Source organism: Streptomyces sp. NPDC030222 (assembly GCF_055573115.1).
Genome location: NZ_JBVICA010000015.1, coordinates 1 through 57671, shown reverse-complemented (window position 1 = coordinate 57671; position 57671 = coordinate 1). Strand labels below are relative to the sequence as shown.

The window sequence follows — 57671 nt, the reverse complement described above, 5'->3', positions numbered from 1 at the left end:
GCCGCTCGTGCCCGCACCGACCTGCGCGGACCGGCACTGGCCTTCGCCGGCCCCCGCGCCGCCTGGCTGGCCCGGCTGAACCCTGAATGGAAGTTCACGCTGCGCGGCGGCTCGGGCGGCGGGGCCCTCCCGGACTCCCGGGACACGGACGCGGTGAACCGGCTGTGGGAGGAGGGGCTGTTCGCCGAGCGGGTCGCCCTGCTCGCCTCGGTCCGGGCCGCCGATCCGGACGCCGCCCGCAGCCTGCTCGCCGGCACCTGGCCCACCGAACGGGCCGAGGACCGGCTGATGTTCCTCGATTCGCTGCGCACCGGGCTGTCGGGGGCGGACGAGCCGTTCCTCGAGCAGGCGCTGGCCGACCGGAGCCGCAACGTACGGGCCGTCGCCGCCGAACTCCTCTCGTGCCTGCCGGAGTCCGCACTCGCCGCCAGGATGGCGCGGCGGGCGGCGACATGCGTCGCCCTGGACCGCACCGGGGGTTCCGCGCTGATCGCCGTCGAGGCACCGCACGAGTGCGACGCGGAGATGCAGCGTGACGGAGTGGTCGCGAAGGCCCCGGCCGGACGGGGTGAACGGTCTTGGTGGCTGGGGCAGTTGGTCGAATCCGCCCCGCTGGACCACTGGTCCGCCGCACTGGGCGGTCACACCCCGGAGGAGATCATCACGATGCCGGTCGCCGACGGCTGGGACGACGAGCTGCATGCCGCCTGGTGCCGGGCCGCCGTGCGCCAGCGTGACGCGGCATGGTCGCGGGCTCTGCTCGGCCCGCCCACGACCCCGCCGGACCACGGGCCCGGCACGATCTCACTGGCCGAGCGTGCGGAGCTGCTCGCCACCCTCCCGGTGGACGAGCGGTCGCTGTGGGTGGCGCGGTTCATCGCCGCGCACGGGCTGTCCGAAGCGTTCCAGCTGCTCGGTGTGTGTCCGGTGCCCTGGGCGGAACCGCTCGGCCGTGCCGTGGTGGACGCCCTGGAGATCGCACGGGACGGCGGCAGCTACCCGTGGAGTTTCAGCGGGGTCATGGGACTGGCGGAGCGCTGCCTGGACCCCGCGGAGGCCGGACGTCTGGAGGTCCTGACCGCTGTCCCGGACGAGCCCGAGGGCGCCTCCCCCGGTTCCGGCGGGTACTGGTCCGAGGCTTTCCAGCGGCTGGTCGGCACGCTCCGCCTGCGGGCCGCCATGCTCGCCGAGCTCACGCCCGGGGATGCCGGCCCCTCCGGAACCGCATAGCCGTCCGGGCCGACGGATCAGGCGTCGGCCGACTGGCGGACGTTCGCGTTGACCCACTCCACGATTGACGTCGTCGTGGCACCTGGGGTGAAGATCTCCGCGACGCCCTTCGCCTTGAGCGGCGGGATGTCCTCGTCGGGAATGATGCCGCCGCCGAAGACCTTGATGTCCTCGGCGTCGCGTTCCTTCAGCAGCTCCAGCACCTTCGCGAAGAGGGTGTTGTGCGCACCGGAGAGGATGGACAGGCCGATCGCGTCGGCGTCCTCCTGGATGGCGGTGTCCACGATCTGCTCGGGCGTCTGGTGGAGCCCGGTGTAGATGACCTCCATACCGGCGTCCCGCAGCGCCCGCGCGATGACCTTGGCCCCGCGATCGTGCCCGTCGAGACCCGGCTTCGCGACGACCACGCGGATCGGACCGGTCACACCCATCACTGCCTCCACATGCATCCCCCGAGCCCGGCCGGCCGGGGAGTGAACGAACGTTACCCACAGCATCCCGCAACCCGCAGTTTCGCGGTGGACCGGGAGGGGGAAATCACACGTGGGACATCGTTCGTTTTCCTTCGTACCCCGCACCCGGCGGCTCATCCGCCCCGTCCGGGACACGATCGCAAGGGGAGCCGCTACGAGGTGGCCGCACCACCGCGCCGTCAGCCGCGCGGCACGGCGGTGCGGCCCGTCGGTGTACACAGGCCAGGGCTTCACGGGCGTCGGCACACCCATGTGCCACACACGCCTTCACAGGCACCATCCGTCACACGCCTCCCTGCCCGCGTCGACCGACCCTCCGCCCCGGCCCCCACGGGGGCACACGGGGCAGGGCCGGCCTCCGCGTGCGGTTCGGGAGGTCGGCCATGAAGGTTCTTCCCATCCCTCCGGTGGTGCACCTCGTCCGGACATCGGTCGTGCTGCTGAGGGTGACGGCGCTCGATCTCGCCATCCTCATCGCGCACCTGCTGCTCTACCCCTCGGGGATCGCGCCCGAGCGGCGCAGCCCCGTCCCGGGACCCGACACAGCACAGCTGCCGGCCGCGGGCCGCGGCGAACCGCCGGTGATCCTGCTGCACGGCTTCATCGACAACCGCTCGGTGTTCGTCGTACTCCGGCGCTCCCTCGCCCGGCACGGCCGACGCCGTCTGGAGTCCCTCAACTACTCACCGCTGACGTGCGACATCCGTGCCGCGGCCGATCTCCTCGGTCGGCATGTCGACGAGATCTGCGCCCGCACGGGCCACCACGAAGTGGACATAGTCGGGCACAGTCTCGGCGGGCTGATCGCGCGCTACTACGTACAGCGCCTCGGCGGTGACCACCGGGTGCGGACCCTGGTGACGCTCGGGTCCCCGCACGGGGGCACGTTGGCGGCGCACGCCATGAGCGCCCACCCCATCGTGCGCCAAATGCGCCCCGGCTCGGACATCATCGAGGAACTGCGCCGGCCCGCACCGGGCTGCCGCACCCGCTTCATCTGCTTCTGGTCCGATTTCGACCACGTGATGATCCCCGCCGAAACAGCACGGATCGACCATCCCGATCTGAGCGCGGAGAACATCCTCGTCTCCGGAATCGGCCATCTGGCCATGCCCGTTCACCCGTCCGTCGCGGCCGGGGTGCGCCGGGCGCTCGACGAAGCGGAACCGACGACCGGAACCGACGACGAGGCGTCGGTTGCCTGATCCCGAGGACCGGCGCCGGACGCCCGGCACCGGTATCCGGAGGCAACCATCAGTCGAACAGATGTCGAACGTAAGGCCAAGCTCAGCCCCGCAGTTCGGCAAAAGGCGTTCGAATGCCCGTTTCCTGAATCTCCGAAACCCTCCGAAGATTGTCGCCGTCGCGTACCGCCGGGTACAGTCGCGCCACTGCGTTTCCTCCGGGACCCCCGACGGTCCGTGTCGGCCCTCCCGGAAACTGGTCCTGCTGCCGAGGCGAGAGAGAAGTTGGTGAACGACCAGCACGCCCACGCCGGGTACGTCGGATACGACGGTCACCTCTCAGGCGGCTTCGACACCGACCCGCTCTTCGGCGCCATGCCCGGCGGCTACGAAACGGGCCACAGTGGCCAGTACGACACCACCGCCTGGAACGACACCTCCCAGCAGTACGCGGGCTACGGCACCGCCTACGACACCACGCAGTACGGCACGCAGTACGACACGACCGGGACCTGGACCGACCCCGGCCAGAACCCCGGCGTCACCATCCCCGGCCAGGCCACCGGCGAGTCCTACGACACCACCGGGCAGTGGGATGCCAACGCCTGGAACCAGTCGGGGCAGTTCGACACCTCGGCCTACGGCTACGACACCGGCGCCCAGTGGACCGTCCCGGCATACGGAACGGCCGAAACCGGCACCTATGACGCCACCGCCTGGAACTCCGCCGAGGCCACGGACGCGGCCGCCGACTACACCGCGGTCTACGCGCCTGTCGACGAGGACGACCACACCGCCTCCCACGACGGCACACACGACGCGAACGGCGCGTACGGCCCAGATGGCGCGTACCAGGACACCGACGCCGACGGATACGACGGCGAGGCCTACGCGGACGCCGATGCCTACGAGGGCGACGAGTACGAGGGCGACGAGTACGAGAGCGACGAGTACGACGCGGCCAGCTACGACGAAGACGAGCAGGACGACGGCTTCGAGCAGGGGGCCGAGGACTGCCACGACGCGGCCGACGAACCGGACTTCACGCCCGTCCCCCAGGCCCGTCAGGCCGCTTCCCGCGGCGCCCGCAGGCCCGCCGGCCGCGGCAGGCGCCGCACTCCCGCGAAGCGTTCGGCGCTGCTCACCGTGGCCGTCCCGTCCGCCTGCGTGATGGGCGTCGCCGGTATCGCGGCCGCCTCCGTCGGAGGCCTCGCCGGCGAGGACAAGGACGCCGGCACCACGACCCTGGCGGCCCCGGACACGGCCGTCAAACCCATGGCAGCCAACAGCCAGCTCGACACCCAGCTCGCCAACCTCAGCGCCGAGGCACGGGACTTCGGCGACCGCGCCGGCCGCACCCAGGAGCGCATCGACCTCAAGGAGCGCCAGGAGGCCGAGAAGAAGCGCAAGATCGAGGAGGCCAAGCGCAAGGAAGCGCTGCGCCCCAAGTTCGCGCTCCCGGTCAGCCAGCACGGCCTGAGCGCCTACTACGGCCAGGCCGGCGTCAACTGGATGTCGATGCACACGGGCATCGACTTCCCCGTCGCCTACGGAACGCCGGTGATGGCGGCGACGGACGGCACCGTCCGTACGCAGTGGAACAGCGCCTACGGCAACATGGCCATCGTGACGTCCCCGGACGGCACCGAGACCTGGTACTGCCACCTCAGCACCACCAAGCTGCGGACCGGCAAGGTCAAGGCGGGCGATGTCATCGCCTTTTCGGGCAACTCCGGCAACTCCACCGGCCCGCACCTGCACTTCGAGGTCCGGCCCGCAGGCGGTGCCTCCGTCAACCCGCTGAACTGGCTGCGCAGCCACGGCCTCGACCCGACGTAGCGCAGAGGGCCGAGCCCCTCGGCCCTGATCTCCGTCCTGGTCCTCGACCAGCCGCCCGGCCTCGGAAAACGGGGACCTTCCCGCCTGTCCTCGGCCCGCCCGTCCTCGACCGTCCGTCCTCCGCCTGTGCGCCCGATGCGCCCCGGGCGGGGTGACCCCGCCCGGTGGTTTCCTGCCTCCTACCCGGTGCTTCCTACAGCTTCTCGACCGGCGCGTAGCGCAGCAGCAGCACCTTCGGCCGGTCGTCTCCGAAGTCGACCGTGGCCTTCGTCTTGTCCCCGGCGCCCTCCATCGCGATGACGGTGCCGAGCCCGAACTGGTCGTGCGACACGCGGTCCCCCACCGACAGGGCGACCACCGGCTTGTCCCCCACCCCGCGCCCGGTCGCGAACCCCGAGGGCCCTGACCGGGCCCTCGACGCCGACAGCGACGACACCAGGGAGGACGCGGCGCCCGATGCGGATCCCGCCGCACCGGCACGGCCCATGGGGACGGCCGCAGGCTGGCCGCCCTTGCGCTTCCAGGTCACATGGCGCTCCGGGATCTCCTCCAGGAACCGCGACGGCGGGTTGTAGGCGGGCTGGCCCCAGGCGCTGCGCAGCGACGACCGGGTCAGATAGAGCCGCTCGCGGGCGCGGGTGATACCCACGTACGCCAGGCGCCGCTCCTCCTCCAGCTCCTTGACCTGTCCGAGGGCACGCATGTGCGGGAACACGCCGTCCTCCATGCCGGTCAGGAACACCACGGGGAACTCGAGCCCCTTGGCGGTATGCAGCGTCATAAGGGTGATGACACCGGAGCCGTCCTCGTCCTCGTCGGGGATCTGGTCGGAGTCCGCGACAAGTGCGACCTGCTCCAGGAACTCGGCCAGGCCGCCTGGTCCCGTCTGCTCACCGCGCTCCTGCTCGAACTCCAGGGCGACGGCGGCGAGTTCCTGGAGGTTCTCGATCCGGGTCTCGTCCTGGGGGTCGGTGGACGCCTGGAGCTCCGCGAGGTAGCCGGTCCTTTCGAGGACGGCCTCGAGGACGGTGGCCGGCCCGGCACCCGACTCGACGACCGTGCGCAGCTCCTCCATCAGCACGTTGAAGCGCTTGACGGCGTTGGTGGAGCGTGCAGCCATGCCGTACGCCTCGTCGACCCGGCGCAGCGCCTGCGGGAAGGTGATCCGCTCCCGGGAGGCCAGGGCGTCGATCATGGCTTCGGCTCGCTCGCCGATGCCGCGCTTGGGCACGTTCAGGATGCGGCGCAGCGGGACGTTGTCCTCGGGGTTGGCGAGGACGCGCAGGTAGGCGAGGACGTCCCGGACCTCCTTGCGCTCGTAGAAGCGCACTCCGCCGACGACCTTGTAGGGCAGGCCGACCCGGATGAAGATCTCCTCGAACACCCGGGACTGGGCGTTGGTGCGGTAGAACACGGCGACGTCACCCGCCTTGGCGTCGCCCGCGTCGGTGAGGCGGTCGATCTCGTCGGCGACGAACTGCGCCTCGTCGTGCTCGGTGTCCGCGACGTATCCGGTGATCCGGGCGCCCTCGCCGGCATCGGTCCACAGGTTCTTGGGACGGCGGTTCTCGTTGCGCTCGATCACCGCGTTGGCCGCGGAAAGGATCGTCTGCGTGGAGCGGTAGTTCTGCTCCAGCAGGATCGTCGTCGCGTCCGGGTAGTCCTCCTCGAACTGGAGGATGTTGCGGATGGTGGCGCCGCGGAAGGCGTAGATCGACTGGTCGGCGTCACCGACCACGCACAGCTCGGCCGGGTGCAGGTCCTCGCCCGAGGGACCGACGAGCTCCCGGACCAGGGTGTACTGGGCGTGGTTGGTGTCCTGGTACTCGTCGACGAGGACGTGCCGGAACCGCCGCCGGTAGTGCTCGGCGACGTCGGGGAACGCCTGGAGCAGGTGGACGGTCGTCATGATGATGTCGTCGAAGTCGAGCGCGTTGGCCTCACGCAGCCTCGACTGGTACATCCGGTAGGCCTCGGCGAGCGTCTTCTCGAAACCGTCGGCGGCCTGGTCGGCGAAGGCCTCCTCGTCGATCAGCTCGTTCTTCAGGTTCGAGATCTTCGCGCTGAACGACTTCGGCGGATAGCGCTTGGGGTCGAGGTCCAGGTCGCGGCAGACCAGCGACATCAGCCGCTTGGAGTCGGCCGCGTCGTAGATCGAGAACGACGACGTGAAGCCCAGCTTCTTGGACTCGCGGCGCAGGATGCGGACGCAGGCGCTGTGGAAGGTGGACACCCACATGGCGTTGGCGCGCGGGCCGACGAGCTGCTCGACGCGCTCCTTCATCTCGCCCGCGGCCTTGTTGGTGAAGGTGATCGCGAGGATCTGGCCGGGGTGGACACCGCGGGTGGCGAGCAGATGGGCGATCCGGTGGGTGAGTACCCGGGTCTTGCCGGAGCCGGCGCCGGCCACGATGAGCAGCGGGGAACCGGAATGCGCGACCGCGGCACGCTGCTGTTCGTTCAGCCCCTCGAGCAGCGCCGCCGGGTCGACGACCGGGCGGGGGGCACCGTCGCGGTAGTAGGCGTCCCGGGCCGGAGGCACGTCGAACGCACCCTCGAACAGGTCGTGCGGCACCTCTTCGGAGGGCGCGCCGTCCTCGGGCGGCGGCGGGTGCTCCTCCTCGTGGGGCTGGAGGTCCGCCAGGAAGCTGTCGTCAAAGAGGCTGCTCATCGCGATACGAGTCTAGGCCGCCGCACTGACAGGCCGGGCCGCATCGGGGAACCCCGGGGCCCGGCGGACTGTGATCTCCCGCAAGCGGCTCGCTCGTGCCGGGCCGCTCAGGTCCAGAGGACGGCGATGAAGATGTTGGCGACGGTCAGTCCGCCGACGGCGCCGAACAGGGCCTTGTCGACGGTCTCCTCGTCCCGCTTGACGTACACCAGCCCGAGGATGACCACTAGGAGGGCGAGCTTGATGCCGACCTTGAGGTTGTTCACCGGCTGGCCGTCGGCTTCGTTGAGCCCCACCAGGGCCACGCCGGTGATCAGCATGGTCAGGGCGCCGTGGAGCATCGCGGGCGTGAAACGCGCGGTGCCCGCACCCATCGCCTTCATCTGGGTCAGGAACCCACCGAGAAGAGCGGCGATGCCGATGATGTGGAGACCGACGAAGACATTGATGAGTACGTCCATGGGGCGGAGCCTAATCGGGGCCATAGCAGCCCCCGTCGGTGAGGTGACCCTCATCCGCGGCATCGGTCACACATCCATCACCGATGCGGCCCGACCGTCGGCCGCACGGTCACAACCGGTCGTCGACTCGCCGGAAACAGCCACTATGCGTCAGTACGTCACCGTCCTGTGACCTCCGGTCTAGCGTCCTCCTCCAGGCGACCGACGCTCCCCACCGCCGACCCGCAACCGGGCGGCAGTCGGCGCCCCCGCCGAGACCCGGCGGCAGGCCGTTTCCCCTGTGCGGTCGGCCGCCGGGTTCGGCAGGAGACGGACGGATCCGCACACGGGCGGCTCCCGCACCGGCCTGCCACACCAGGAAGGACGTGGACGCCCCCGTGGCCGCGCACCGCAAGCCCAGGCAGCACCCGCTCTGCGGCTCCGCCGCTCGCACCGCCTTCACCCTCGCCCTCGCCGGGGCCGCGACCGCCACCGCCTTCGACGGCCCGGCACACGCGGAGCCCCGCCTGAGCCCCGCCCAGGTCAAGGCGAAGATCGACAGGCTGTACCACGAGGCGGAGATCGCCACGGAGCAGTACAACGGCGTGAAGGAGCAAGCGGACGCCACGTCGGACTCCCTGGAGGCCCTACGCGACGAGGCCGCCCGCCGGACGGAACGGCTCAACACCGCACGCAACTCCCTCGGATCGTTCGCCGCCGCCCAATACCGCACCGGCGCAGTCGATCCCACCCTGCAGCTCGCCCTGTCCTCGGACCCGGACCGGTTCCTGCAGCGGGCCGCGATCGCCGACCACGCCGGCGAACGACAGGCCACCGCCGTCGCCGGCTTACGGAAGGAACTCGCCGGGGTCCGGCAGCTGCGGGCCACCGCGGACCGGCGCATGGCCACGCTGAAGGAACAGCAGGCGAAACTGCGGAAGCAGAAGGCCCTCGTGCAGAGCAAGCTCAGGGCGGCGGAGCGCCTGCTCGTCACGCTCAGCGCCCCCGACCGGGCCGCCTACGCACGGACGGAGAACCACGGCGACGTCACCGCGCGGACCGCCACGGAGGCGGCAGCGGCACGCGCCGGCCGCGGTGCACCGCGCGTCTCCGTCCCTGCCCCCAGCCCGCGCGCCGCGCAGGCCGTCTCGTACGCCTACGGGGCACTCGGCAAGCCCTACGTGTGGGGTGCCAGCGGTCCCGCCGCGTTCGACTGCTCGGGGCTGACCCAGGCCGCCTGGCGCTCCGCCGGGGTGTCGCTGCCCCGCACCACCTACACCCAGATCAACGCGGGCAGCCGTATCGCCCGGGACCGGCTCGCCCCCGGTGACCTGGTGTTCTTCTATTCGGGCATCACCCATGTGGGGCTCTACATCGGCGACGGCAAGATGATCCACGCACCGCGTCCGGGGGCCCCGGTGCGGATCGCCCCGATCGATCAGATGCCGTTCGCCGGCGCGACCCGGCCCGTGTAGGGCTCTGCGCCCCGGCCCTGTGGGCCGATCTGTTCGGTCAGCCAGCGGAAGACGCCCGGCAGGGCCCTGCGCCACACGCCGGTGCTGTGGCCGCCGTGGGTCTGCAGCACGTCCACGGTGGTGGGGGACTTCGCCGCCTGCTTCAGCGCCTGTCCGTCGTCGAGACCGTCCCCGGGTTCACCCGTGATCAGCAGTGCGGTCCGCGGAGGAGCGGCCGCGTGCCGGAGGATCCACAGGGGATTGTTCTCACGGCGCAGCTTCGGGTCCTTGGCGGTGATCGACGTGTGTTCCCCGGCCGGGTCGTTGTAGCCGGACAGGCCGACGCCCGCGCGGTAGCGGTCGGGGTGGGCGAGGGCCAGTTTGGCGGCGCAGTGGGCGCCCGCGGAGAAACCGGCCACGGCCCAGCCGTCGGCGTCGGGCGCCGCCCGGAAGTTGTCGATCACCATCTTGCGTACGTCGACGCTGATCCAGCTGTCCGCGTTGACCTTGCCCGGCACGTTGGCGCAGCCGGTGTCCGCGTCGGCGAGCAGGGTGGTGCGGGGCGAGACGATGATGAACGGCTCGACCTCGCCGCTCTCCATGAGCGGCGTCAGCCGCTGGGTCGCCTTGAGCGTGCCGAACCACGTCTTGGCGGAGCCGGGGTAGCCAGGCAGCACCTCCACGACGGGGAACTTCCGGCCCTTGTACGCCGGGTCGTCGTACTGCGGTGGCAGCCAGACGTAGACCTCGCCCTCGACCCCGGAGATCCTCCCGGTGAGCTTGGTGCGGCGCAGGCCCTCGCCGAGACTCTCGTCCTGGACCTGCTCGAACTTCTGCAGCACCTTCGGCTCGGTGTGGATGTTGCGGCGCCCTGTCCCGTCGTGCCCGAGGTCCGGCGCCGCGACCACATGGCCGCCGGTGCCGAGGAGGTCGTCCCAGTCGTCGTAGAGGTTGTTGCTGTTGTTGACCGCGACAAAGACCACGACGATGGCGGTCACCTGCGCGAACAGCACCATGAGCAGCCGCGCCGCGCCCCGTACGAGCAGAGGGCCGCGGACACGGCTCCACGCAGCGAACGGCAGCAGCACGGCGGCCACGGTCAGACAGACCGCGGTCACGAAGAAGGGGGTCCCCGTCAGGCTCATCACTCTGGATCAGAGTCCGGCCGGGGCGCCGGGGTTGCCCTCCTTCCGCACGGTTTACGTCACATCAGGCGCGGACAGCCGCCCGTCAACCGGTCTCATACGAGGCGGCGCGCCGTGGCCCAGCGGGTCAGCTCGTGCCGGTTCGACAGCTGCAGCTTCCTGAGCACCGCGGAGACATGGGACTCGACCGTCTTCACGGAGATGAACAGCTGCTTGGCGATCTCCTTGTAGGCGTATCCACGGGCGATGAGGCGAAGTACCTCCCGCTCGCGCTGGGTGAGCCGGTCCAGGTCCTCGTCGACGGGGGCCGCATCGGTCGAGGCGAACGCGTCCAGGACGAACCCGGCCAGCCGGGGGGAGAACACCGCATCGCCGTCCGCGACCCGGAAGATCGCGGACACCAGATCGGTGCCAGTGATCGTCTTGGTGACATAGCCCCGGGCACCACCCCGGATGACCCCGATGACGTCCTCGGCCGCGTCCGACACGGACAGCGCGAGGAACCGCACGGGGCTCTCGGCGTCCGTCATCAGCGGCTGGCAGCGGCGCAGCACCTCGACGCCGCCGCCACCGGGGAGGTGCACGTCCAGCAGGACAACCTTCGGCCGCGTGGCGGTGATGACGGTGACGGCCTGGTCGACGTCCGCTGCCTCGCCGACCACCTCCACCCCTGTCCGCTCGGTCTGCCCGATCTCCGCCTGCACGCCCGTGCGGAACATCCGGTGGTCGTCGACGAGCACGACCCGTACCCGGCGTCCGGTCTCCGCGCTCTGTCCCTCGTTGCCTGCCGGCCCGGCGTGCTCGCTCATTCGTCCTGCCTCTCCATCTCCAGCTCGACCTCCGTGCCCCCGTCGGGCACCGAACGCAGCTTCGCGGTCCCCCCGTTGCGCTGCATCCGGCCGATGATCGACTCTCGTACGCCCATCCGGTCGTCCGGCACCGCGTCCGGGTCGAAACCGGGCCCACGGTCCCGCACCGAGACGAATACCTTCCGGCCCTCCACCTCGGCATAGACCTGGACGGGTCCCCCCTCGCCACCGTACTTGGCGGCATTGACCATTGCCTCGCGTGCGGCCTGCATCTGCGCCACCAGCTTCTCGTCAAGGGGACAGTCGCCGACGACCACCACTTCTATCGGCACCCCGTGTTTGTCCTCGACCTCGGCCGCGTGGCGCCTCACAGCGTCGGCCAGGGTGCCCGGCCCGTCCTCGTCGTCGTCACCGCCCGTGCCTTCCGGCCGGTACAGCCAGGCGCGCAGCTCCCGCTCCTGGGCCCGGGCGAGCCGTCTGACCTGGCTCGCATCGTCGGCGTTCCGTTGTATCAGCGTCAGGGTGTGCAGCACCGAGTCGTGGACGTGGGCGGCCACCTCGGCCCTTTCCTGGGCACGGATGCGCATCAGACGCTCCTGGGACAGGTCCTGCGTCATCCGCACGAGATATGGACCGGCGAGCAGCGCTATCCCGGCGACCACGGTGAGGGCGGCGGTCAGCACATTGCCCAGCTGGGCGGCGGAACCGCGCACCACCATGAACGCCGTCAGACCGACGCCGACCAGGGCAACGCCCGCGAGACCGCGGGCCAGCGGCAGCAGCCTGCTCCTCCGGCCGGCCGCCGTCCACCGGGCCCGGCGGGCGTTGTCCGCCTGCCGCCAGACCAGCACGACCCCCGCGCCGGTCATCAGCAGCGGCCAGACATAAGGACTGGCGGCGCCGCCCAGGTCGACATTGCTCACGAAGACGAGCGCGCCGATGATCAAGGCGATCAGGGCGACGACCTGGCCCTTGTCGGGCCTGCGAAGTCTGCGTCGGCCGTCGGCCGCCGTCTCGAACGCCGAGCGCGGGCCGGCCGTGCCTCCCACACCAAGCGGCACGACAAACCAGAACACGGCATACAGCAGTGCCCCCAGGCCCTCGACGAGCAGCAGGGCGAGGAACACCAGCCGCACCCATGACACGGGCACTCCGAGATGCCCTGCGAGACCGCGCGCCACACCGCCGACCATCCGCCCCTCGGCGCTCCGGTAGAGCTTGCGGAGGGGTGCGTCGTCGGTCTCGGGCAGGCGTGCGGCAACGGGCATGTCACCGATGGTCACACGCCACTGCGGATGAGGACATCAGGGTCCGCCCCCTAGGCATCCCTGATCCCTCCCGACGTGCACGACGATTCTCCCCACGCATACGGCGAACTCCGGCCGACGCATGCGGCGGCCCCCTCCCGGCTCGTGCGGCCGCGGCGGCGGACGGTCCACCCTGCTCGCGGCGGTCCGGGCGCCGCGGTCCGGAACCCGGCCCCCCGGACCGACTCCTCCGACTCCCACCAACCCGTCGCCCCGACTGCCCCCACCGCCCTCACCGACCTCACTGACCTCACCGACCTCACCGACCTCACCGACTCGACCGACCCCGAGGGGGCGATATCAGGGTCCGGCCAGGGTCACCGGCGCTCCCCTCGCGCCCTGCGGCCCGTCACCATGGACGTATGACAGCACCGCACGTCGCTCCCCCGGCGCCCGACGCCGTTCATCCGCCACCGCAGCTGCGCCGCAGCCGACGGCACCGGGTGATCGGCGGCGTGTGCGGCGGCCTCGGCAGGTACTGCGACATCGACCCCGTGATCTTCCGCGTGTGCGTGGGTGCCCTGACGGTCACCGCCGGCATAGGCCTGATCTTCTACGGCTTCGCGTGGCTGCTCGTCCCGTCCGAGGACGAGGAGGAGAACGAGGCACGCAAGCTGCTGACGGGTCGGGTGGAAGGACCGACGCTGATAGCGGTCCTCATGGCCCTGGCAGGGTGCGGGCTGTTCCTGTCGATGATCGGCAACGGTCCCGTGCTGGTCTTCGCCGTCCTGCTGTCGCTCGCGCTCACCGGCGCGGCGGTCTGGTCGCAGCGCCGCAGTCTGGCCGTGCCGGAGAGCCTCTCGGAGAGCGGGGCGACGCATACGGCGGCGGCCGGCGCGGTGCCTCCGGCATCGGGGCACGAGGCCGCACCGCCCGAGACGACAGCGCCACCCGCCCCGGACACGCCGTCGTGGTGGCGGTATCCGATCATCAAGGACGGTACGACGGGGCCGGTGGCATCCGGATACATGTGGGGGCCCGCCGACGGGGCCGTCGTGGAAGCGGTGTCCGCCCCGATGAGGCTGTCCGTGGATTACGTCCCCGACCGGCCCCACGGCGTCCCGGAACCACGGGCTCACCGCTCGATCGGCGGTGTGGTCTTCCTGCTGGCGCTGCTGGCGGGCGGCCTGGGCACCGGCCTGAGCCGGTCCGGCCAGCCGATCGGTACGAGTCTGCAGATCGGCCTGGTGTGCGCGCTCGGCGTGCTCGGACTGGGTCTGCTGATCAGCTCGCTGCTCGGGCGCACCGGGTTCGGGACCGTCCTGATGGCGTTCGTCACGGCGATGCTGCTGGCGGGTGCGACCGCGCTGCCGAAGAACATCTCCTCGGAATGGATACGGACGCAGTGGCGGCCCGAGTCGGTGGCGGCCGTGCGGCCGCACTACGACCTGGGTACCGGTGTCGGCACCCTCGATCTGGCGGGACTCGCCGTTCCGGCCGGGCAGACGGTCAGCACCGGGGCCGACGTCGGGGCCGGTCGGCTGACGGTCGTCGTGCCGAAGAACGTGACGGTGAAATTGACCGCCCAGGTGGGGGTGGGGGACATCAGACTGCCCGGTGAAGGAGACGAGGACGTGAACGTGGGGCCGGACCAGCAACTGAGCAGAACGCTCACCCCGCCGCAGGGCACCGTGCCGACCGGAACGGTCGAGCTGGACCTCCAAGTCGGCGTCGGACAGGCGGTGGTGGCCCGTGCTGCGTCATGAGCTCCGGCCGGGACGGCTCATCGCGGGGCTGATGTTCCTCATCACGACCGTCACCTATGCCGGAGACGCGAGCGGTGACTGGCACACGCCCTGGTACACGGCGATACCGCTGGTCTTCGGCGGCCTTGGTCTCGCCGCATTCGCCGGCTGCCTGGACTACGCCCTGCGCCGACGGCGCCGCTCGGAGAGCATCGCGTCGACGGAGGGTGCGGCGGCACCGGCGAGTACGAGCGGCAGCCAGGCCATCAAGTAGGCCAGGTCGTTCCCGTAGTAGTAGGGATCGGTCCGCCAGCTGACGGTCAGCCAGAGACTCAGCGAGATCAGTGCTCCGCCGAGGGCGGCGAGCCGCCCGAAGATTCCGAGCAGGGTGCCGACGCCCACGGCGAGCTCGCCGAAGGCAATGGCGCGGCCGGAGTTCACGGGGTTCTTGAGCGCGAGGTCGACCATGGCGGGGATCGCAGAGCTGTTACGGACACCGTTCATCACCTCACCGATGGAGCCGGGTCCCTGGGCTGCGAGAAAGGCGGGGTCGGTGAGCTTGTCGAGACCGGCGTAGATGAACGTGACGCCGAGGAAGATCCTCAGCGGGAGCAGTGCGTTCCGGCGGGCGGTCGCCTTCCAGCCGCGTTCGCTGGTAGCGCCGATGCCGGCCGAGGAGTCCGCCCGATGCCCATGAGCCATGTCCCGATCCCGCCTCTCCGCTGGACCCGCGCCTCGGCGCGCCGCGCCGACAGAATTCTCCCCGGCGCCCCTCACCGTCAATACGTTTGCCGATTCATTCCGGCTCAACCGGAATCCCGCCCGCACGGCGGACACCCCTGCCAGGATGAGGCTCTCCCACGTGCGTGGGCGGATAAACGGAACGACTCGCGGGCGGTAGCCGCGGGCCGCACCGGAGCAGGCGGGCGGCAGCCGTGGGGGGCAGGACCGGACCGCGCGGGATGCTCCTATGGGGACTTGCCCTTCATCCGCCGCGTCTTGCGGTCCGGCCGGTCCACGTCGACGACGGCGACCCCGGCGGTCAGCACCCGGGCGAGCTCGGCGCCGTAGGCGCCGGTGCCCTCCACACCCACCGCTACCAGCGTGCCGTGTGAGCGCATCCAGTCCAACAGGTCCCGGTATCCCCGGATGGTGGCGGGGAACTCCCGGTCGGCCAGGTGCCGGCCCACCACGTCGATCACGGCCGCGTGGTGGGTCAGGCCGTGGGTGTCGACTCCGCCGGTGATCTGCGGGCCGTCGTGCGTCATGCTGGTCATGTCCGTCCTTGTGGCGTGTCCGTTCCGAGGGCGGCACGCGCCGGTCGGGCGGGTGGACAAGACAGTGACGGGGCTTCTGGACCAAGCTCCCATAAGGCCACAAACGCCCGTCCGGCCGCGTGCGTGGTGACGCACGGCGAGCCGACAAATCCCGAACAGGACAGTCGAGATGTCAGTCAGTCGGAGGGTCAGACCCACCCGCAGCGTCACCACGACACATCCTCACTGTCAGTCGACGACGTGGATGGTGCAGCGGTTGGTCTCGACGCCCGCGGCCGTCACGACCTGCACATCGACCGTGCCGGGTTCGACGTCCGCCGGGAGCGGCACGGTCAGGACCGTGTCCGACGGGTTGGCGAATCCGCCGGGCACCGGGACCAGCGGCACATGCACCTGGACGGAGCCGATGCGCACCACCGTGCGGGCCAGCGCGCCCGGCGTGCCCGCCCCGGGCGGCACGAATCCGATGCCGCGGATCTCGATGTCGTCGCCGGTGCGGACCGGCGCGTCGAGGTCTCCGGGCTCCCTGGCCCGGACGACCGAGAGGATCACCGGACGGCCCCCCTCCGCGAGTTTGGCCGCGGCATAGGTCACCGTGGACAAGACGACCAGCAGCACGAGCCCCCACGGCAGGTCCGGCAACTGCGTCGGCCGGCGCGTCAGATCGACCAGTGCGACCACCACGGCAACCCCGCTCGCGAGCACGTACTGCGTATCGGTGAGGCTTCCGCGCCCCGCGTCGTCGGTGACCACGTCGGCGGCGCGCGGCCGGTCGGCGTGCAGCTTCTGCAGACGACGCGTCATGACCCGGACGAGGACGACACGCCGGACCGAGACCGCCACGATGCCCGTCAGGGCGAGCAGCGTCAGCAGTCCGGCGCCGTGCGCCGGGCCGAGTCCCGAGAGCAGTGCGTCCCTGGCCGCCCGGCCGGGTGCGAGCGCCAGTTGGCCGGCGAGGAACAGCACCGAGAACACGGCCAGCAGCATCCACAGGAAGGCGACCGTACGGGAGGTGGACATCCGGTTGTCGTCCCCGACGAGGGAGGTGAGCAGCCCGCCCCGCTCGCGGTGGAGCCGTGCTGCACCCGTGAGCATGCCCGCTGTGACGAGAGCGGCCAGCAGCCCGGCGGTGCGGGTGGCGGTCCAGCCCGTACCGATCGCGGTGACCGCCTGTACGAGCAGCAAAAGGACGACCGCTCCCCACACCGCGGCGAGCGTGGTCCACCAGACGCGCCGGGGCCGGCCGAGGCCCGCACGGCGGGTCTCCTCGGCCACACGGCGCGCCGACTGGGCCAGTTCGTCGGAGACCCACTGCCGGGATGCTCCTGCCGAGTGCGCGACGGCCGCGGGCACCCCCTGTCCCGCGGCGAGTTCGTCCCGCAGGGAGACGAACGCCGCGACCGCCCTCCGGTGTCCGTCGCGCGCACCGTGCACGCATTCACCGCATTGCCGTGCTTCTTGGACCGCCACGTGAACCGCCGCCCTTCCCGTCCACCCGAGTGAACCCCCATGGGATGAACGGGAATTGTGTCGCAATGGTAGCGCCGTGCGGCAGCCACGGCAGGTCAGGAAGGGTGATGGCCCCGTTGTTGTGTTGACGCCCCGGACACGTCGCCACCGTCACCGCCACCGTCGCCGTCCGCCGGGGCGGCTCCCAACGCACGCCACAGTGGCTGGTAGTTGATCCATGCGACCAGATCGCCGCCGAGCTGTTCCCGCGTCGCCACGGCGTCCTTGTGCTCGATCGGTACGGGGCGGCCCGCGGCGCGCGCGGTGAGCTGCACCTGTGCGCAGCGTTCCAGCGAGACGAACCACCATGCCGCGGCGTCGACCGAGTCGCCGACCGTCAGCAGCCCGTGGTTGCGCAGCACCATGGCCTTGCGTGGTCCCAGCGCGGCGGCGATCCGCCGCCCCTCCTCCTCGTCCACGACGACACCGGTGTACGCGTCGAACAGGACGTGGTCCTCGTAGAAGGCACAGGCTTCCTGGGTGATCGGCTCGATGAGCTCGCCGAGCGCGGCGAGGGCCCGGCCGTACGGGGAATGGGTGTGGGCGACCGACACCACCTCGGGTCTTGCCCGGTGGATCCGGGCGTGGACGGCGAACGCGGCCTGGTTGATGTGGTGGCGTCCCTCCACGACCTGCCCGGCGCCGTTGACCATCACGAGGCAGCGGTGGTCGATCTTCGTGAGGGGGACCCCGAAGGGGTTCACCCAGTAGCAGTCGGGGAACTCGGGGTCGCGGGCCGTGATGTGCCCCGAGACGCCCTCCTCGTAGCCCAGCCGTCCGAAGATCCGGAGCGCGCCGGCCAGCCGTTCCTTCCGGTGGGCCCGCTCCGCCTCCGGCGAGTCGTGCACCGGGGGCATCACGAACCGCAACTGTTCGACGGGGACGGGTGAGGGGACCGCGGGCGGGGCCGATGTCTCGATCCGGGGCGTCTCGGTCATGCGCGGAAGCTAGCGCGCGGCGGATCAAGTGGCCAGAGGCGCGGCGGGTCCCGTGGCCGGGCACGGCCGTGGAACGGCGAGACGCCGCCGGCCCCGGAAGGGACGGCGGCGTCACAGGAACCCGCGGAAGCGGTCACTCCCACTCGATGGTGCCCGGCGGCTTGCTCGTGACGTCGAGGACGACGCGGTTGACGTCCCGCACCTCGTTGGTGATCCGGGTCGAGATCTTGGCCAGCACGTCGTACGGCATACGGGTCCAGTCGGCCGTCATCGCGTCCTCGGACGAGACGGGACGCAGCACGATCGGGTGGCCGTAGGTGCGGCCGTCGCCCTGCACGCCCACGGAGCGCACATCGGCGAGCAGCACGACCGGGCACTGCCAGATGTCACGGTCGAGACCGGCCGCCGTCAGTTCCTCGCGGGCGATGGCGTCGGCCTCGCGCAGCAGGTCGAGCCGCTCGCGCGTGACCTCACCGACGATGCGGATGCCGAGGCCGGGGCCCGGGAACGGCTGGCGCTGGACGATCTCATCCGGCAGGCCCAGCTCCTGGCCGACCATCCGGACCTCGTCCTTGAACAGCTTCCGCAGCGGCTCGATCAGCTGGAACTCGAGGTCCTCGGGGAGACCGCCGACGTTGTGGTGCGACTTGATGTTGGCGGTGCCGGTGCCGCCGCCGGACTCGACGACGTCGGGGTAGAGCGTGCCCTGGACCAGGAACTCGACGGGCTCCTCGCCGTGCTCACCGGTCTCGGCGATGATCTCGGCCTGCGCCTGCTCGAAGACCCGGATGAACTCCCGGCCGATGATCTTGCGCTTCTCCTCGGGGTCGGACACTCCGGCGAGCGCCTCGAGGAAGCGCGCCTCCGCGTCGACGACCTTGAGCTGCACGCCCGTGGCCGCGACGAAGTCCTTCTCGACCTGCTCGGTCTCGCCCTTGCGCATCAGACCGTGGTCGACGTACACGCAGGTCAGCTGGGAGCCGATGGCCTTCTGCACGAGAGCCGCCGCGACCGCGGAGTCCACGCCGCCGGACAGACCGCAGATGGCCCGCTTGGTGCCGACCTGCTCGCGGATGGCCGTGACCTGCTCCTCGATGACGTTGCCGGTGGTCCAGGTCGGCTCGATGCCGGCGCCACGGTAGAGGAAGTGCTCCAGGACCTGCTGGCCGTAGGTGGAGTGCATCACCTCGGGGTGGTGCTGCACGCCGTACAGCTTCTTCTCGTCGTTCTCGAAGGCCGCGACCGGGACCACGTCGGTGGACGCCGTGACGGTGAAGCCCTCCGGCGCGGCGGAGCAGGCGTCGCCGTGGGACATCCACACCGCCTGCTCGGCCGGGGTGCCCTCGAAGAGGGTGGAGCCGGTCTTGGAGACGTGCAGGGTGGTGCGTCCGTACTCGCGTGCACCGGAGTTGTCGACGGTGCCGCCGAGCGTCTGCGCCATCAGCTGGAAGCCGTAGCACATGCCGAATACGGGGACACCGGCCTCGAAGAGCGCGCGGTCGAGCGTCGGGGCGCCCGCTTCGTACACCGAGGACGGGCCGCCGGAGAGGATGATCGCCTTGGGGTTCTTGGCCAGCATCTCGGCGACGGGCATCGTGCTCGGCACGATCTCGCTGTAGACCCGGGCCTCACGGACGCGGCGGGCGATGAGCTGTGCGTACTGCGCGCCGAAGTCGACGACGAGCACGACGTCGGGGGCGGCGGGGGGTGCTGCTGGCACGGGAGCGGCCTTCCGGCGGTCGAGGAGGGGGTCTGTATTCGTCGATTCTACCGGGGCCTGGACGGGTGTATTCGTCTCACCATCCGAACCCGCGTTGGCCGTGCGCCCGTGCCGGGGCCATACTGTCCGTCATGCGCAAGCACCTGACCTTCGTCTTTACCTATGGCACCGGGCCCGTCCGGCTGCCATGGTCGTGCTGCTTGAGCATCTGACAAGCGACTTCCCAGGCGCCCCGGGCCGACAAGGTCCGGGGCGCCTGTCGTTTTCCCGGTCCTTGCCGCTCCGGGCGCGCTCCCGTCCACCGGACCAGAGGAGACACGGACATGAGCACTTCCTCCGCCACCATGAGCACTCCCTCCGCCGCCGAGGCCACCGGCGCCCGCACCGACGAGGCGGCGTCACTGATCGGTGACGCCCGTGAGCGGATCGACGCACTGGACGACCGGATCATCGGACTCATCCAGGAGCGGATGGCGGTGTCGGCGATGATCCAGGAGGCCCGGATCACCTCCGGCGGGCGGCGGGTGAACCTGTCCCGCGAAATGGAGATCCTGGCCCGCTACCGGGAAGCGCTGGGCAAGCCCGGCACCGGCCTGGCCATGACGCTGCTGGAGCTGTGCCGGGGCCGCGTCTGACAGGTCCCGCATGCCGGCGCCCCGGATGCAGGCACCCCGGATGTCGGCGTCCCGCGTGCCAGTGCGATTCCGCTCTCACCCGTACGGCGCGTGACCGCACCCCAGGGGCTTCGTTGGTCCCGTTGTCCGTGCCAGCCAGGGGCGGGCACGAGAAAACCACGCGTGGCTTCGCTGGGGAGTGTGACGTGCGCACGTACGTCGTGGGACCGCGCCCCAGCGCGCGTGACCGGTCGGCAGGGGACAGCAGCCCGGTCACCCATAAGAGCGGTCGGCTCCGGGGACGCCCGGAGCCGACCGCATCCGGTACGAACCGTCGCGGCCCGTCCGCGTCGGCGCGACGCGAAGAGATGCGGGCGGACGCGGAGAAACGTCCCGCTCCTGTCCCCGTCTCCGTCCCGCTGCGTGCACGCCCGTGCCGGGGCACCGCCGTCCGGCGACGCGCCGGTGGCGGGGCGGCCCGGGCCCCGACCACACACGGCGCTTCCCCCGGCGCCGCCTCGCCGGCCCCGACGCTGCCCTGACGCCGGCGGCCGAAGGCGGAGGGCCCCGCGAACCAGGTCGCGCAGGGCCCTCCGCCGTGTCCCGGGAACGGGAGAAGCTGCGCTCCCCTCCTGGTGCAGCCCCTCTCGTTCCCGGGGGTCTTCTTCTTCCTCCCCGTGGCCTCTCGTTCCCCGGGGTTCCTCCCCGCCCCTCCGGCGGCTCTCAGCCCTCCCGCGGCGGTACGGCCGGGATACCCAGGAACGGCAGGCGCAGCGCGCCGAACGCGTCCTTCGGAACCGCCGGGGCCGCGGGCTCGACCGGGGCCAGCCGTACGTAGGCGGCACCCTGGGCGGGACGTGCGTCCTCCTCGTCCTTGTTGGGCCAGAAGGACATGGCCCGCTCCGCCTGGGCCGTGATCGTCAGGGACGGGTTGACGCCGAGGTTCGCGGACACGGCGGCGCCGTCGACGACCGAGATGCCGGGGTGGCCGTACAGCCGGTGGTACGGGTCGATGACGCCCTCCTCGGCGGAGGCGCCGATGGGGCAGCCGCCCAGGAAGTGGGCGGTGAGCGGGGTGCCGATCAGCTCACCGATGTTGGAGCCGGCGAAGCCGTTGATCTCCTCGGCGAGCAGGGACGCGGCCCGGGTGGCCTCTGGGATCTGGTCGGGGTTGGGAGCGCCGTGGCCTTGACGGGCGGTCAGCAGGCCCTTCCCGATGCCCCTGGGCTTGCGGTAGGTCGTCAGGGAGTTGTCCAGCGACTGCATGACCAGGCCGATGATCGTGCGCTCCGACCAGCGGCGGTTGGACAGTGCGCGGACCGCCAGCCACGGGTGCCGGGCCATGTTGCCCAGCCAGCCCTTGACCCGGGCCTTCGGGCTGTACGGCACCTGGAGGACGGTCATGCCGCCCATGGCGTTGGAGCCCTTGCCGTAGCGGACCGGCTCGATGTGGGTGTTGGCATCCGGGTGGATGGACGAGGTGATCGCGACGCCGCGGGTGAAGTCCGCCTTGTCCGCGCCGTGCCGCTTGCGGTACCTGCGGTCGTCGGTCTGCGCACCGACGATGGCCTCGGAGTTGGTGCGGGTCAGCTCGCCGAGACGGGCGGAGATGTGCGGCAGAAGACCGGTGTCCTTCATACGGTGCAGAAGGGTCTGGGTGCCGTAGGTCCCCGCTGCGACGACGACGCGCCGGGCCCTGAGGGTCCGCCCCTTGCCCTTGCGTTTGTTGTCGCTGGGCAGGGTCTTCACGGCGAAGCCGCCGCGCGAGTCCTCGGTGAGCGCGACGACCGACGTCATGGGGTGGATGACCGCGCCCGCCTTCTCGGCGAGGTACAGGTAGTTCTCGTTCAGGGTGTTCTTGGCCCCGTGCCGGCAGCCGGTCATGCACTCCCCGCACTCGGTGCAGGCACGGCGGGACGGGCCCACACCTCCGAAGTACGGGTCGGGGACCTCGCCGCCCTGCTCGGCCCTCGCACCGCCGTCGGCGTCGTCGCCGTCGCCGAAGAACACACCGACCGGCGCCATGTGGAAGGTGTCGCCGACGCCCATGGCCTCGGCGGTCGCCTTCAGGTGGACGTCCGACGGGGTCATGGTCGGGTTGAGCCGGACCCCGAGCATGCGCTTGGCCTGGTCGTAGTAGGGCCTCAACTCCTCCTGCCAGTCCGTGATGTCCTTCCACTGCGGGTCGTCGAAGAACGGCGCGGGCGGGACGTAGAGGGTGTTGGCGTAGTTGAGCGAGCCGCCGCCGACACCCGCGCCGGCCAGGACCATCACATTGCCGAGCAGATGGATGCGCTGGATGCCGAAGAGTCCGAGGGCGGGCGCCCAGAGGTAGTTGCGCAGGTCCCAGGAGTTCTTCGGCAGGGTCTCCCGGGTGAAGCGGCGGCCCGCCTCCAGGACTCCGACGCGGTAACCCTTCTCGGTGAGGCGGAGCGCCGAGACCGAGCCGCCGAAGCCGGAGCCGACGACGATGACGTCGTAGTCGTATTCGGAGTCGTCCTGTTTCTGGCCAGGGGGGGTCTCGGGCATGGCTCTCCTAGTGGGGGTACGGGTGGTACTAGCGCAGGCGCAGTGCCTTCATCGCCTTCAGGGACGCGCTCATGAACGCCGCGTACTTCTCGTCGTCCATGCCGAACGACGGGGCCATGGGCATCAGCCGCTGGTGGGCGACGGTCTGCGCCTCGGTGTACTTGAGGATGCCCTCGGAGCCGTGCCGGCGGCCCAGACCGGAGTCCTTCATGCCACCCATCGGCGCCCGCACGCTGCCGTACGCCGGGGCGTACCCCTCGTTGATGTTGACCGTGCCGGTGCGGAGCCTGGCGGCCACGGCATGGCCGCGCCGCGCGTCGCGCGTCCAGACACTGGAGTTGAGGCCGTACGGCGTGGCGTTGGCGAGGGCGATGACCTCGTCCTCGTCCGTGAAGCGGTAGACGGACACGACCGGGCCGAAGGTCTCCTCGGCGCACACCGCCATCGGCGTCTCGACACCGTCGAGGATGGTGGGCTCGTAGAACAGCGGACCGACGTCCGTACGGTGCACACCGCCCGCGACGAGTACCGCACCCTTGGCGACGGCCTCCTCGACGTGCCGCTTGACGGTCTCCAACTGCCGTTCGCCCACGAGCGAGCCCATGTCCGCGCCGTAGGCGAGGGCGCTGCCGAGCCGCATCGCCTTCGTGCGGGCCGCGAAGCGCTCCACAAAGGCGTCGGCGATCGACTCGTGGACGTAGAGCCGTTCGATGGAGATGCACAGCTGGCCGGCGGAGGAGAAGCAGGCGCGGACGGCGCCCTGGGCGGCCTTCTCGACGTCGGCGTCGTGCAGCACCAGCATGGCGTTCTTGCCGCCCAGTTCGAGGGAGACGCCGACCAGACGGGCGGCCGCGCCCTGGGCAACCTCGCGGCCGGTGCGGGTGGATCCGGTGAACGAGACGTAGTCGGCGTGCTTGACGACCTCGGGGCCGACGACCGGGCCCTCGCCGATGACGACCTGGAAGACCTCGGGAGGCAGTCCGGCCTCGACGAGCAGGTCGCGGGCCCACAGCGCGGTCAGTGCGGTCTCGGTGTCGGGCTTCATCACGACGGCGTTGCCGGAGACGAAGGCGGGCAGTGCGTCGCCGACCGAGAGCTCCAGGGGGTAGTTCCAGGGCGCGATCTGGCCGACCACGCCGCGGGGCTGGCGCAGCTCGGTGACCTTCGTCAGGGTCGGGACGGCACCGGTGTGCCGCTTGGGCTTGAGGTACGACGCCGCCTTGCGGCCGTAGTGGCGAGCGGCCACGGCGACGGCCTGGACCTCCTCGTGGGCGTGCAGCCGGGCCTTGCCGGTCTCCAGCTGTATGAGGTCCAGGACCTCGGACTGGCGTTCCAGGACGAGGTCGTGGAAACGGAGCAGGACGGCGGCCCGCTGCCGGACGGGGGTGGCGGCCCATGGGATCTGGGCCGCCCGGGCGCGCTCGAAGGCGGTGGCGACGTCCTCGGGGGTGGACTCGGGCAGGTCCGCCAGCTTCTCACCGGTGAAAGGGGTGTGGTTGGCCGTGCGTCCGGAACCGACGACGCCACGGGTCAGCTGGGCGACCACCTCGGGGGTGACCACATCGGCGGCGGTGCGCACCCCGGCCGGGGTGGGCGCCACGGGGTTGGTGCCGAGGGGGGCGGTGAGGGCCTGCGAGTCCGTCATGACGGCGAGGGTATGCCTCGGCGGGCCCTTTGGGTACCCACCGGTAACAGGTTTTCCGGAGCCCATGGAAAGCGCCAGCGTTCACTGGCTACATAAGCCCTGATCAGGGACTTATGAAGGTTCGCCGACAGCCGGGGACAGATTCTGCGAAGATCAGGGCGCCGCCGGCACGATGGAGTCCAGGGCCGTGTCGAAATGGCGCGCGGCCTCGTCGAGCCGCCCGACCGGCGCGGAGACCCACACGTCGTACATCCGTCCGCCGACCACAGATCGGACTCAGATCCCGCGGAGGCGCACTGCATCCGTTCCGGGGCGGTGCACTCAGGAGACCCGACGAAGCCTCCGGTCTCACTGATGGTGGTCGACCGGCGAGCCGGGCGATGCCGAAGTCGGTGAGCACGACCCCTCGGCCAGTCGGGGCCATCATGCAGCCGGACCGGGCGCGGGGTCAGCCGGACGACCCGGCTCCCGGCGGCTGCCAGCCGCGCAGCACGGTGTCGAACTGGTCGCGGGTGGTCGCCCAGTCCTCCTCGGGGCCCGACATGTAGACGGCGTACTCGGTGCGGCCGTCGTCGGAGTAGTACATCTGGTCGATCGCATGCCGTCGGCCTGGGTGGTTGCGCTTCTCGTTCCAGGTGAACTCCCAGATCGAGGCGAGCGTCTGGTCCCGGAAGGTGTTGGCGTGCAGGGTGACCCGCCGGTACTCGGGAAGGCGTTTCGAGAGGTCCTTCTCCATGTCGAGCATGTGCATGTACGGGTTCTCGAAGTCCGGGGACTCGCTGATCGCGATGCGGATGCGGTGCCTGCCGTTGTCCGGTGTGTAGTCGATCTGGTCGCCGTCCATCTGCCGCTTCCAGCCGTCCGGTACGAACAGGCTGAAGCCCGTGGGGTCCTGGACCCGCTGCCAGCCCTTCGGAACGGAGCCTTTCCCGGCACCCTGCACGGTCCCGGCCGTACCTCCGGCCGAGGTGCCGCCGGCGTCCCCGCCCCCACTGCCGAAATGCATCACCGCGAGACCGACCCCGCCGCCGAGCACCGCGGCCAGCACGATCACCCCGGCGGCCATCCGCCAGCCGCCGCCCCTGCGCCCCTCGTCCGCCGGGGGCACCAGCGGGGGGTGGGCCACGGCGGCCGGACCATCGGCGGCGCCTTCCAGGACGGTGGTCGGTGCCGTCACGGCCTCCAGGAGTTCCGCGCCCACCTTCTGCGTCGGGACGTACGCCTGGGCGGTCTTCGGCGTCCGCCCCTCCATGGCTTCGAGGAACATCTGCTCGGTCTCCGCCGCCGACGGCCGCTCCTCGGGCTCCTTGCGCAGCAGCCCGGTGATCACCGGGGCGAGCGGTCCGGCGTGCACACAGACCGGGGGTTCCTCGTTCACCACGGCCTGCATGGTGCTGATGGGCGAGGTGCGCCGGAAGGGCGATCCGCCCTCCACCGCGGTGTGCAGGGTCGCGCCGAGCGACCACAGGTCGGAGGACGGACCGGGAGCGCCGCCCCGTACCCGCTCGGGGGCCAGATAGTCGATGGAACCGACGAGTTCGCCGGTCCTCGTGATCGAGGAGTCGCCCTCGATGGCGGCGATACCGAAGTCGGTGAGCAGGACCCGGCCGTCCTTGGCGAGCAGCACATTGCCCGGCTTGACGTCCCGGTGGAGGACCCCGGCCGCGTGCGCCGCACGCAGCGCGCCCAGCACGTGCAGCCCTATGCGCGCCGCCTCGCGCGGCTCGATGCGGCCTTTCTCCTTCGCGGCGTCGGCGAGAGAGGGGCCGTCGACGTACTCCATGACGATCCAGGGGCGGCCGTCGTGTTCGAGCACGTCGTGAACGGTGACGACACCGGGGTGGTTGATCCGGGCGGCCGCCCTTGCCTCCTTCTGCGTACGTGCATGGAGCACGTTCCGGTCGGCCTCGGATACGTACAGACCTGCCGTCAGTTCCTTGACGGCGACGGTGCGGTGCAGGACCTCGTCGAGTGCGCGCCAGACCTTGCCCATGCCGCCGCGGCCGATGGACTCGATGAGCCGGTAGCGCCCGGCCAGCACAAGACCCGCACCGCCAGGGCCGTGAGCACCCTTCGCGGCTCCCGCCCCGTTCGCCGCATTCGGCACGCCCGACTTCTGACTCTGTTCCACTTACCCGCCCCGTTCCTAGGAATGCCAGAGTACGGAGCCACTTTCGGCCACGGAAGCGGGGGGCACTCAACCGTTCGCACGGTATGTCGCCGCCGCATGCTCGTAGATCTCGGTGACCCTGTCGCGCTGCGCCTCGGGCCCGATCACCTGGATCACGTGGTACCGGCCGTCCAGGATCATCGCCAGATTGCGCACGAACACCTGGCGCCCGCTGCTGTCCTGCCAGACGTACTGCCCCTCCGCCATGGCCCGCTGCCCCACGTCGATGCGGCGCATCCCGGTGGCGGTCGCCCAGGACGAGTCCCGGTACGGCTGGAGCTCGCGCTCCTTCGTGCTCTGGTAGACCAGCGGATCGGCCCCGTGGTCCTTGACGGCGTCCCGTCCGGGTACGACGACCAGCACGAAGTCTCCGCCGAGGTAGCGGACCTGCCCGGCGTCGTTGACCGGGCGCCTGGTCCAGCTCCGCTCCACCGCGACCTCGAAGCCCTCGGGGTCCTTGCGCACCGCGAATCCCCGCGGAAGCGCGGGTTCGTCGGGCTCCTTGGTCTGCGGCTGCTGGGCCGTCGGACTCTGCGGAGCGCCGTTCTGCGATCCCTCCCCGGTACCGGCGGGGCTGCCCGTGGCGGCGGCCGGGGTGCTCGCGCCGGTGGTGCCGCCCGGTTCGCGTTCCGCATCGGCCTTGGGCATGAACAGGACTGCGTACGCCATCGCCGCGACGAGCCCCAGCAGCACCAGGACGAGCAGGGTCCGGCCGAGCGACCGCGGCCCGCGCCGCCGCCGCTCCCCGGGCCGCCTCTCCGAGGCGGTCCGCACCGGTACCGCATCCGGTACGCGGTTCCGGTGACGGCCGTGGCCCTGACCGCCGGAGGGCGCCGGCCCCCGTCGGCGGCGTACGAGTTCGCCCCTCCTGCGCACGATGGGCAGACGGGCGCGGTCCGCGCCCCGGCCCGTCTCCGGAGCGGGCAGGGGTACCACCCGGCTGCCCGCGTCGGGTTCGGGCGCGGACCGGATCAGGGAGCGGAGCCAGCCGCCCACCTCCTCGAAGTCCGGCCGCTCGGTGGGGTCCTGGCGGAGCAGTGACTCGACGACGGGACGGAGCGGACCGCACTCCTCGGCGAACGCGGGCGGTTCGGAGCAGACGAGCTGCGCCAGTTCGACAGCGCTTTCCTCCGGGTACGGGGCGTGGCCCTGCACGGCGCGGAACAGCAACGCACCCAGCGCCCACAGGTCCGTGGCGGGTCCGACGGGTGCCGCCAGCTGCCAGTTCCCGCGGACCGTCCCCGACTGCTCGGGGGCCCAGCGCTCCGTGACGGGCCCCACGACGGCCATCCGCGCCTGCCGCGCCCGCTCGGCGGCGAGCGGCGTCTCCGGGCCACGGAAAGCGGAATCATGCGATCCGATCGGCGGCCCGCCCCAGCCGGCGGAGCTCCTGGTGCCCGGTTCCTCGGCGAGGCCTCCTGGCGGGACCGCGACCGCCGGTGACTCCGGGCCCGGTGCGGCACCTGGTGTGACGGCGGGCCCCGGGAGCGAGGAGGGGTGCTCCGCATACGGGGACAGCTGGGACGGTACCGAGGGCGGGGACGAAGCCGGGCGCGTGCTCACCGGGGGCGGCACGGGATAGGGACGGCTCGCGGGTCCCGCGTAGGGCACTTCGTCGTCGGGGTCGGCCGGGGCGTGCCGCCAGACCCCGGCACCGTCACCGCCGGGCAACGCGGGCAGAGCACCCCGACCGGGGGCCTCCGGGCCGGTGGGCCCATCCCGGCGGCTCGCTGCGGCCCTGGTGCCCGCCCGGTAGGCGGCGATCGCATCCGCACGGGCCGCACGCAGGTCCGCGGACGTCTCGTGCGAAGGGAGTCCGGTACGCGGCCGCGGCACGTCCGGCGCGGCCACGGGGACGGTGTCCTGTCCCTCCTCCTGCCCGGCCGGCACGGGCGCGTACCCGCACAGGGCCTCCTCAGCCGCGCCCGCGGCCAGGCCGGTCAGCACGACCCGGCCGTCGTCGCAGACCAGCACGGTGTGCGCGGTGATGTTCCGGTGGATCCAGCCGTGGCCGTGCAGCACGCGCAGCCCGGCCAGCACGTCGGAGGCGACCTCCGCCGCCCGGTAGGGGTTGAGCGGACCTTCGGCCAGCAGCGTCGCGAGGGGCCGCGCGTCGACGAGTTCGCTCACTATCCACAGCGAGCCGCTCTCGGCGAACACGTCGAAGACCTGGTCCAGCCTCGGGTGGTCGGGGATCCGGGCCGCCGCCTCGGCCGCCTCCAGGGCACGCCGCACCACGGGGTCCGCGGGACGCCGGGTGGCTCCGGTCCGCGTCCCTGGCTGCACGGGGCGACGGGCTCCGGGGCCGGTGCCGTCGCCGTCGAGCAGCTCCGCGTCGACGATCTCGGGGAGCAGCACCTGACGGACCAGCACGTGCTGGCCGCTGAGGGTGTCGAAGGCGCGGGTCTCCAGGGGTTCGTCGGCGTCGGCGGACACCGGAGGCGTGTGGTACCGGTCGGCGAGCAGGCGCCCCCCGCCGTCGGCGGGGCGTCCCCCGAACGCGTAGTCGCTCACGACGCCTCCCCGCAGCGCGCTCCCCCGGTCCCGAGGACCGCCCCCATACCGTCAGTCCCGGTCGATTACCGGCCCCTTGCGGCTGCGTACGGCCCGCAACTTCTCACGATACGTTGCCCGCCGCCCCGGTGTGACCGGACGGCATATTCGGCAGCCGTTCCGGGGACGGTCACGCGGGCTTCGGCTGGAAGGTGTCGAAGAAGGTCTTCAGCGTCTGGCGAGTGGCGTCGCCCTTCCATCCCCCGTCCTTCGCCGTGAACATGATTCCGTAGCCGAGGTCGCGCCTGACGACGAACCCACGGTCCACGGAGTGGAAGCGCGTGCCGCCCTCGCTGAAGGTGAACTCCCAGTCCGCGCCCTTCCATCCGCGGTAGTCGACCGCCTTGATGTCGACGCGGTCGTAGTCGGAGCGCCGCATGCCGAGCTCCTGCTGCAACCAGTCCGCCACCGGGTTGTCCTTGGGCGACGTGGTCCAGCCGATCAGCAGCCGGGCGCCGTCCGGTCCCGCGAAGCGGGCGCCGGCCTCGTCGGTCGACCGGTAGCTCCAGCCCTGGGGCAGGCCGACGGTGAAGCCCTGCTCATGCTTGTACGGGGTCACCGCACCCGGACCGTCGACGGCGCTGCCGGTGCCGCCCTTGCCCTTGCCGCTGCCGGCCTTGTCCTCGCCCTTGTCCTTGCCGTCCTGACCCGGGCTGCTGCCGGTGGGCTTCTTGCCGGCGGAGTCGGGGCTCGCCCCGCCGCCGGCCGGGGTGCCGCGGCCGTCTCCGGTGCCGCTGGTGCGCGACGAGGCGGAGGTGCCGGCGGTCGGCTTGGCGTCGTTGCCCGCGTCGTCGCCGCTGAAGGCGAACGACAGGACGATACCGAGGACGGCGAGCGCGGCGACGACCGCGATGAGGATCAGCGTGCGGCGGGGCACGACGTCCGTGAGCGGCGCCGGTACGGGGGGCTTCGGGCCGTCGGCGGCCGACGCCGTGGCGGCGCGGGAACCGCTCGTCCGGCCCGTCTTGTGCATGGCCTGGGCCGCGTGCGCGGCGGCGGCGTTCCGCACCGAGCGGAGCGCGGCGCGCAGCCGGTCGGACGTGGTGTCACCGGCTTCCCTGACACCGTCCGCCGGCGGGGCACCGGCCGACGCCGCGTCCGGGCGGGCCGGGTCGCTCTTCGTCATGCTCACGGGGGCGGTCACAGCGGCACCTGCCGCGGGCCCGGCCACGGAACCGGACTCGGCGACGGGCCCGGCGCCGGCCTCGGCCCCCTTCGCTTCCCGGGGCGACTTGGCCGGCTTGGGACGCTTGGCGGCGCCCTTGACGGGAGCGTCACCGCGCGGCGGCTCCGGCGGCGCCGGAGGCAGCGCGATGACCCGGGTCACCTCGGGCGAGACCACCGCGGCCTCCTCTGCCGGCTCCTCGGGGGCGTACACGACGCGTTCGAGAAGCTCGCGTGCGCCGGCGTCGTCGAGGCGCTGCGCGGGATCCTTCACGAGCAGGCCGTAGATGACTTCTGCCAGGCCACCCGCGTTCTTCGGCGGGTCGAGCGGCTCGGTCATCACTGCGGTGAGGGTCGCGATGGCGGAGCCCTTGTCGTACGGCGGTACGCCCTCGATCGACGCGTACAGCAGTCCGCCGAGCGACCAGAGGTCCGCGGCGGGGCCGGGCTTGTGGCCGCGGGCGCGCTCGGGCGAGATGTAGGAGGGCGCGCCGACGAGCATGCCGGTGGAGGTGATGGACGGATCGCCCTCGACCTGGGCGATACCGAAGTCGGTGAGGACCACGCGGCCGTCGTCGGCGATGAGGACGTTGGAAGGCTTCACGTCGCGGTGGAGGATGCCCTGTCGGTGTGCGGCACGCAGCACGTCCAGGATCGCGAGCCCCACTTCGGCGGCGCGGCGGGGCGTCAGGGTGCCGTCCTCACGGATGACGTCGGCGAGCGACTTGCCCTCGACGAGCTCCATGACGATCCACGGCCGGTCGTCCTCCTGGACGACGTCGAAGACGGTGACCGCACTGTTGTTGCGGATCCTGGCGATCGCCTTGGCCTCGCGGAGGGTACGGGTGACGAGTCGGCGCTTCTCCTCCTCGTCGATGCTCGCGGGGAAGCGAAGCTCCTTCACCGCGACCGTACGGCCCAGGGTTTCGTCGGCGGCACGCCAGACCGTGCCCATGCCGCCCCGGCCCAGGACGTCCCCGAGCCGGTACCGACCGGCCAGGAGGCGCCCGGCCGAATCCCGACGCGATTCCTGCGTCGTGTCCCGCGACTGCTCCGCCTCCGACATGCTTCCCCTCTGCGATCCTGATCTTCGCCCGCTCCGGCCGCGCCCGAAGTGAGGAAGGTAACCCGCCCTGGCAGAGCCTCCATTGTCACCCACTCCCCGACCGCGGCGTGTCCCGGGTCCGCGGAGCGGCCTGATTCCGGGCGGAAAACACCCGGGCGGCGGTCCGCGACGAGCCCGTCGATCAGGCCGAACTCGCCTTGCGGAGGCCCCTGCAACAAAGCCGTCACAGGTCGCCGGACCGCACGGACCGCCGCACGGACAACCGGTCGGACGACCGCCGGGCGGTCCCTCCGGCGGTCTCACCGCCCAGGTCGCTCGCGCGGACGACGGCCGATCGCCGCGAACACGCGTCACGGACGGGCCACGTGGCTTCGCCGCACCGACGGGCCGCGTGGCTCCGCTGTGCGGACAAGCTGCGTGCGACCGCGCGCATGCGCGGTGTCGCGTGCCCGCTCTGCCACCTCGACGCGTGCCTCCCGCGCGCAGGTTCCGCACGGTTGTCCCGTGCGGGCAGAACGCACAGGCGGGTTGGGCCTCCGATCCGGCGGCGAGGGTCGCCGGGCGGGTGAGGTGGACCGGGTCCGGGCAGCGGTCCAGCGCAGCGAGTGGCCGACCGGGGCGCTGAGGCCGGGTGGCGCAACGCCGAGGATCGGTGCGGCCACAGGATCGATGCGGCGCGGTGGGCCCACCCATTGGCCGTGCGCCGCGAGGGGCGGGTGCCGCGCGGGACGCATGCCGCACAGGGCCTGCAGGACACGCCGGGTCCGTGCAGCACGGTGAACCGCCCCACCCCCGTCGGCGGGCGAGGCCCAGCCGGAATCCGGATCGCACCGTCGAGTGCGGTCCGACTGTGCCGACTTGGATGCCGGGGCAGGGATCCTCAGATCGGCACGATGTCCGGCGCGCCGAGTCTCGCCGCGTCCGCCGTCTGGTCGTCGGGCTGGAGTTGGGACTCGCGTTCCGCCTCCACCCGCTTCTCGTAGTGCTCCACCTCCTTGTTGATCTGCCCCTTGTCCCACCCGAGCACCGGTGCCATGAGTTCCGCCGCCTCGCGTGCGCTGCGCGTCCCCCGGTCGAACGTCTCGATCGATATACGGGTGCGGCGCGTCAGGACGTCGTCGAGGTGCCGTGCGCCTTCGTGCGAGGCGGCGTAGACGACCTCGGCACGCAGATAGTCGTCGGCGCCGGTAAGCGCTTCACCGAGGGACGGGTCGTCGGCGACGAGGTCGAGGATCTCCTCGGTGAGCGATCCGTACCGGTTCAACAGGTGCTCCACGCGCACCACATGGAGTCCGCTGCGGGCGGCGATCCTTGCGCGGGCGTTCCACAGCGCCTTGTATCCCTCGGCACCCAGCAGCGGCACGTCCTCGGTGACGCACGCGGCGACCCGCTGGTCGAGGCCGTGCACCGCCTCGTCCACGGCGTCCTTCGCCATCACGCGGTAGGTCGTGTACTTGCCGCCCGCGACGACGACCAGGCCGGGGACCGGGTGGGCCACCGTGTGCTCGCGGCTGAGCTTGCTCGTGGCGTCCGACTCCCCCGCCAGCAGCGGGCGAAGGCCCGCGTACACGCCCTGGACGTCGTCGCGGGTGAGTGGCACCGCCAGGACGGAGTTCACGTGTTCCAGCAGATAGTCGATGTCCGCGCTGGACGCGGCGGGATGCGCCTTGTCGAGGTCCCAGTCGGTGTCGGTGGTCCCGACGATCCAGTGCCGGCCCCAGGGGATGACGAACAGTACCGATTTCTCGGTCCGCAGGATGAGCCCGGTCGTGGAGTGGATGCGGTCCTTGGGGACGACGAGATGGATCCCCTTGGAGGCCCGGACGTGGAACCGGCCGCGCTCCCCGACCATCGCCTGGGTGTCGTCGGTCCACACCCCGGTGGCGTTGACGACCTGCTTGGCGCGGATCTCGTACTCCCCGCCGGCCTCGACGTCCCGGACCCGCGCGCCGACGACCCGCTCGCCCTCCCTCAGGAAACCGGTCACCCGGGCGCGATTGGCGGCCTGGGCGCCGTAGGCCACCGCCGTACGGACGAGCGTTGCGACGAATCGGGCGTCGTCCATCTGGGCGTCGTAGTACTGCAGCGCCCCGACCAGTGCGTCCTTCTTCATGCAGGGCGCGACCATCAGGGCGCGACGCCTGCTCAGGTGGCGGTGCACGGGCAGTCCCCGGCCGTGCCCGGACGACACGGACATCGCGTCGTACAGCGCCACGCCCGATCCCGCGTACAGCCGCTCCCAGCCCCTGTGCTGGAGCGGGTAGAGGAACGGCACGGGCTTCACGAGGTGCGGGGCGAGCCGTTCCAGGAGCAGTCCCCGTTCCTTCAGTGCCTCCCGGACCAGGGCGAAGTCGAGCATCTCCAGGTATCTCAGGCCGCCGTGTATCAGCTTGCTGGAGCGGCTCGACGTGCCCGAGGCCCAGTCACGGGCCTCGACCAGGCCGGTGGTGAGGCCTCGTGTGGCGGCGTCCAGCGCCGTGCCGGCACCGACCACACCCGCTCCGACCACCAGCACGTCGAGTTCCCGCTCGGCCATCGCAGCGAGCGCCTCGGAGCGCTGCACGGGTCCCAGGGTCGCTGTCCTCACTGCTGCCTCCCGTAGTGGTCCGGGTCACGCTCCTTCGATTCTGACCGGGGTCCACCACTTCAGCCACTGCCTGTGGACAACACTCGGGCGACCACAAGCGCGCAATACCGCATAACGGTCATATTTACTCCTAGTGTGACAGTGCGTACCTCCTGTTCTGTCCACAGCGGTTGCGCGTTCTGATCCCGCCCGGTAGAGAAGGACGGCCCTTCACCATGCCCGCAGATCTCGCCGTCATCGGTCTCGGCCACCTCGGCCTGCCGCTCGCCCAGGCCGCCGTGGCCGCGGGGATCGAGACCATCGGCTACGACACCGACGCCCGTGTGCTCGCCGCTCTCTCCGCAGGGCACACCCCCGACGAGGCCTTCCTCACCGCGGCCGATGTCCGCCGCATGCTCGCGGGAGGTTTCCGGACCGCCGTCGACCCAGCCGAGCTGGGCCGTGTCCGCACCGCCGTGATCTGCGCCCCCACCCCCCTGGGCGCCGATCTCACCCTCGATCTGACCGCCGTGGCCGAAGCCGCCCGGGTGCTGGCCGCGCGACTCCGCCCGCACACCACGGTCCTCCTGGAATCCGCCGTTCCGCCGGGCACCACCGAGGAGTTCCTACGCCCCCTGCTCGAAGAGGGTTCCGGGCTGCGCGCAGGACGCGACTTCCATCTCGCGTACTGTCCGAGCCGGCTCGACCCCGGGAACCGCACGCACGGTCACGGAGCCACCCCGCGGGTCATCGGCGGCCTCACTCCCGCCTGCACGGAATCCGCCGCCGCCTTCTACGGCCGTCTCACCGACAGGGTCGTCCGCGCCCGCGGAACCCGTGAGGCCGAAGCGGCCAAGCTCCTGGAGACCAACTACCGGCACGTCAACATCGCCCTGGTCAACGAGATGGCCGTGCTCTGCCACGACCTCGGCATCGACCTGTGGGACGTCATCCGCTGCGCGGAGACGAAGCCCTTCGGCTTCGAGCCCTTCCGTCCCGGGCCCGGCGTCGGCGGCCACGGCGTCCCCGTCGACCCGGCGTACCTCCCCCACTCCTCACGCACACCCGGACATCCCCTGCGCATGGTGGGACTGGCCCAGGAGATCAACACGCGGATGCCGCAGTACGTCATCCAGCGCAGCGCCACGCTCCTCAACGAGCACGGGAAGTCGGTCCGGGGTGCCCGGGTGCTGCTCCTCGGCGTCACCTACAAGCCGGATCTGCCCGACCAGGAGCGCTCGCCCGCCCGCGAGATCGCGTCCCGGCTCATCGACATGGGCGCCCAGGTCGGCTACCACGACCCGTACGTGCCCGACTGGCTCGTCCACCACCGGCCTGTGCCCCGCGCGGACTCCCTCTACGAGGCCGCCGCCGCCGCTGATCTGACGATCCTGCTGCAGAACCATCGCACCTACGACCTCCAGGGACTCTCGGTGAAGGCGCAACTGCTGCTCGACACCCGCGGCGCGACCCCGGCAGGGGCGGCACACCGGCTCTGACACCACGACAGTGTCGACACCCCGTGTCTGTTTCCCGCAGCTGCGGCGTCGAATGGGGCTGCTAACCTCCGGGGCCATTGATCGCACAGTCGTGCGCATGCCTTTGACCAAGGGGGAAGTCCAGCATGTCCCAGTCCATTCCGCCGCCCGGCAATCCGTTCCCCGCCGAACCGCCGGCCCAGGTCGCCCCACCCCCTCCGCCGACTCCGGCACGGGCCCGGGGGAACCTCGCCCTCGGGCTGGTGGTCGCCCTCGCCACCGCCCTGGTCGCCGGAGGCGTCTACGGTGGGATCGCCGGTGCCGTCGAGCGGGAGATCGCCTGGGCTGCCATCGGCGTCGGCTACCTCGTGGGCTCGGCCGCCGGCAGGACCGGCGGTGGCAGCCCCGTGCTGGGCGGGGTGAGCGCAGTGTTCTCCCTGGGCGCCGTCTACGCCGGCCAGCTCGTCGCCATCGCGATCGTCGTCGGCAAGACCATCGACGTCCCCTTCACCGAGGCCCTGACCGAGAACTTCGACATGGTGACGGCCACGTGGAAGGAGAACGCGTCCTTCATGACGTACGTGTTCTTCGCCGTCGCCGCCGTCGCCGCGTTCGCGGGCACCAGGAAGGCCGCCGCTTCGTAGTCACGGGCGGACACGAGCCGAAGGCGAGGGGCTCCGCACGGCGCAAGCCGTACGAAGCCCCTTGCCTTGGGGAGGCCTCGCGCCCCTTCCCTTGGGGAAGACGTCGAAGCCTCCGGAACGTCAGCGGTGGTGCTGCGAGTCCGCGACCGTGACCTCGACGCGCTGGAACTCCTTGAGCTCGCTGTAACCCGTCGTCGCCATGGCGCGGCGCAGGGCTCCGAAGAAGTTCATCGACCCGTCGGGGGTGTGCGAAGGACCGGTGAGGATCTCCTCGGTGGTGCCGACCATGCCCAGGTCGACCAGCTTGCCGCGCGGCACGTCCTCGTGGACGGCCTCCATGCCCCAGTGGTGGCCGCGGCCCGGCGCGTCGGTCGCCCGCGCCAGCGGGGAGCCCATCATCACCGCGTCGGCACCGCAGGCGATGGCCTTCGGCAGGTCGCCGGACCAGCCGACACCGCCGTCGGCGATCACGTGCACATACCGGCCGCCGGACTCGTCCATGTAGTCCCGGCGGGCCGCGGCGACGTCCGCGACGGCGGTCGCCATCGGCACCTGGATGCCCAGCACGTTACGGGTGGTGTGCGCGGCACCCCCGCCGAAGCCGACGAGCACACCGGCGGCGCCGGTGCGCATCAGGTGCAGCGCAGCGGTGTAGGTGGCGCAGCCGCCCACGATGACCGGGACGTCGAGCTCGTAGATGAACTGCTTCAGGTTCAGCGGTTCGGCGGCACCCGAGACGTGCTCGGCCGAGACCGTCGTACCGCGGATCACGAAGATGTCCACACCGGCGTCGACGACGGCCTTGGAGAACTGCGCGGTCCGCTGCGGGGACAGCGCGGCGGCGGTGACCACACCCGAATCGCGCACCTCCTTGAGGCGCCGGCCGATCAGCTCCTCCTTGATGGGAGCGGCGTAGATCTCCTGGAGCCGACGGGTGGCCGTGGCCTCGTCCATCTCCGCGATCTCGTCGAGCAGCGGCTGCGGGTCCTCGTACCGGGTCCACAGGCCTTCCAGGTTCAGCACGCCGAGGCCGCCGAGCTCACCGATGCGGATGGCGGTCTGCGGGGACACCACGGAGTCCATCGGAGCCGCCAGGAACGGCAGCTCGAAGCGGTAGGCGTCGATCTGCCAGGCGATCGAGACCTCCTTCGGGTCCCGGGTGCGCCGGCTCGGGACGACGGCGATGTCGTCGAACGCATACGCCCTGCGGCCGCGCTTGCCGCGCCCGATCTCGATCTCAGTCACGTGTGTGGCCTTTCCCTCTACGTCTGCCCGTCCAGTATCCCCGACAGGCAGGCCGGAGCCCGCGGGCTGTGGACGACCCGCGGGCTCCTCATGTGCGTATGTACAGGATGCGCATACGGGCGAGCGCGTGCCGCGGCCGCTGTGCGCGGCTGCGGCGCGGGGGGCTCAGCGCGTGGTGTAGTTCGGCGCCTCGACCGTCATCTGGATGTCGTGCGGGTGGCTCTCCTTCAGACCCGCCGACGTGATGCGGACGAAGCGGCCCCGCTCCTGGAGCTCCGGCACGGTCTTGCCGCCGACGTAGAACATCGACTGGCGCAGTCCGCCGACGAGCTGGTGGACGACCGCGCCCAGCGGACCGCGGTAGGGCACCTGGCCCTCGATGCCCTCGGGGATGATCTTCTCGTCCGAGGCCACGCCCTCCTGGAAGTAGCGGTCCTTGGAGAAGGACTTCCGGTCGCCGCGGGACTGCATCGCGCCGAGCGAGCCCATGCCGCGGTACGACTTGAACTGCTTGCCGTTGATGAAGAGCAGCTCGCCCGGGGACTCCTCGCAGCCGGCCAGCAGAGAGCCCAGCATCACCGTGTCGGCACCCGCCACCAGGGCCTTGGCGATATCGCCGGAGTACTGCAGACCGCCGTCGCCGATGAGCGGGATCCCCGCGGCCTTGGCGGCGAGCGACGCCTCGTAGATCGCGGTGACCTGCGGGACGCCGATGCCGGCGACCACACGGGTGGTGCAGATGGAGCCGGGGCCGACGCCCACCTTCACGCCGTCGGCGCCGGAGTCGATGAGGGCCTGGGCGCCGTCGCGGGTCGCGACGTTCCCGCCGATGACGTCGACCGAGGAGTTCGACTTGATCTTGGCGATCATGTCGCCGACCAGCTTGGAGTGGCCGTGCGCGGTGTCGACGACGATGAAGTCGACACCCGCCTCGATGAGGGCCTGGGCACGCTCGAACGCGTCGCCGGCCACACCCACTGCGGCGCCGACGATGAGCCGGCCTTCCTTGTCCTTGGCGGCGTTCGGGTACTGCTCGGCCTTGACGAAGTCCTTGACCGTGATCAGGCCCTTGAGGACACCCGCGTCATCGACCAGCGGCAGCTTCTCGATCTTGTGGCGGCGCAGCAGCTCCATGGCGTCCACGCCGGAGATGCCGACCTTGCCGGTGACCAGCGGCATCGGGGTCATGACCTCGCGCACCCGGCGCGTACGGTCCGACTCGAAGGCCATGTCACGGTTGGTGACGATGCCGAGCAGCCGGCCCGACGGGTCCGTCACCGGCACACCGCTGATCCGGAACTTGGCGCACAGCTGGTCCGCCTCGGCCAGCGTCGCGTCCGGGTGCACGGTGATCGGGTCGCTGACCATGCCGGACTCGGAGCGCTTGACCAGGTCGACCTGGTTGGCCTGGTCCTCGATGGAGAGATTGCGGTGCAGCACGCCGGCACCGCCCTGCCGCGCCATGGCGATGGCCATGCGCGCCTCGGTCACCTTGTCCATGGCGGCCGACAGCAGCGGCACGTTCACCCGCACGTTCCTGGAGATGTACGAGGAAGTGTCGATCGCGTCGGGTGCCATGTCCGACGCGCCCGGCAGCAGCAGCACGTCGTCGTAGGTCAGCCCGAGTGTCGCGAATTTCTCGGGCACTCCGTCGACGTTGGCAGTCATGACACCTTCCCCAATGGCCTTGATCGGTGCGGATGTCCATGCTAACGGGATCCGGACGTGTCCCATTCCACAAGCAAGATCACCCGATGAGTTTGTAGGTTCATACGCCAGTACGAGCCGAGAGCGCTTACTGTTCGGCGAGCGCCCTCAGCCGGCTCAGCGCGCGGTGCTGCGCGACCCGGACGGCTCCGGGCGACATGCCGAGCATCTGGCCCGTCTCCTCGGCCGTCAGCCCCACCGCGACCCGCAGCACCAACAGCTCGCGCTGCGTCTCGGGGAGGTTGGCCAGGAGCTTCCTCGCCCACTCCGCATCATGGCTGAGCAGGGCACGTTCCTCCGGACCCAGCGAATCGTCGGGGCGCTCGGGCATCTCGTCGGAAGGCACCGCGGTGGAGCCCGGATGCCGCATCGCGGCCCGCTGGAGGTCGGCGACCTTGTGGGTCGCGATGGCGAAGACGAACGCCTCGAACGGCCGACCGGTGTCCTTGTAACGCGGGAGCGCCATCAGTACAGCGACGCAGACCTCCTGTGCGAGGTCCTCGACGAAGTGACGGGCATCACCCGGAAGCCGGTTCAGCCGGGTACGGCAGTAGCGCAGCGCGAGGGGGTGCACCCGGGCCAGGAGGTCGTGCGTCGCCTGCGCGTCGCCCTCGACGGCACGCTGAACGAGTGCACCGATCACCGTGGGCTCGTCATCGCGCATCGGACCATGGTGCCGCGCCGACGACCGATCCATGGATCCGTGCCCGTAGTTGTGCACTGAAGCGTTATGAGCAGGTGCGCCGGCACTCATATCGCGCGCCCTCCCATTCCGCTCGACCGACTCGTCCCCGAGGAACTCCACCCTTCAAGGATGCGGCATCGCTCGCGAAGCGACGCAAGCCGCTCCCGGGATGGGGCTCCGGGCGCCTCCCGAGGGAGGGCCGAGCACCCGTACGAGTCCCCAAGGTGATACCTGTCCGAGCCTACGTGCCGGCACACCTCCGGCGGACAGGCGCGTCTCCGGACGCCGGCGCCGGAGGGATCCGGCCGACGGACGACCCCGTCCGGCGGTGCGACGGAGGCCGCCCCGCCCGCCGGACGACGGGCGGGGATACTCGCGCCCCCGCGGCGAAGCACTCCGTCCGCGCCTAGCGGACCAGGCCCCAGCGGAAGCCGAGCGCCACCGCGTGCGCCCGGTCAGAGGCCCCGAGCTTCTTGAAGAGCCGCCTGGCGTGCGTCTTGACCGTGTCCTCGGAGAGGAACAGCTCACGTCCGATCTCCGCGTTGGAACGGCCGTGACTCATCCCCTCGAGCACCTGGATCTCACGCGCGGTGAGAGTCGGTGCGGCCCCCATCTCGGCGGAGCGGAGCCGGCGCGGGGCGAGTCGCCAGGTCGGGTCGGCCAGCGCCTGGGTCACCGTGGCGCGCAGCTCGGCGCGCGAGGCGTCCTTGTGCAGATACCCCCTGGCACCCGCCGCCACCGCGAGCGCCACCCCGTCGAGGTCCTCGGCGACGGTCAGCATGATGATGCGTGCGCCGGGGTCGGCGGACAGCAGCCGCCGGACGGTCTCCACGCCGCCCAGACCGGGCATGCGTACGTCCATCAGAATCAGGTCCGAGCGGTCGGCACCCCAGCGGCGGAGGACTTCCTCGCCGTTGGCGGCCGTCGTCACGCGCTCGACGCCGGGCACGGTCGCCACCGCGCGGCGGAGCGCCTCTCGGGCGAGCGGGGAGTCGTCACAGACGAGGACGGATGTCATGACCGTCCTCCGCAGCTGATGCGCGTCACCTTGAGCCTCCAGGCTGGTACGAAATCGTCACCTGTGCGATTGACGCCCTCGGACATCTGCCCGAGAGCTTGTTGTTTCAACCGCCTCGGCACTCTCAACGATGGTCACTCGAAAGAGTTACGGGTCGCGTGAGCACCTTCAGTGGTCGTTCACGTACAGCTATGCCCCATTTAGCGGCTTTTCTTCCCTTGTTGAGGTGTCTGAGGCTAGATTCGCAATGAGTCATATTTACATCTACTTACACAACAGATGTACGGTCATGGGCACGATGCGGCACGCGCATCCGTCTTCGGCACGGATACTCACGGTTACGAGGGGACATGCAATGGCAGATTTCTCCCGCCTTCCCGGGCCCAACGCCGATCTGTGGGACTGGCAGCTCCTCGCGGCATGCCGCGGGGTCGACAGCTCCCTCTTCTTCCACCCGGAGGGGGAGCGTGGTGCAGCAAGGAGTGCGCGCGAGAACTCGGCGAAAGAGGTCTGCATGAGGTGCCCGGTACGTGCGGAGTGCGCGGCGCACGCCCTTGCGGTCAGGGAGCCGTACGGCGTGTGGGGCGGCCTGACCGAGGACGAACGCGAAGAACTGATGGGCCGCGCACGCAACCGCCTGGTCACGACCTCGGCGACACCCGGCGGGGGCCCGGCCCGACATTGATCTATGCAGAATCGTTCCTGCACTCGGTGCCACCCCGCGCTGCCGCCCGATCCGGCGGAGCGCGGGGTTTGATGTGTACGGGTCCACGCGCCCGGCCACGGCTCAGCCCACGCTCCCGGCAGCCATGACTCGGCGGGTGCGCGGGATCCGGCCGACGGCGTGTGCGCTTCCTGCCAGGGTGCACTTCCCGGCCGGACGGGCGCGGCTTCGCCTCCCGGCGAGTGCGACTCCGGCCCGACGGGAGCGGCTTCCCGGCTCGGCGAGCATGCCTTCGCGGTCCGGCGGCGGGCACGGGTCCCCCGCCAGAAGGGTTCCCCGGCGTCAGCCGACGCGCCCGCACCGCCGGCAGAAGAACGTAGGCGGGCCCGGCCGGCGGTGCGGACGCCCAGTGGCACGGCTCAACTGCTCGCCGCGACCGGCATCAGATGGTCGAGGGTCGCCGCGACCGCCGGCACCTGCGCGAGGTCCGGCAGAGTGAGGGCGACGATCTCACGGCGGACGGCCGGCTCCACCGCCACGATCCTGGTCCCGTCGGTCCGGACCGGCTCCAGCGCCAGTCCGGGCAGCACAGCGACGCCCAGCCCGGCGGCGACCAGGCCGATGACCGCCGGACAGTCATCGGTCGCGAAGTCGATCCGCGGCGTGAATCCCGCCCCTTCGCAGACCTCCACCAACTGACGACGGCAGCGCGGGCACCCCGCGATCCACGGCTCGTCGGCCAGGTCAGCGATCGCGACCGTGTCGGCTCCCCCGAGCCGGTGCCCCTCCGGCACCAGTCCGACGAGCCGGTCGGTCAGCAGCGGCCGGACGACGAGGTCGTCCCACTCGTCGGCGGTCGCGGCACCCTCGTAGCGGAAGGCCAGCGCCACGTCGCAGTCCCCCTCGCGCAGCATCGCGACGGACTTCGGCGGTTCGGCTTCGACGAGGGAGACGCGCGTGCCCGGGTGTGCCTCCCGCAGCGCGGCCAGTGCAGTCGGCACGAGCGTGGCACTGCCGCTGGGGAACGAGACCAGCCGGACCCGGCCGGCGCGCAGCCCGGCGATGGCGGCGACCTCCTCCTCGGCAGCGGTCAGCCCGGCCAGGATCCCGGCGGCATGGCGGACCAGGGCCTCGCCTGCCTGGGTCAGCCGCATCTCCCGGCCCGTCCGGACCAGCAGCGGGGTTCCCACCGACGTCTCAAGGGCCTTCATCTGCTGGCTGACCGCGGGCTGGGTGCAGCCGAGCTCACGCGCCGCAGCGGAGAAGGATCCGGTGGCGGCCACGGCACGCAGGACACGGAGGTGTCGGGCTTCGATCACCGCCACACTATAAGGCTGTCTTGGGGTTTCCGCAGATTATGAACTCGACGCTTTGGCGAGTGGAGATTACCGTGCACCCATGAGACTTCTGACGGTGAATGCGGGAAAGCCGAAGCAGGTCGACTACACGGACGGGCCTGGCGGCGTCACGGGTATCGACAAGCAGCCCGCCGACGGGGCGGTCCTGGTGACCGACCCCGGCCCGAAGGGCACGGGCGGGAGCGGCCTCAGCGGCGACGCGGTGTGCGACCTGCGTCATCACGGCGGATCCCACCAGGCCGTCTACGCCTACGCACGCGAGGACCTCGACGCATGGGAGAGGGAGCTGGGGCGCCGGCTGGGCAACGGTTCCTTCGGCGAGAACCTCACCACCGCCGGGGTCGACGTCAACGGCGCGCTGATCGGCGAGCGTTGGCGGATCGGCCGTGACCTCGTGCTGGAGGTGGCCTCCGCCCGTATCCCCTGCCGGACGTTCGGCGGCTGGCTGGAAGAGAACGGGTGGGTCAAGCGGTTCACCCGGGCCTGCGTACCCGGCGCCTACCTTCGTGTGATCGAGCCCGGTGAGATCGTGGCGGGCGCCAGTATCGACATCCTGTCGCGGCCCGCCCACGACGTCACCGTCGGGCTGCTCTTCCGCGCCCTCACCACCGAGCGCACCCTGCTGCCCCGCCTGCTCGCCGCGGGCGACGCCCTCGCCCCGAAAGCCATGGCCAAGGCCCGGCAGTACGTCGCCGACCAGGGCTGACGCACATCGGACAGGACGAGACATACGGGGAGAACCCTGAGGCGTTCGGGGTGGTGGATCGGGGACGGTTGAGGGCCGTCCCCGATGCCCGGACACGCGGCCGGCGGGGACTCTCGAGGCATGACCCGACTGAAACGCGTCGTGATCACCCTCGGGCCGGTCGCGGTGGTGTCCGCCCTCGCACTGGTCGGCGGCTTCCTCCGGCTGCACTCGAGCGCGAAGGTGTCCACGGCCCGCGCGACCGAATTCCCCGACGAACCGCCCTCACCACCGCTCGCCACATCGACGGCCGGAGCGGACGGCATGCTCTGCGAGAGTTCGCCCGACCCGCCGACGCGGCCCGGCATCCCCGAAGTGCCCGACCCGCGCGCCCCGGTGCGCGAGCGTCACTTCGGCCTGCGGCTGTGCGGATTCAACGGAGGTCCGATGACGACAGGCCGAGTGGACGCCGTCGTCACACGTGGGACGACCGCACTGCGGACCGTACGCAGCACCGACGGCATACCGGACAACTTCCCCGTGCGCGATGTTCAGTTCAGCGCATTGGAGGTAAGGCGGACGGCAGCCGTCCGCCGGGCAGTGCGCCGGGACACTCCACCCGCCCCGGCAGTGGTCCGAACACGTGGGGCACTAACGTGCGGGTATGACGACTGCACTGATTACGGGCGCGACTGCGGGCATCGGTGCCGCCTTCGCGCGGCGGCTCGCCGCCGACGGACGCAACCTGGTGCTGGTGGCCCGCGATACCAAGCGGCTGCAGGAGCAGGCCACCGAACTGCACGACAGGCACTCCGTCGAAGTGGAGGTGCTCACGGCCGACCTGGCGACGGACGAGGGCATCGCGGCGGTCGAGACCCGGCTCGGCGACCGCACCCACCCGGTGGACCTGCTGGTCAACAATGCCGGCTTCGGCAACAAGGGCCGGTATCTGGACGTGTCGATGGCCGACGAGCTGAAGATGCTGAAGGTGCACTGCGAGGCCGTCCTGCGCCTCACCTCCTCGGCGGCGGAGGGGATGCGGGAACGAGGCCGTGGCGGAGTGATCAATGTGGCGTCGGTCGCGGCGTTCGTCCCGCGAGGCACCTACGGGGCCTCCAAGGCCTGGGTCGTGCAGTTCACCCAGGGCGTGGCACGGGACCTGGCCGGCTCGGGCGTACGGCTGATGGCGCTGTGCCCGGGGTTCGTCCGGACCGAGTTCCACCAGCGGGCCGGCATGGGAACGGACAACATCCCCGGCTGGATGTGGCTCGACGCGGACAAGCTGGTCACGGACGCGCTGAACGACCTGGCGCGCGGCAAGTCGCTGTCCATCCCGGACGTCCGGTACAAGGCCCTGATGGGTGTGGCAAAGCTGGTACCGCGGGGCATGCTCGGCGGCCTCAGCTCCCGGACGGGCCGCAAGTACGGCCCGCAGTAGGCCGTTGGAGCCCCGCTGAAGCCCGCCGTCCGAGCGGCGCCCGCACGAACCCACAGATCGGTCGACTCGGGCATTTCTCACTAAAATGGAGGCATCTCCACCGCGGCTCTGTTGACGTCGGGAGGCGCCATGACATTCGTACAGTTGATCGACTGCAAGACAAGTCGTTTCGACGAGATGAACCGGCTCATGGACACATGGGTCGAGCAGACCAGGGGCAAGCGGACTGCCACGCACAACATCATCGGCAAGGACCGGTCCGATGCCTCCCACTTCATCGAGATAGTCGAGTTCCCCTCCTACGAAGAGGCGATGAAGAACTCCAACCTGCCGGAAACCGATCGGATATTCCGGGAGATGGTGGCTCTCTGTGACGAGTTGCCGACTTTCACGGACCTGGACGTGGTCCGGGACGAGCAGCTCTACAAGACCAATGCGCGCCGCTTCTTCGAGACGGTCCACACCAAGGGTGATCTGTCCACGCTCGACCAGGTCTTCGCCGAGGACTACCACGACCACGATCCGAGCAAGGAGCCGGACTCCATCGGCATGGACACGATGCGCCAGGAGATAGAGACGTGGCGCAAGGGGTTCGACTTCAGGTTCGACATCGAGGAACAGATAGCCGAGGGTGACCGGGTCTGCACCCGCTGGAACTGGCACGGCACGCACCACGGCGAGTTCATGGGCATACCCGCGAGCGGAAAGCAGGTGTCCATGAGCGGGACGACCGTCTTCCGCTGCCGTGACGACGGCAGGATCGCCGAAGGGTGGTGGCAGTACGACCGGCTCGGCCTGATGGGTCAGCTCGGAGCCCTGGAAATGTGACGTCCGCTCGGGCTGCCGGGGCGGGGCGGCGGACTCCGAGGCAGCCCGCGCAAGCGGGAAGGCCCCCGTCCCCTGAAAGGGAACGGAGGCCTTCCCGGTGCACTGCGGCGGACGCCCAGTGGCGGATGCCCAGTGGCGGTGGGTCAGTGAGCGTGACCGTGGCCATGGCCGGCGTCCGCGGACTCCTCTTCCTTCTTCTCGACGACCAGGGTCTCGGTCGTGAGCAGCAGGGAGGCGATCGACGCGGCGTTCTCCAGCGCGGAACGGGTCACCTTGACCGGGTCGATGACGCCGGCCTTGACCAGGTCGCCGTACTCGCCGGTCGCGGCGTTGAAGCCCTCGCCCTTGCCGAGCTCGGCGACCTTGGCCGTGATGACGTAGCCCTCCAGGCCGGCGTTCTCGGCGATCCAGCGCAGCGGCTCGACCACGGCGCGGCGGACGACCGCGACACCGGTGGCCTCGTCGCCCTGCTTGTCGAGGTTGCCCTCGAGCACCTTGGAGGCGTGGACCAGCGCGGAGCCACCACCGGAGACGATGCCCTCCTCGACCGCGGCGCGGGTCGCGGAAATGGCGTCCTCCAGACGGTGCTTCTTCTCCTTCAGCTCCACCTCGGTGGCGGCGCCGACCTTGATCACGCACACGCCGCCGGCCAGCTTGGCGAGGCGCTCCTGGAGCTTCTCGCGGTCCCAGTCGGAGTCCGTGGTCTCGATCTCGGCGCGGATCTGCATGACACGACCGCTGACGTCCTCGGACTTGCCACCGCCGTCGACGATGGTGGTGTCGTCCTTGGTGACGGTCACGCGGCGGGCGGTGCCCAGCACGTCCAGGCCGACCTGGTCGAGCTTGAGGCCGACCTCCTCGGCGACGACGGTGCCGCCGGTCAGGGTCGCCATGTCGCCCAGCATCGCCTTGCGGCGGTCACCGAAGCCCGGGGCCTTCACGGCGACGGCGTTGAAGGTGCCACGGATCTTGTTGACGACGAGGGTGGACAGGGCCTCGCCCTCGACGTCCTCGGCGATGATCAGCAGCGGCTTGCTGTTGCCGGACTGGATGACCTTCTCCAGCAGCGGCAGCAGGTCCTGGATGGAGGAGATCTTGCCCTGGTGGATCAGGATGTACGGGTCCTCGAGGACGGCCTCCATACGCTCCTGGTCGGTCACCATGTACGGGGACAGGTAGCCCTTGTCGAAGGCCATGCCCTCAGTGAAGTCCAGCTCCAGACCGAAGGTGTTGGACTCCTCGACGGTGATGACACCGTCCTTGCCGACCTTGTCCATCGCCTCGGCGATGAGCTCGCCGACCTGCTGGTCCTGGGCGGACAGCGCGGCGACGGCGGCGATGTCGGACTTCTCCTCGATCGGCCGCGCGGTGGCGAGCAGGTCGTCGGAGATGGCCTTGACCGCAGCGTCGATGCCCTTCTTCAGGGAGGCCGGGGAGGCGCCGGCGGCGACGTTGCGCAGACCCTCGCGGACCAGCGCCTGGGCCAGCACGGTGGCGGTGGTGGTGCCGTCACCAGCGATGTCGTTGGTCTTGGTCGCCACCTCCTTCACCAGCTGGGCGCCGAGGTTCTCGTACGGGTCGTCGATCTCGACCTCGCGGGCGATCGTGACACCGTCGTTGGTGATGGTCGGGGCGCCGAACTTCTTGTCGATGACGACGTTGCGGCCCTTGGGGCCGATCGTCACCTTGACCGTGTCGGCAAGCTTGTTGACGCCGCGCTCGAGGGCGCGACGGGCGTCCTCGTCGAACTTCAGGATCTTCGCCATGGGCCTGTTTCAATCCTCTCGAACGAACCGCGCCCCTCGCCGCCCGGCAATATCAGCGGGGGCCAGGGGCGCAGCTCAAAGCAAATCTGCTGGTGAATTACTTCTCGATGATCGCGAGAACGTCGCGAGCCGAGAGGACGAGGTACTCCTCGCCGTTGTACTTCACCTCGGTGCCGCCGTACTTGCTGTAGAGCACGATGTCGCCGGTGTTCACGTCGAGCGGCAGACGCTCGCCGTTCTCGAAACGGCCCGGGCCCACGGCCAGGACGACGCCCTCCTGGGGCTTCTCCTTCGCAGTGTCCGGAATGACCAGGCCAGAGGCCGTGGTCTGCTCGGCGTCCAGCGGCTGGACCACGATGCGGTCCTCGAGCGGCTTGATGGCAACCTTGGAGCTGGCGGTCGTCACGATCCGACCTCCCCCTTCGGAGATCTCACGGGGTTAACTGTCTGAGGTGGCGACCAGGTCGATCCGTCGTCGCGGGTGCCGGACCTGCCCGTCGCGTTTGTTGGCACTCTCCTACGGGGAGTGCCAGAGCCGAGACTAGGCCTGTGATTAGCACTCGGTCAAGCGGAGTGCCAATACGGTGCGGCGGACGTTGACGGACGTACGCTTCCTTCCTCCTTCCGAACCCCGGAATCGCCGGCACGACCGGCACCGGGCATCGTCCTCCACGGGGATCCGGCGCCCCGCGGACGAAGCGGACTCACCCGAACCGGACTCGCCCGCAAGGGACTCGGCGGGATCGGGCGGGTGCTATCGGAGTCGGGGAGACGGGCTCCGGCGGAACCGGGCAGAACGGAACGGGCAGAACGGAACGGGCGGAACGGAACGGGCCGAACAGGACCCCGGCCCGCCGAACCGACCCGGCGGGATCGGAACCGGCCCCACCGAGCCGGCCCGGGGCATGAACGGGACCGGGCCCCGAACCGGCCCGGGAGGAGCCGGGCCCGGGCGGGACCCGGCTCGCGCACCCCGGTCTCACACGTAGTCCTCCAGGCGGGCCACGGCGTACCCCTTGGCCGTCACCGTCTTCATCACCTCGCGGATCATGTCGGGCATGCTGCCCTTCCACTCCGCGCGCCCGCGGAAGTGCGTGAGGATGATGTCCCCCGGGTGCAGGTCCTGGTCCGACTCACGCCATTCCATGTGGTCGGGGAACGCCTCCGCCGCCCACAGCGGCACCGCCTTGACGCCGCAGGACTTGGCGGCGCGGAGGGTGTCACGGTTGTAGTTGCCGTACGGCGGCCGGAAGAGCCGGGGCCGCTTCCCGTACTCCTTCTCCATGACGTCCTGCATCCCGCAGATCTCGCGGCGCTGTTCCTCGTAGGAGAGCCCGGGCAGATAGCGGTGGTTGAGCGTGTGGTTGTGCAGCCCCACGCCGCGCTTCTGCATCTCGGCGAAGTAGCCGTAGTCGTGGCGCACCAGGTAGTCGCTCAGGAACGCGCTGTACGGGATGCCCAGTTCGGTCATCATGCGCGGCAGTTCCGGGTCCTTCTCGGCACCGTCGTCGATCGTCAGGAAGACGACCTTCTCCTTGGTCGGCACGGTCGTGAAGACGGGCGGCAGGTCGCCCTGGCCCGTGACCTCGAAGCCCCTGCGCACGGTGATCCGCGGTTTCGCCGCCGGCGGGGGCGGGGCGGCGAGCGGGAACCCGACAAGGCCCCACTTCCCCGCGGCGACCCTGGCGGCCTGCGTGTGCTGCAGACGGTCCGCATAGCCGGCGAGGGCACGGGCGGCAGGAGCCCGGTACGCCTTCCGTGCACTCTGAGCGCCTTGTGCGCCCGCCCCGTCGCCGGAGCCCGTCCGCCCGTCACCGTGCCCGTCACCGGCCGACGACGCCCGACCGGCCGCCCCCTGGCCCGGGGTGTCCCCCGAGCCGCTCGGGCTCCCGGCGAAGCAGCCGGAGCCGAGCGCCGCGAGCAGCAGTGCGGCCGCGACCATCCTGACCGGGGCGGTGCCCCGAAAACCACGGTGCACCCCATTATTTTCCGTTTGTCGTACTAGCTGCATGGCGCTGCATCCTGTCAGCGTCGAGCCCGTACACCGGGCCGACACAACCGCCGGGCGGCGCACATCCACCGACTGGCCCACAATGGGCCGGTGAACGACCTCGACTCCTTCGCCGCACTGCTCACCGAGGAGGGCAGCGCCCTGCTCACCGTCCTGCGCGACCACGACCCCGCGCAGGAACTGGCGACGGCGACGCGGCTGCGCCGCGAGCACCCGGCCGCACTGGTCTCGGCCGCGCTCGGCCAGGCCCGTCTGCGGCAGCGGGCGGCGGCGAAGTTCGGAGCCGAGGACGCGTACCGCATGTACTTCACGCCGAACGGTGTGGAGCAGTCGACCCGCGCCTCCGTCGCCGCGTACCGGGCCGCGCGGTTCGCCGGCCTCGGCGTGCGCAGCGTGGCGGACCTGTGCTCCGGCATCGGCGGTGACGCGATCGCGCTCGCCCGCGCCGGCATCTCGGTGCTCGCCGTGGACCGCGACCCGCTCACGGCCGCCGTGGCGCGCGCCAACGCCGAGGCGCTGGGCCTCACCGGCCTGATCGAGGTGCGGTGCGCGGACGTCACCGGTATCGACACCTCGCCGTACGACGCGGTGTTCGTCGACCCCGCCCGCCGCGGCGGGCGCGGCCGGATCTTCGACCCCGAGGCCTACTCCCCGCCCCTGTCCTGGGCGATCGGCGCGGCCCGCACGGCCCCCCGGGCCGCCTTGAAGATCGCGCCCGGCGTCCCGCACGAGGCCGTACCGGACGACGCCGAGGCCGAGTGGATCTCCGACCACGGCGATGTGAAGGAAGCCGTGCTGTGGTTCGGCACCGACCCCGGCACCGTGCGCGCCACCCTGCTCCCCGGCCCGCACACCCTCACCGGCAGCGGCCTCCCGGACCCCGCCGTGCGCCCCGTCGGCCGCTACCTCTACGAGCCGGACGGCGCCGCCATCCGTGCCCACCTCGTCGCGGACATCGCCGCCACGCTCGACGGCGGCCTGATCGACGCGACGATCGCGTACATCACCTCCGACGAACTGCGCCCCACCCCGTACGCGACGGCTTACGAGATCACCGACCGGCTCCCCTTCAACGTGAAGAGGCTCAAGGCCCTGCTGCGGGAGCGGGAGGTCGGTGTGCTGACCGTGAAGAAGCGGGGCTCGGCGGTCGAACCGGAGGAGCTCCGCCGCAAGGTGAAACCGCAGGGTCCCGGCTCCGCGACGGTCTTCCTCACCCGGGCAGCGGGCGCTCCGACGATGCTGATCGGTCGTCCCGCCCCTGCTCCGTCCCCGGCGACGACGGGCGCGTGACGAGGCCCACCGCCCAGCGGTAGTGCGCGACCGCCTTGGCCGTACCGATGAGGCCGGTGAGCCACAGGACCACGCCCAGGCCGAGGCCGAGGACCACGTCGGCGTAGGTGTCGTCGCCCGGGCGCGCGCCCGCCGTCCACGCGAACGAGACCCACAGTCCCGCGGCGCACAGAAAAACCGACGGCAGCAGCCAGCGCAGGACCGGGCCCGGGGCGCGGTGCCGGGCGTCCGCGACGGGATCGCGGTCCAACGCGGACCACTGGAAGAGGAGTTCACGGATCCTCTTGTCGCGCCGGACGCCCAGCCCGATCGCGAAGGCCACCGGGATCGCCACGGCGATGCCGACGATCAGGATGCCCAGCGCCAGGGTCGCGGTGATCGGGTCGGCGCCCGGCTCGGTCAGTCCCTGAACACCCACGCCGGCACACGCCCAGCCGGCTGCCAACAGCGCCGACCAGCCCCACAGTCCGGCCATTCGGCCGACGCCGAGGACCTTTCCGACCAGCTCGCCGAGGACCGCGTTCCGGTCGGCGAGCATGGCCGCACGGTCAGGCCAGGCACGCAGGTGCACGGGCGGCGGCGGGGGCGGCAAGGACCTACGGTTAGACATGCGTTCGAGGCTATCGCCCGGCCGCACGCCGGCGGCGGACGCCCCGCCCGGCGCCCGCCGGACGCCCGGCTCACGACCCGCTCGACGGCCGCCGGACGCCCAGGCTCACGGCCCGTTCGACGCCCGGTTCACAGCCCGCTCGAGTGCCCCGTTCCCACCGAGGAGCCGGGCGTCGTCACCCCTCGTACGCGTCCTCCAGGGCCCGGATGTCGATCTTCTTCATGTTCATCATCGCCCGCATGACACGGTCGGCCCTGGTGCGGTCGGGATCCGAGACCAGCTCGGCGAGCCTGTGCGGGGTGACCTGCCAGGACAGGCCGTACCTGTCCTTCAGCCAGCCGCACGGGCCCTGTTCACCGCCCTCGCTCAGCTGTTCCCAGTAGCGGTCGACCTCTTCCTGGGATCCGCAGTCCACGGACAGCGAGACCGCTTCGGTGAAGGGGAACTGCGGGCCGCCGTTCAGGGCGACGAACTGCTGGCCGGCGAGCTCGAACGTGACCGTCATGACCGATCCGGGCACTCCCGGGCCCGACTCGGTGTACCGGGTCACGCCGACGATCCGGGAGTCGTCGAAGACCGACGTGTAGAACTGCGCGGCGTCCGCGGCCTGGTCGTCGAACCAGAGAAAGGTCGTGATCTTCTGCATGACGTGGGCTCCTCCGCTGCCTCGTGGACGTCTTCGAGGGATGGACCCGCCGGCCCACCGGAACTCATCGCTCGCCCGCGTCCTTTCCGAGCAGCAGTGCGCGCTCGCGTTCGTTACGGGTCAGCCCGGCGGCGCGCTCGAACTCGGCGCTGGCCTCGGCGGACCGGCCCAGCGCGACAACAGGTCACCGTGGACGCTCGGCAGGAGGTGGTAGTCCTTGAGCGCCGGTTCGGCGGCGAGCGCGTCGACGATCGGCAGCGCGGCGGCCGGGCCCTGTGCCATGGACACGACCACGGCCACGGCCCTGTTGAGTTCCACGACCGGGGACGGGGTCAGGGCGGCCGGCCGCCCGTAGAGGGCGGCGATGGCGGCCCGGTCCGACACGTCCGGGAAGAATTTCTTCGCCACGGTCAGAGATAGTCCTCCAGCCGCGCGACCGCAAAGCCCTGCTCCTGGATGCGGCGGAGCATGTTCGCCGTCATCTCCGTCATCGACCGGCCCTTGAGCTCGCCGCGGCCGCGGAAGTGGGCGAGGACGATGTCGCCGGGGTGCAGCTTCCGGTCACCGCGCTGGTACTGCATGTCGGTGATCTGCATCGACTGGCGCCAGAGCACGATCGCCTCGACGCCACAGGCCTTGGCGGCGGCGCGGGTGTTCTCGTTCCAGAGACCGAAGGGCGGGCGCATCAGCCGCGGTGCGGCGCCGTAGACCTGTTCGAGCCGGGCCTGCTGGCCGCATATCTCCCGACGCTGGCCTCCGAGGTCCAGCGTCCGCAGATTGGGGTGGGTCAGGCTGTGGTTGTGGATGCCGTTGCCGAGCCGACGGAGCGGCGTGAAGTAGCCGTAGTCGTCCCTGATGGCGGAATCGGTGAGGAACATCGTGATGGGGATGTTCAGTTCGCGCATCATGGTGACGAACTCGGCGTCCTTCTCGGTCCCGTCGTCGACGGTGATGAAGACGACCTTGTCCCGGGTGGGTATCTCGCTGATCACCGGGACGTCCCCGCCCGGGCGGAGCCGCAGCGGTTTGACCGCCGGCGGGGCGGGCCGCGGGGGAAGGGGCTTCAGGCCCCACTTCTGGAAGGCGGCGGCGGAACCGGGCGCGGACGCCGGACCGGTCGCGGACGACGGGCTCTGGGCGGCGATCGCCGAGGGGGACCGGCCGGACGGTACCCGGCCGACCGTGGAGGACGACGCCTCCGACGGCGTCGCACACCCCGACGTGAGGCCCGCTATGAGTCCCGCGAACAGGGCGGCGGCCGCCACCCTTCGCCCTGTGACGTTCCTGCCCACCCACATGCTCCATGTCCGTACGTCTCAAGCCGGTCGCTCTCCTTGACGAGCGACCGGAATGCGCGGTTCCACGCCACCCGCCACGGGCGGGTCCGGCGGTCTCGGCACGCTCCGGGCCGCTCGTCGGCTCCCCCGGGCGGTCGTCCTTGCCACCGGTCCCCCGCCGCCACCGCTGCCCGCCGCCCCGGACCCGGCCGACCACGGCCCACCGCGCCGGGCCGCACCAAAGACCCCCGCCTCGGGCCACGCCGACCGGCCCCGCCACACCGACGCCCCCGCCCACCGAGCCTCGCCGCCCCAGCGCCTGCAGCCCTGAGCCATGTCGGCCGGCCCCCGCCGTCCCGGCCGTCCGGACCCGGCCGTCCTGCCCCCAACGGCCCAGCCCCTCCAGAGCGAACCGCCCCCGCCGTCGGGCCCCGACCGCCCTACCCCTCCTCGGTGCCTACGGAGTCGAACCGCCAGCGGTGCACCGGACGGGTGACCAGGCCCGGGCCGGGCTCGGGGAGTTCCGGAAGGTCCGCGGTGAGGTCCGCGGCGTCCCACCAGGTGATGACGAGCACCCTGTCCTCAGGCGCGCGGAACGTCTCGCGCCGCAGCGGCCGACGGGGCAGCGCCCGGTCGCGGACCCAGGCCAGGAGCTCCGGGCCACGGCCCTCCGCCGCCCGGGCCTCCCACATCACGGCGACTGTCATGAGTAGAGGTTGTCCTTGCTCAGCTCGTGCAGATGGTCATGATCGTGACCGTGGTCATGGCCGTGGCCGTGGTGCTCCCCGGGGACGTGCGGATCGGTCACGGGCAGCGAGGAGTCGGCCGACAGACCGAGGTCGGACGGCGGCCGGTTGCGGGCGACCATCTCGGCGCCCAGCGCCGCGACCATCGCGCCGTTGTCGGTGCACAGTCCGGGGCGGGGTACCCGCAGCCGGATACCGGCCCGCTCGCAGCGCTCCTCCGCGAGGGCCCGCAGCCGCGAGTTCGCGGCGACGCCGCCGCCGATCATGAGGTGGTCGACGCCCTCGTCCTTGCAGGCCCGGACGGCCTTGCGGGTGAGCACGTCGACGACGGCCTCCTGGAAGGACGCGGCCACGTCCCGCACCGGCACGTCCTCGCCGGCGTTGCGCTTCGCCTCGATCCACCGTGCGACCGCGGTCTTCAGACCGGAGAAGGAGAAGTCGTACGCGGGGTCGCGTGGGCCGGTCAGTCCGCGCGGGAACGCGATGGCCTCCGGGTCGCCCTCCCTGGCCAGCCGGTCGATGACGGGCCCGCCGGGGAAGCCGAGGTCCAGCACTCGTGCGATCTTGTCGAAGGCCTCGCCGGCCGCGTCGTCGATGGTCGAGCCCATCGGCCGTACGTCGGCGGTGATGTCGGGGGCGAGCAGTAGCGAGGAGTGCCCGCCGGACACCAGCAGCGCCATGGTCGGTTCGGGCAGCGGACCGTGCTCCAGCTGGTCGACGCAGATGTGCGAGGCGAGGTGGTTGACTCCGTAGAGGGGCTTGCCGAGCGCGTAGGCGTAGGCCTTCGCCGCCGAGACGCCGACGAGGAGGGCGCCGGCGAGACCGGGTCCCGCCGTCACGGCGATGCCGTCGAGGTCCTTGGCGGACACTCCGGCCGTCTTCAGGGCCCGCTGGATGGTCGGGACCATCGCCTCCAGGTGGGCGCGGGAGGCGACCTCGGGGACGACCCCGCCGAAACGGGCGTGCTCGTCCACGCTCGACGCGATGGCGTCGGCGAGGAGGGTCGTACCGCGGACGATGCCGACGCCCGTCTCGTCGCAGGAGGTCTCGATGCCGAGGACCAGGGGTTCGTCAGCCATGGATATCGGTTCCTTGTACTGGGTGCACTTGGTGGCGCATGACGAGGGCGTCCACGTTGCCCGGCTGGTAGTAGCCGCGGCGGAAGCCGATCGGCTCGAAGCCGAAGCGCTCGTACAGCTTCTGGGCGCGGGTGTTGTCCACCCGGACTTCGAGGAGCACCTCGTCGCACTCGAAGGCGGTGGCGTGCTTGAGGAGGTCGGTGAGCAGCCGGGCGCCGAGCCCGGTGCCCCACTGGTGGCGGGCGACGGCGATGGTCTGGACGTCGCCGAGGCCACCGGCGGCGGCCAGGCCCGCGTACCCCACGATCCGGCCGTCCCCGTCCTCGGCGACGACGTAGTGGCGGGTGGCCTGCGGGCCGCGGGCGTGGGCGAGCTCGGACCAGAACATCCCGGGCGACCAGGCGTCCTCGGGGAACAGTTCCTCCTCCATGAGGAGCACCGGCTCGATGTCCCACCACCGCATCTCGCGCAGGGCGACGGGAGTCACTTGGGGGTGACCACCTTGTAGTTCTTCGGTACCTGCGCGTCGGGGCGGCGCAGGTAGAGCGGGCGCGGTTCGAGCAGCTTCTCGCCCGCGGCCAGCTTCTCGGCGGCCAGGGAGGCGAGCGCGGCGGCGGACTGGTGCTCGGGGCCGCGGGCCGCGGGGAAGGTCTCCGGGTAGAGCAGGGCGCCCGCCCCGACGGCCGGCAGTCCGGCCACCTCGGCGGCGATGTCGGCGGGACGGTCCACGGACGCGTCACCGACGCGGGTGCGCGCGTCGTCGTAGCGCGCCCAGTAGACCTCCTTGCGGCGCGCGTCCGTCGCGACGACGAACGGCTCCTCCAGCCCGGAGGCGTACGCGAGGCCGTCCAGCGTGCACAGCCCGTGGACGGGCACGTCGAGCGCCGTGCCGAACGTCATGGCCGTCACCAGTCCGACGCGCAACCCGGTGTACGGTCCGGGGCCCACCCCGACGACGACGTCCGTCACGGCGTCGAGTGCGAGACCGGCGTCGGCGAGGACGGAGTCGACGGAGGGCAGCAGCAGTTCGCCGTGGCGGCGGGCGTCGACCCGGCTCGTCTCGGCGACGACCTTCTCACCGTCGTGGAGGGCGACGGTGACGGCGGGCGTGGCGGTATCAACAGCGAGCAAGAGCACGCAAACAGCCTACGGCCACCGCGACGGGGCGAGTGAGCCGAAGGGGTGCCAGGGGGCCGGGTGGCCGGCCGCTCGGCGGTGGCAGCCGCACGGCGTCCCGTACCGCCCCGCCCCTGCTGCTACCGTCACCCCTACCGTCACCAGAGGTACGAACATACGAGAGGTGGGCACAGGTGGCACGGAGCAGCTCGGGATTCGTGGCCGGGCTGACCGCGGCAGCGGTCGCGGTGGTCTGCTACTTCGCCTACCAGGCGTCGGCGAACGCGCCGACGCCCTACGAGCTCGCCGAGAAGCGGCCCGCGAGCACTCCGTCCGCGCCCGCCCCGAAGGCGCCGAAGCCGGAGGCCGCGGCACCGACGGACCCGGCGGCGCCGACGCTGCCCGACGCGTCCGGCCGGGGCAAGCGCGTCGTCTACTCGATCGCCCTGAAGCGGGTGTGGCTGGTGGAGGAGAAGCAGGAACAGACTCCGCGCACGTTCACGGTGATGCCGAGCACGGTCGGCCCCGAGCCGGGCACGTACAAGGTGACCTCACGGTCCGGCACCGTCCGGGGCTCGGACGGCGTGCAGATCGAGCACGTGGTGCGGTTCACGAGCGTCGACGGGGTGTCGATCGGGTTCAGCGCCGCGGTCGACGGATCGCTGGCCGAGCCGGACCCCAACCGGAGGACCGGCGGCATCCGGATGACGCGGTCGGACGGTGACGCGATGTGGACGTTCGCGAACGTCGACGCCACGGTAGTCGTCGTCCCCTGACGCCGACCGGGTATCCCTGACGCCCGCGCCCTCCGACCCGGCCGTCGTGGCCGTCGTCACCCCACCACGTCCGATGCGTGCCACCGAGCCGGGGCCGACTCCGGATATCACCCGTACGGGCCACGGTTCAACGCCGATGTCGTACCTCGGCACGCCGCTTCATGCTGCGCGGCGGCGATCCTGACGCTCCCCGGGCGCCTTCTCGTCGCCTCCGAAGGGTGCGGTCCGCGGCGCGTCCCCGGGCATCCTGGGCGCCTCCCCGGGCGGGGTCGAGATCGCGCTGGCCGCCGCGCACGACGCGAGGAGATCGCGCATCGAAACAGCGGACGTCGAGGGGTACCGCTGCTGTGTCTCGCGCTCTGAGGCCTGCATGGACGCCTCCTGTCGGGCTCCGGGGCACGCGTGGTTAGGTATACCTAACCAGCTCTCCTCAACCATAGGACCACGCGGGGTCGGGGGTGCGCAACACCTTGCCGACGTCTTGTCGGAACGTACACACGCATGGAGGCCCGACAGGCGACGGTGCTTTCTAGGGGTCGTCGCAACACGTGGTCGTGTTGATCAGGCCGCGAGCAGTTTATGCAGGCGCTCGGCTGGGGTTTCCCAGCCGAGCGTT

General features: G+C 71.1%; 46 protein-coding genes and 2 pseudogenes (1 of these 48 running past the window's edge). 14 read left to right on the top strand and 34 right to left on the bottom strand.

Annotated features, from left to right (window positions below; all coding sequences use genetic code 11):
- Positions 1–1230, top strand: the 3' portion of a protein-coding gene (locus tag ACZ4Z5_RS21705; protein ID WP_468265147.1) for a DUF5691 domain-containing protein. It extends 426 nt beyond the left edge of the window; the window shows 1230 of its 1656 coding nt (coding positions 427–1656); the start codon falls outside the window, past its left edge; its stop codon occupies positions 1228–1230.
- A 17-nt stretch (positions 1231–1247) separates the two neighbouring features.
- Here the strand turns inward: ACZ4Z5_RS21705 and ACZ4Z5_RS21700 are convergent, their stop codons facing one another.
- Positions 1248–1661, bottom strand: coding sequence for a cobalamin B12-binding domain-containing protein (locus ACZ4Z5_RS21700; protein ID WP_468265145.1), 414 nt, complete (start codon positions 1659–1661; stop codon positions 1248–1250).
- Positions 1662–2086: 425 nt separating this feature from the next.
- On the opposite strand from ACZ4Z5_RS21700, the gene ACZ4Z5_RS21695 reads away from it, so the two are divergent.
- Entirely contained in the window at positions 2087–2908 is an 822-nt protein-coding gene (locus tag ACZ4Z5_RS21695; RefSeq protein ID WP_468265143.1) for an alpha/beta hydrolase, read from the top strand.
- Between the two features lie 267 nt (positions 2909–3175).
- Positions 3176–4726, top strand: a complete 1551-nt coding sequence (locus ACZ4Z5_RS21690) for a M23 family metallopeptidase (RefSeq protein WP_468265141.1) — start codon at positions 3176–3178, stop codon at positions 4724–4726.
- Positions 4727–4919: 193 nt separating this feature from the next.
- Here the strand turns inward: ACZ4Z5_RS21690 and pcrA are convergent, their stop codons facing one another.
- Together pcrA and ACZ4Z5_RS21680 are read right to left on the bottom strand one after the other, a co-directional pair.
- Positions 4920–7397 carry a DNA helicase PcrA gene (gene pcrA / locus ACZ4Z5_RS21685; RefSeq protein ID WP_468265139.1) on the bottom strand — a complete coding sequence of 826 codons (2478 nt, stop codon included), beginning with the start codon at positions 7395–7397 and terminating at the stop codon, positions 4920–4922.
- A 107-nt stretch (positions 7398–7504) separates the two neighbouring features.
- Positions 7505–7858, bottom strand: a complete 354-nt coding sequence (locus ACZ4Z5_RS21680) for a hypothetical protein (RefSeq protein ID WP_468265137.1) — start codon at positions 7856–7858, stop codon at positions 7505–7507.
- Between the two features lie 377 nt (positions 7859–8235).
- Between ACZ4Z5_RS21680 and ACZ4Z5_RS21675 the strand changes: the two genes are divergently transcribed.
- The gene (locus ACZ4Z5_RS21675; protein WP_468265371.1) at positions 8236–9312 is read left to right on the top strand and encodes a C40 family peptidase; all 1077 of its coding nucleotides are present in this window, start codon (positions 8236–8238) and stop codon (positions 9310–9312) included.
- On the opposite strand, the gene ACZ4Z5_RS21670 is transcribed toward ACZ4Z5_RS21675, so the two are convergent.
- The 3 genes from ACZ4Z5_RS21670 to ACZ4Z5_RS21660 all read right to left on the bottom strand — a co-directional run bounded on the left by ACZ4Z5_RS21670 (position 9276) and on the right by ACZ4Z5_RS21660 (position 12513).
- On the bottom strand, positions 9276–10436 hold the full coding sequence (locus ACZ4Z5_RS21670) for an alpha/beta hydrolase (protein WP_468265135.1): 1161 nt from the start codon (positions 10434–10436) through the stop codon (positions 9276–9278). The two genes, ACZ4Z5_RS21675 and ACZ4Z5_RS21670, sit on opposite strands and share 37 nt — an antisense overlap.
- Before the next feature lie 95 nt (positions 10437–10531).
- Positions 10532–11245 (bottom strand): LuxR C-terminal-related transcriptional regulator, encoded by a 714-nt coding sequence (locus ACZ4Z5_RS21665; RefSeq protein ID WP_468265133.1) that lies wholly within the window; start codon positions 11243–11245, stop codon positions 10532–10534.
- Complete coding sequence (locus ACZ4Z5_RS21660; RefSeq protein ID WP_468265131.1) at positions 11242–12513, bottom strand: PspC domain-containing protein; 1272 nt, start codon at positions 12511–12513, stop codon at positions 11242–11244. The genes ACZ4Z5_RS21665 and ACZ4Z5_RS21660 overlap by 4 nt, the downstream gene beginning before the upstream one ends.
- A gap of 401 nt (positions 12514–12914) precedes the next feature.
- On the opposite strand from ACZ4Z5_RS21660, the gene ACZ4Z5_RS21655 reads away from it, so the two are divergent.
- Positions 12915–14258, top strand: coding sequence for a PspC domain-containing protein (locus ACZ4Z5_RS21655; RefSeq protein WP_468265129.1), 1344 nt, complete (start codon positions 12915–12917; stop codon positions 14256–14258).
- Positions 14259–14414: 156 nt separating this feature from the next.
- On the opposite strand, the gene ACZ4Z5_RS21650 is transcribed toward ACZ4Z5_RS21655, so the two are convergent.
- The 5 genes from ACZ4Z5_RS21650 to guaA all read right to left on the bottom strand — a co-directional run bounded on the left by ACZ4Z5_RS21650 (position 14415) and on the right by guaA (position 19681).
- The gene (locus ACZ4Z5_RS21650; protein ID WP_468265127.1) at positions 14415–14939 is read right to left on the bottom strand and encodes a DoxX family protein; all 525 of its coding nucleotides are present in this window, start codon (positions 14937–14939) and stop codon (positions 14415–14417) included.
- Positions 14940–15205: 266 nt separating this feature from the next.
- Positions 15206–15514, bottom strand: a complete 309-nt coding sequence (locus ACZ4Z5_RS21645; RefSeq protein WP_468265125.1) for an IS110 family transposase — start codon at positions 15512–15514, stop codon at positions 15206–15208.
- A 228-nt stretch (positions 15515–15742) separates the two neighbouring features.
- Complete coding sequence (locus tag ACZ4Z5_RS21640) at positions 15743–16984, bottom strand: hypothetical protein (RefSeq protein WP_468265123.1); 1242 nt, start codon at positions 16982–16984, stop codon at positions 15743–15745.
- A 95-nt stretch (positions 16985–17079) separates the two neighbouring features.
- A complete protein-coding gene (locus ACZ4Z5_RS21635) occupies positions 17080–17961 on the bottom strand; it encodes a class II aldolase/adducin family protein (RefSeq protein WP_468265121.1) in 882 nt (293 codons plus the stop codon).
- 133 nt (positions 17962–18094) lie between these two features.
- Entirely contained in the window at positions 18095–19681 is a 1587-nt protein-coding gene (gene guaA, locus ACZ4Z5_RS21630) for a glutamine-hydrolyzing GMP synthase (protein WP_468265119.1), read from the bottom strand.
- Between the two features lie 323 nt (positions 19682–20004).
- Between guaA and ACZ4Z5_RS21625 the strand changes: the two genes are divergently transcribed.
- Positions 20005–20316: a chorismate mutase gene (locus tag ACZ4Z5_RS21625; protein WP_468265117.1), complete on the top strand. Its 312-nt coding sequence runs from the start codon at positions 20005–20007 to the stop codon at positions 20314–20316.
- 702 nt (positions 20317–21018) lie between these two features.
- On the opposite strand, the gene ACZ4Z5_RS21620 is transcribed toward ACZ4Z5_RS21625, so the two are convergent.
- The 7 genes and pseudogenes from ACZ4Z5_RS21620 to ACZ4Z5_RS21590 all read right to left on the bottom strand — a co-directional run bounded on the left by ACZ4Z5_RS21620 (position 21019) and on the right by ACZ4Z5_RS21590 (position 34009).
- Positions 21019–22824 carry a GMC oxidoreductase gene (locus ACZ4Z5_RS21620; protein WP_468265115.1) on the bottom strand — a complete coding sequence of 602 codons (1806 nt, stop codon included), beginning with the start codon at positions 22822–22824 and terminating at the stop codon, positions 21019–21021.
- A gap of 28 nt (positions 22825–22852) precedes the next feature.
- Positions 22853–24469, bottom strand: a complete 1617-nt coding sequence (locus ACZ4Z5_RS21615; protein WP_468265113.1) for a succinic semialdehyde dehydrogenase — start codon at positions 24467–24469, stop codon at positions 22853–22855.
- Between the two features lie 260 nt (positions 24470–24729).
- A pseudogene (locus tag ACZ4Z5_RS21610) lies at positions 24730–24872 on the bottom strand (serine/threonine protein kinase); the annotation flags it as partial.
- Positions 24873–24917: 45 nt separating this feature from the next.
- Positions 24918–26462, bottom strand: a complete 1545-nt coding sequence (locus ACZ4Z5_RS21605; RefSeq protein WP_468265369.1) for a serine/threonine-protein kinase — start codon at positions 26460–26462, stop codon at positions 24918–24920.
- Positions 26463–26666: 204 nt separating this feature from the next.
- Positions 26667–29153: a protein kinase gene (locus ACZ4Z5_RS21600; RefSeq protein WP_468265111.1), complete on the bottom strand. Its 2487-nt coding sequence runs from the start codon at positions 29151–29153 to the stop codon at positions 26667–26669.
- A 169-nt stretch (positions 29154–29322) separates the two neighbouring features.
- Positions 29323–31422 carry a serine/threonine-protein kinase gene (locus tag ACZ4Z5_RS21595; RefSeq protein ID WP_468265109.1) on the bottom strand — a complete coding sequence of 700 codons (2100 nt, stop codon included), beginning with the start codon at positions 31420–31422 and terminating at the stop codon, positions 29323–29325.
- Between the two features lie 880 nt (positions 31423–32302).
- Positions 32303–34009: a glycerol-3-phosphate dehydrogenase/oxidase gene (locus tag ACZ4Z5_RS21590; RefSeq protein ID WP_468265107.1), complete on the bottom strand. Its 1707-nt coding sequence runs from the start codon at positions 34007–34009 to the stop codon at positions 32303–32305.
- Between the two features lie 215 nt (positions 34010–34224).
- Here ACZ4Z5_RS21590 and ACZ4Z5_RS21585 point away from each other — a divergent pair, with 215 nt between their 5' ends.
- On the top strand, positions 34225–35487 hold the full coding sequence (locus ACZ4Z5_RS21585) for a nucleotide sugar dehydrogenase (protein ID WP_468265105.1): 1263 nt from the start codon (positions 34225–34227) through the stop codon (positions 35485–35487).
- A 125-nt stretch (positions 35488–35612) separates the two neighbouring features.
- Positions 35613–36110, top strand: coding sequence for a hypothetical protein (locus ACZ4Z5_RS21580; protein ID WP_468265103.1), 498 nt, complete (start codon positions 35613–35615; stop codon positions 36108–36110).
- A gap of 120 nt (positions 36111–36230) precedes the next feature.
- On the opposite strand, the gene ACZ4Z5_RS21575 is transcribed toward ACZ4Z5_RS21580, so the two are convergent.
- The 4 genes from ACZ4Z5_RS21575 to ACZ4Z5_RS21560 form a co-directional block, all read right to left on the bottom strand.
- Positions 36231–37355, bottom strand: coding sequence for a GuaB3 family IMP dehydrogenase-related protein (locus ACZ4Z5_RS21575; protein ID WP_468265101.1), 1125 nt, complete (start codon positions 37353–37355; stop codon positions 36231–36233).
- A 165-nt stretch (positions 37356–37520) separates the two neighbouring features.
- Positions 37521–39023, bottom strand: coding sequence for an IMP dehydrogenase (gene guaB, locus ACZ4Z5_RS21570; protein ID WP_468265099.1), 1503 nt, complete (start codon positions 39021–39023; stop codon positions 37521–37523).
- Positions 39024–39150: 127 nt separating this feature from the next.
- Positions 39151–39726 carry a sigma-70 family RNA polymerase sigma factor gene (locus tag ACZ4Z5_RS21565; RefSeq protein ID WP_468265097.1) on the bottom strand — a complete coding sequence of 192 codons (576 nt, stop codon included), beginning with the start codon at positions 39724–39726 and terminating at the stop codon, positions 39151–39153.
- A gap of 427 nt (positions 39727–40153) precedes the next feature.
- Complete coding sequence (locus ACZ4Z5_RS21560; RefSeq protein WP_003948568.1) at positions 40154–40765, bottom strand: response regulator transcription factor; 612 nt, start codon at positions 40763–40765, stop codon at positions 40154–40156.
- Between the two features lie 355 nt (positions 40766–41120).
- Here ACZ4Z5_RS21560 and ACZ4Z5_RS21555 point away from each other — a divergent pair, with 355 nt between their 5' ends.
- Positions 41121–41450 carry a WhiB family transcriptional regulator gene (locus tag ACZ4Z5_RS21555; protein ID WP_468265095.1) on the top strand — a complete coding sequence of 110 codons (330 nt, stop codon included), beginning with the start codon at positions 41121–41123 and terminating at the stop codon, positions 41448–41450.
- A gap of 398 nt (positions 41451–41848) precedes the next feature.
- Here the strand turns inward: ACZ4Z5_RS21555 and ACZ4Z5_RS21550 are convergent, their stop codons facing one another.
- Entirely contained in the window at positions 41849–42748 is a 900-nt protein-coding gene (locus tag ACZ4Z5_RS21550) for a LysR family transcriptional regulator (RefSeq protein ID WP_468265093.1), read from the bottom strand.
- 79 nt (positions 42749–42827) lie between these two features.
- Here ACZ4Z5_RS21550 and ACZ4Z5_RS21545 point away from each other — a divergent pair, with 79 nt between their 5' ends.
- From ACZ4Z5_RS21545 to ACZ4Z5_RS21535, 3 genes are all read left to right on the top strand, one after another.
- Complete coding sequence (locus ACZ4Z5_RS21545) at positions 42828–43493, top strand: MOSC domain-containing protein (protein ID WP_468265091.1); 666 nt, start codon at positions 42828–42830, stop codon at positions 43491–43493.
- A gap of 643 nt (positions 43494–44136) precedes the next feature.
- Positions 44137–44910 carry an SDR family NAD(P)-dependent oxidoreductase gene (locus ACZ4Z5_RS21540; RefSeq protein WP_468265089.1) on the top strand — a complete coding sequence of 258 codons (774 nt, stop codon included), beginning with the start codon at positions 44137–44139 and terminating at the stop codon, positions 44908–44910.
- Between the two features lie 129 nt (positions 44911–45039).
- On the top strand, positions 45040–45738 hold the full coding sequence (locus ACZ4Z5_RS21535) for an ester cyclase (protein WP_468265087.1): 699 nt from the start codon (positions 45040–45042) through the stop codon (positions 45736–45738).
- Between the two features lie 143 nt (positions 45739–45881).
- On the opposite strand, the gene groL is transcribed toward ACZ4Z5_RS21535, so the two are convergent.
- From groL to ACZ4Z5_RS21520, 3 genes are all read right to left on the bottom strand, one after another.
- Complete coding sequence (gene groL / locus ACZ4Z5_RS21530; RefSeq protein WP_468265085.1) at positions 45882–47504, bottom strand: chaperonin GroEL; 1623 nt, start codon at positions 47502–47504, stop codon at positions 45882–45884.
- A 97-nt stretch (positions 47505–47601) separates the two neighbouring features.
- The gene (gene groES, locus ACZ4Z5_RS21525) at positions 47602–47910 is read right to left on the bottom strand and encodes a co-chaperone GroES (RefSeq protein ID WP_468265083.1); all 309 of its coding nucleotides are present in this window, start codon (positions 47908–47910) and stop codon (positions 47602–47604) included.
- 573 nt (positions 47911–48483) lie between these two features.
- Positions 48484–49515: a polysaccharide deacetylase family protein gene (locus ACZ4Z5_RS21520; RefSeq protein ID WP_468265081.1), complete on the bottom strand. Its 1032-nt coding sequence runs from the start codon at positions 49513–49515 to the stop codon at positions 48484–48486.
- A 90-nt stretch (positions 49516–49605) separates the two neighbouring features.
- On the opposite strand from ACZ4Z5_RS21520, the gene ACZ4Z5_RS21515 reads away from it, so the two are divergent.
- On the top strand, positions 49606–50805 hold the full coding sequence (locus ACZ4Z5_RS21515; protein ID WP_468265079.1) for a THUMP-like domain-containing protein: 1200 nt from the start codon (positions 49606–49608) through the stop codon (positions 50803–50805).
- Here ACZ4Z5_RS21515 and ACZ4Z5_RS21510 read toward each other — a convergent pair.
- From ACZ4Z5_RS21510 to tsaB, 8 genes and pseudogenes are all read right to left on the bottom strand, one after another.
- Positions 50726–51415: a hypothetical protein gene (locus ACZ4Z5_RS21510; RefSeq protein ID WP_468265077.1), complete on the bottom strand. Its 690-nt coding sequence runs from the start codon at positions 51413–51415 to the stop codon at positions 50726–50728. The two genes, ACZ4Z5_RS21515 and ACZ4Z5_RS21510, sit on opposite strands and share 80 nt — an antisense overlap.
- Positions 51416–51590: 175 nt before the next feature.
- Complete coding sequence (locus tag ACZ4Z5_RS21505; RefSeq protein WP_468265075.1) at positions 51591–52061, bottom strand: VOC family protein; 471 nt, start codon at positions 52059–52061, stop codon at positions 51591–51593.
- A gap of 64 nt (positions 52062–52125) precedes the next feature.
- Positions 52126–52442 (bottom strand): annotated as a pseudogene (locus ACZ4Z5_RS21500) (hypothetical protein); the annotation flags it as partial.
- Between the two features lie 29 nt (positions 52443–52471).
- Positions 52472–53359, bottom strand: coding sequence for a polysaccharide deacetylase family protein (locus ACZ4Z5_RS21495; protein WP_468265073.1), 888 nt, complete (start codon positions 53357–53359; stop codon positions 52472–52474).
- A gap of 419 nt (positions 53360–53778) precedes the next feature.
- The gene (locus ACZ4Z5_RS21490; protein WP_468265071.1) at positions 53779–54045 is read right to left on the bottom strand and encodes a hypothetical protein; all 267 of its coding nucleotides are present in this window, start codon (positions 54043–54045) and stop codon (positions 53779–53781) included.
- Positions 54042–55163 carry a tRNA (adenosine(37)-N6)-threonylcarbamoyltransferase complex transferase subunit TsaD gene (gene tsaD, locus ACZ4Z5_RS21485; RefSeq protein WP_468265069.1) on the bottom strand — a complete coding sequence of 374 codons (1122 nt, stop codon included), beginning with the start codon at positions 55161–55163 and terminating at the stop codon, positions 54042–54044. Before tsaD ends, ACZ4Z5_RS21490 begins: the two co-directional genes overlap by 4 nt.
- On the bottom strand, positions 55156–55626 hold the full coding sequence (gene rimI, locus ACZ4Z5_RS21480) for a ribosomal protein S18-alanine N-acetyltransferase (RefSeq protein WP_468265367.1): 471 nt from the start codon (positions 55624–55626) through the stop codon (positions 55156–55158). Before rimI ends, tsaD begins: the two co-directional genes overlap by 8 nt.
- A 20-nt stretch (positions 55627–55646) precedes the next feature.
- Positions 55647–56300: a tRNA (adenosine(37)-N6)-threonylcarbamoyltransferase complex dimerization subunit type 1 TsaB gene (gene tsaB / locus ACZ4Z5_RS21475; RefSeq protein WP_468265067.1), complete on the bottom strand. Its 654-nt coding sequence runs from the start codon at positions 56298–56300 to the stop codon at positions 55647–55649.
- A gap of 173 nt (positions 56301–56473) precedes the next feature.
- On the opposite strand from tsaB, the gene ACZ4Z5_RS21470 reads away from it, so the two are divergent.
- Positions 56474–57055: a hypothetical protein gene (locus ACZ4Z5_RS21470; RefSeq protein ID WP_468265065.1), complete on the top strand. Its 582-nt coding sequence runs from the start codon at positions 56474–56476 to the stop codon at positions 57053–57055.
- The last annotated feature ends 616 nt before the right edge of the window (positions 57056–57671 follow it).

Excerpts from the sequence above, each read along its gene's own strand:
- ACZ4Z5_RS21700 (WP_468265145.1), bottom strand. The coding sequence starts at position 1,661 with ATGGGTGTGACCGGTCCGATCCGCGTGGTCGTCGCGAAGCCGGGTCTC.
- ACZ4Z5_RS21695 (WP_468265143.1), top strand. The coding sequence starts at position 2,087 with ATGAAGGTTCTTCCCATCCCTCCGGTGGTGCACCTCGTCCGGACATCG.
- pcrA (WP_468265139.1), bottom strand. The coding sequence starts at position 7,397 with ATGAGCAGCCTCTTTGACGACAGCTTCCTGGCGGACCTCCAGCCCCAC.
- ACZ4Z5_RS21680 (WP_468265137.1), bottom strand. The coding sequence starts at position 7,858 with ATGGACGTACTCATCAATGTCTTCGTCGGTCTCCACATCATCGGCATC.
- ACZ4Z5_RS21670 (WP_468265135.1), bottom strand. The coding sequence starts at position 10,436 with ATGAGCCTGACGGGGACCCCCTTCTTCGTGACCGCGGTCTGTCTGACC.
- ACZ4Z5_RS21665 (WP_468265133.1), bottom strand. The coding sequence starts at position 11,245 with ATGAGCGAGCACGCCGGGCCGGCAGGCAACGAGGGACAGAGCGCGGAG.
- ACZ4Z5_RS21660 (WP_468265131.1), bottom strand. The coding sequence starts at position 12,513 with ATGCCCGTTGCCGCACGCCTGCCCGAGACCGACGACGCACCCCTCCGC.
- ACZ4Z5_RS21655 (WP_468265129.1), top strand. The coding sequence starts at position 12,915 with ATGACAGCACCGCACGTCGCTCCCCCGGCGCCCGACGCCGTTCATCCG.
- ACZ4Z5_RS21650 (WP_468265127.1), bottom strand. The coding sequence starts at position 14,939 with ATGGCTCATGGGCATCGGGCGGACTCCTCGGCCGGCATCGGCGCTACC.
- ACZ4Z5_RS21645 (WP_468265125.1), bottom strand. The coding sequence starts at position 15,514 with ATGACCAGCATGACGCACGACGGCCCGCAGATCACCGGCGGAGTCGAC.
- ACZ4Z5_RS21635 (WP_468265121.1), bottom strand. The coding sequence starts at position 17,961 with ATGACCGAGACGCCCCGGATCGAGACATCGGCCCCGCCCGCGGTCCCC.
- ACZ4Z5_RS21625 (WP_468265117.1), top strand. The coding sequence starts at position 20,005 with ATGAGCACTTCCTCCGCCACCATGAGCACTCCCTCCGCCGCCGAGGCC.
- ACZ4Z5_RS21620 (WP_468265115.1), bottom strand. The coding sequence starts at position 22,824 with ATGCCCGAGACCCCCCCTGGCCAGAAACAGGACGACTCCGAATACGAC.
- ACZ4Z5_RS21615 (WP_468265113.1), bottom strand. The coding sequence starts at position 24,469 with ATGACGGACTCGCAGGCCCTCACCGCCCCCCTCGGCACCAACCCCGTG.
- ACZ4Z5_RS21605 (WP_468265369.1), bottom strand. The coding sequence starts at position 26,462 with ATGGGCAAGGTCTGGCGCGCACTCGACGAGGTCCTGCACCGCACCGTC.
- ACZ4Z5_RS21595 (WP_468265109.1), bottom strand. The coding sequence starts at position 31,422 with ATGTCGGAGGCGGAGCAGTCGCGGGACACGACGCAGGAATCGCGTCGG.
- ACZ4Z5_RS21585 (WP_468265105.1), top strand. The coding sequence starts at position 34,225 with ATGCCCGCAGATCTCGCCGTCATCGGTCTCGGCCACCTCGGCCTGCCG.
- ACZ4Z5_RS21580 (WP_468265103.1), top strand. The coding sequence starts at position 35,613 with ATGTCCCAGTCCATTCCGCCGCCCGGCAATCCGTTCCCCGCCGAACCG.
- guaB (WP_468265099.1), bottom strand. The coding sequence starts at position 39,023 with ATGACTGCCAACGTCGACGGAGTGCCCGAGAAATTCGCGACACTCGGG.
- ACZ4Z5_RS21565 (WP_468265097.1), bottom strand. The coding sequence starts at position 39,726 with ATGCGCGATGACGAGCCCACGGTGATCGGTGCACTCGTTCAGCGTGCC.
- ACZ4Z5_RS21560 (WP_003948568.1), bottom strand. The coding sequence starts at position 40,765 with ATGACATCCGTCCTCGTCTGTGACGACTCCCCGCTCGCCCGAGAGGCG.
- ACZ4Z5_RS21555 (WP_468265095.1), top strand. The coding sequence starts at position 41,121 with ATGGCAGATTTCTCCCGCCTTCCCGGGCCCAACGCCGATCTGTGGGAC.
- ACZ4Z5_RS21545 (WP_468265091.1), top strand. The coding sequence starts at position 42,828 with ATGAGACTTCTGACGGTGAATGCGGGAAAGCCGAAGCAGGTCGACTAC.
- ACZ4Z5_RS21540 (WP_468265089.1), top strand. The coding sequence starts at position 44,137 with ATGACGACTGCACTGATTACGGGCGCGACTGCGGGCATCGGTGCCGCC.
- ACZ4Z5_RS21535 (WP_468265087.1), top strand. The coding sequence starts at position 45,040 with ATGACATTCGTACAGTTGATCGACTGCAAGACAAGTCGTTTCGACGAG.
- groL (WP_468265085.1), bottom strand. The coding sequence starts at position 47,504 with ATGGCGAAGATCCTGAAGTTCGACGAGGACGCCCGTCGCGCCCTCGAG.
- ACZ4Z5_RS21520 (WP_468265081.1), bottom strand. The coding sequence starts at position 49,515 with ATGCAGCTAGTACGACAAACGGAAAATAATGGGGTGCACCGTGGTTTT.
- ACZ4Z5_RS21510 (WP_468265077.1), bottom strand. The coding sequence starts at position 51,415 with ATGTCTAACCGTAGGTCCTTGCCGCCCCCGCCGCCGCCCGTGCACCTG.
- ACZ4Z5_RS21505 (WP_468265075.1), bottom strand. The coding sequence starts at position 52,061 with ATGCAGAAGATCACGACCTTTCTCTGGTTCGACGACCAGGCCGCGGAC.
- ACZ4Z5_RS21495 (WP_468265073.1), bottom strand. The coding sequence starts at position 53,359 with ATGTGGGTGGGCAGGAACGTCACAGGGCGAAGGGTGGCGGCCGCCGCC.
- ACZ4Z5_RS21490 (WP_468265071.1), bottom strand. The coding sequence starts at position 54,045 with ATGACAGTCGCCGTGATGTGGGAGGCCCGGGCGGCGGAGGGCCGTGGC.
- tsaD (WP_468265069.1), bottom strand. The coding sequence starts at position 55,163 with ATGGCTGACGAACCCCTGGTCCTCGGCATCGAGACCTCCTGCGACGAG.
- rimI (WP_468265367.1), bottom strand. The coding sequence starts at position 55,626 with ATGCGGTGGTGGGACATCGAGCCGGTGCTCCTCATGGAGGAGGAACTG.